Source organism: Micromonospora sp. KC721, from assembly GCF_004348355.1.
Lineage (GTDB): Bacteria > Actinomycetota > Actinomycetes > Mycobacteriales > Micromonosporaceae > Micromonospora.
On the sequence record NZ_SMJY01000023.1, the window covers coordinates 1 to 47,218 of the forward strand.

39 protein-coding genes and 1 pseudogene are annotated in these 47,218 nt (G+C 72.8%); 19 read left to right on the forward strand and 21 right to left on the reverse strand.

Annotated features, from left to right (window positions below):
* From E1182_RS06695 to E1182_RS06705, 3 genes are all read left to right on the forward strand, one after another.
* Nucleotides 1-1,445: transglutaminase-like domain-containing protein (locus tag E1182_RS06695; RefSeq protein ID WP_132262015.1), on the forward strand; the 1,445-nt coding region annotated here is incomplete at its 5' end.
* Nucleotides 1,446-1,745: 300 nt separating this feature from the next.
* Nucleotides 1,746-2,957 (forward strand): low temperature requirement protein A, encoded by a 1,212-nt coding sequence (locus E1182_RS06700; RefSeq protein ID WP_243706070.1) that lies wholly within the window; start codon nucleotides 1,746-1,748, stop codon nucleotides 2,955-2,957.
* 73 nt (nucleotides 2,958-3,030) lie between these two features.
* A complete protein-coding gene (locus E1182_RS06705) occupies nucleotides 3,031-3,891 on the forward strand; it encodes a DUF1028 domain-containing protein (RefSeq protein WP_132262020.1) in 861 nt (286 codons plus the stop codon).
* A gap of 66 nt (nucleotides 3,892-3,957) precedes the next feature.
* Here E1182_RS06705 and E1182_RS06710 read toward each other — a convergent pair whose 3' ends face one another.
* Nucleotides 3,958-4,629, reverse strand: a complete 672-nt coding sequence (locus E1182_RS06710) for a maleylpyruvate isomerase N-terminal domain-containing protein (protein WP_132262022.1) — start codon at nucleotides 4,627-4,629, stop codon at nucleotides 3,958-3,960.
* Nucleotides 4,630-4,718: 89 nt separating this feature from the next.
* Here E1182_RS06710 and E1182_RS06715 point away from each other — a divergent pair, with 89 nt between their 5' ends.
* On the forward strand, nucleotides 4,719-5,171 hold the full coding sequence (locus tag E1182_RS06715; RefSeq protein ID WP_132262024.1) for a YbhB/YbcL family Raf kinase inhibitor-like protein: 453 nt from the start codon (nucleotides 4,719-4,721) through the stop codon (nucleotides 5,169-5,171).
* 3 nt (nucleotides 5,172-5,174) lie between these two features.
* Here E1182_RS06715 and E1182_RS06720 read toward each other — a convergent pair whose 3' ends face one another.
* Nucleotides 5,175-6,062, reverse strand: a complete 888-nt coding sequence (locus E1182_RS06720) for a phosphatase PAP2 family protein (protein WP_132262026.1) — start codon at nucleotides 6,060-6,062, stop codon at nucleotides 5,175-5,177.
* An 84-nt stretch (nucleotides 6,063-6,146) separates the two neighbouring features.
* On the opposite strand from E1182_RS06720, the gene E1182_RS06725 reads away from it, so the two are divergent.
* Nucleotides 6,147-6,845, forward strand: a complete 699-nt coding sequence (locus E1182_RS06725; protein WP_243706071.1) for a DUF3159 domain-containing protein — start codon at nucleotides 6,147-6,149, stop codon at nucleotides 6,843-6,845.
* 358 nt (nucleotides 6,846-7,203) lie between these two features.
* On the opposite strand, the gene E1182_RS06730 is transcribed toward E1182_RS06725, so the two are convergent.
* A complete protein-coding gene (locus E1182_RS06730; protein WP_207921295.1) occupies nucleotides 7,204-10,101 on the reverse strand; it encodes a glycoside hydrolase family 48 protein in 2,898 nt (965 codons plus the stop codon).
* A gap of 872 nt (nucleotides 10,102-10,973) precedes the next feature.
* Here E1182_RS06730 and E1182_RS06735 point away from each other — a divergent pair.
* Nucleotides 10,974-12,461, forward strand: a complete 1,488-nt coding sequence (locus E1182_RS06735) for a GH1 family beta-glucosidase (protein ID WP_132262034.1) — start codon at nucleotides 10,974-10,976, stop codon at nucleotides 12,459-12,461.
* A gap of 69 nt (nucleotides 12,462-12,530) precedes the next feature.
* Here E1182_RS06735 and E1182_RS06740 read toward each other — a convergent pair whose 3' ends face one another.
* The 3 genes from E1182_RS06740 to E1182_RS06750 all read right to left on the reverse strand — a co-directional run bounded on the left by E1182_RS06740 (nucleotide 12,531) and on the right by E1182_RS06750 (nucleotide 16,965).
* Nucleotides 12,531-12,944, reverse strand: coding sequence for a roadblock/LC7 domain-containing protein (locus E1182_RS06740; protein ID WP_207914093.1), 414 nt, complete (start codon nucleotides 12,942-12,944; stop codon nucleotides 12,531-12,533).
* Nucleotides 12,945-12,949: 5 nt separating this feature from the next.
* Complete coding sequence (locus E1182_RS06745) at nucleotides 12,950-15,367, reverse strand: nitrate- and nitrite sensing domain-containing protein (protein WP_243706072.1); 2,418 nt, start codon at nucleotides 15,365-15,367, stop codon at nucleotides 12,950-12,952.
* Between the two features lie 182 nt (nucleotides 15,368-15,549).
* A complete protein-coding gene (locus tag E1182_RS06750; RefSeq protein WP_132262040.1) occupies nucleotides 15,550-16,965 on the reverse strand; it encodes an FGGY family carbohydrate kinase in 1,416 nt (471 codons plus the stop codon).
* 265 nt (nucleotides 16,966-17,230) lie between these two features.
* Between E1182_RS06750 and E1182_RS06755 the strand changes: the two genes are divergently transcribed.
* The gene (locus E1182_RS06755; RefSeq protein ID WP_132262042.1) at nucleotides 17,231-19,165 is read left to right on the forward strand and encodes a chorismate-binding protein; all 1,935 of its coding nucleotides are present in this window, start codon (nucleotides 17,231-17,233) and stop codon (nucleotides 19,163-19,165) included.
* A 45-nt stretch (nucleotides 19,166-19,210) separates the two neighbouring features.
* Here the strand turns inward: E1182_RS06755 and wrbA are convergent, their stop codons facing one another.
* Nucleotides 19,211-19,831: an NAD(P)H:quinone oxidoreductase gene (wrbA, locus tag E1182_RS06760; protein WP_132262043.1), complete on the reverse strand. Its 621-nt coding sequence runs from the start codon at nucleotides 19,829-19,831 to the stop codon at nucleotides 19,211-19,213.
* Between the two features lie 77 nt (nucleotides 19,832-19,908).
* Here wrbA and E1182_RS06765 point away from each other — a divergent pair, with 77 nt between their 5' ends.
* From E1182_RS06765 to E1182_RS06775, 3 genes are all read left to right on the forward strand, one after another.
* Entirely contained in the window at nucleotides 19,909-20,397 is a 489-nt protein-coding gene (locus E1182_RS06765; protein WP_132262044.1) for a GNAT family N-acetyltransferase, read from the forward strand.
* Nucleotides 20,398-20,897: 500 nt separating this feature from the next.
* Nucleotides 20,898-21,620: a PRC and DUF2382 domain-containing protein gene (locus E1182_RS30920; RefSeq protein ID WP_207921296.1), complete on the forward strand. Its 723-nt coding sequence runs from the start codon at nucleotides 20,898-20,900 to the stop codon at nucleotides 21,618-21,620.
* 188 nt (nucleotides 21,621-21,808) lie between these two features.
* The gene (locus E1182_RS06775; RefSeq protein WP_132262092.1) at nucleotides 21,809-22,876 is read left to right on the forward strand and encodes a winged helix DNA-binding domain-containing protein; all 1,068 of its coding nucleotides are present in this window, start codon (nucleotides 21,809-21,811) and stop codon (nucleotides 22,874-22,876) included.
* Nucleotides 22,877-22,898: 22 nt separating this feature from the next.
* Here E1182_RS06775 and E1182_RS06780 read toward each other — a convergent pair whose 3' ends face one another.
* The 4 genes from E1182_RS06780 to E1182_RS06795 are packed head-to-tail and all read right to left on the reverse strand — an operon-like array spanning nucleotide 22,899 to nucleotide 27,230.
* Entirely contained in the window at nucleotides 22,899-24,104 is a 1,206-nt protein-coding gene (locus E1182_RS06780) for an ABC transporter ATP-binding protein (protein ID WP_132262048.1), read from the reverse strand.
* Between the two features lie 9 nt (nucleotides 24,105-24,113).
* A complete protein-coding gene (locus E1182_RS06785) occupies nucleotides 24,114-24,950 on the reverse strand; it encodes a carbohydrate ABC transporter permease (protein WP_132262051.1) in 837 nt (278 codons plus the stop codon).
* 1 nt (nucleotide 24,951) lies between these two features.
* On the reverse strand, nucleotides 24,952-25,947 hold the full coding sequence (locus tag E1182_RS06790) for a carbohydrate ABC transporter permease (protein WP_132262053.1): 996 nt from the start codon (nucleotides 25,945-25,947) through the stop codon (nucleotides 24,952-24,954).
* Nucleotides 25,944-27,230: an ABC transporter substrate-binding protein gene (locus tag E1182_RS06795; RefSeq protein ID WP_132262055.1), complete on the reverse strand. Its 1,287-nt coding sequence runs from the start codon at nucleotides 27,228-27,230 to the stop codon at nucleotides 25,944-25,946. The genes E1182_RS06790 and E1182_RS06795 overlap by 4 nt, the downstream gene beginning before the upstream one ends.
* A gap of 202 nt (nucleotides 27,231-27,432) precedes the next feature.
* On the opposite strand from E1182_RS06795, the gene E1182_RS06800 reads away from it, so the two are divergent.
* The 4 genes from E1182_RS06800 (at nucleotide 27,433) to E1182_RS06810 (ending at nucleotide 29,075) form a co-directional block, all read left to right on the forward strand.
* Nucleotides 27,433-28,011 (forward strand): DsbA family protein, encoded by a 579-nt coding sequence (locus tag E1182_RS06800; RefSeq protein WP_132262057.1) that lies wholly within the window; start codon nucleotides 27,433-27,435, stop codon nucleotides 28,009-28,011.
* Between the two features lie 28 nt (nucleotides 28,012-28,039).
* The gene (locus tag E1182_RS30925) at nucleotides 28,040-28,156 is read left to right on the forward strand and encodes a VOC family protein (RefSeq protein WP_165942535.1); all 117 of its coding nucleotides are present in this window, start codon (nucleotides 28,040-28,042) and stop codon (nucleotides 28,154-28,156) included.
* A gap of 170 nt (nucleotides 28,157-28,326) precedes the next feature.
* Nucleotides 28,327-28,758, forward strand: a complete 432-nt coding sequence (locus tag E1182_RS06805) for a hypothetical protein (protein WP_132262060.1) — start codon at nucleotides 28,327-28,329, stop codon at nucleotides 28,756-28,758.
* Nucleotides 28,759-28,805: 47 nt separating this feature from the next.
* Entirely contained in the window at nucleotides 28,806-29,075 is a 270-nt protein-coding gene (locus E1182_RS06810; protein WP_132262062.1) for a hypothetical protein, read from the forward strand.
* A 13-nt stretch (nucleotides 29,076-29,088) separates the two neighbouring features.
* On the opposite strand, the gene E1182_RS06815 is transcribed toward E1182_RS06810, so the two are convergent.
* Nucleotides 29,089-29,787 (reverse strand): HAD family hydrolase, encoded by a 699-nt coding sequence (locus tag E1182_RS06815; RefSeq protein ID WP_132262064.1) that lies wholly within the window; start codon nucleotides 29,785-29,787, stop codon nucleotides 29,089-29,091.
* Between the two features lie 55 nt (nucleotides 29,788-29,842).
* Nucleotides 29,843-32,578 carry a glucosidase gene (locus tag E1182_RS06820; protein WP_132262066.1) on the reverse strand — a complete coding sequence of 912 codons (2,736 nt, stop codon included), beginning with the start codon at nucleotides 32,576-32,578 and terminating at the stop codon, nucleotides 29,843-29,845.
* Nucleotides 32,579-32,623: 45 nt separating this feature from the next.
* On the opposite strand from E1182_RS06820, the gene E1182_RS06825 reads away from it, so the two are divergent.
* Nucleotides 32,624-34,564: an amylo-alpha-1,6-glucosidase gene (locus E1182_RS06825; protein ID WP_132262069.1), complete on the forward strand. Its 1,941-nt coding sequence runs from the start codon at nucleotides 32,624-32,626 to the stop codon at nucleotides 34,562-34,564.
* A gap of 142 nt (nucleotides 34,565-34,706) precedes the next feature.
* Nucleotides 34,707-36,035, forward strand: coding sequence for a glycosyltransferase family 4 protein (locus tag E1182_RS06830; protein ID WP_132262071.1), 1,329 nt, complete (start codon nucleotides 34,707-34,709; stop codon nucleotides 36,033-36,035).
* 196 nt (nucleotides 36,036-36,231) lie between these two features.
* Here the strand turns inward: E1182_RS06830 and E1182_RS06835 are convergent, their stop codons facing one another.
* From E1182_RS06835 to E1182_RS06865, 8 genes are all read right to left on the reverse strand, one after another.
* Complete coding sequence (locus E1182_RS06835) at nucleotides 36,232-37,515, reverse strand: citrate synthase (RefSeq protein ID WP_132262073.1); 1,284 nt, start codon at nucleotides 37,513-37,515, stop codon at nucleotides 36,232-36,234.
* Between the two features lie 188 nt (nucleotides 37,516-37,703).
* Nucleotides 37,704-39,764 carry a sulfatase-like hydrolase/transferase gene (locus E1182_RS06840; protein WP_132262075.1) on the reverse strand — a complete coding sequence of 687 codons (2,061 nt, stop codon included), beginning with the start codon at nucleotides 39,762-39,764 and terminating at the stop codon, nucleotides 37,704-37,706.
* Entirely contained in the window at nucleotides 39,757-41,172 is a 1,416-nt protein-coding gene (locus E1182_RS06845) for a methyltransferase (protein WP_132262077.1), read from the reverse strand. Before E1182_RS06845 ends, E1182_RS06840 begins: the two co-directional genes overlap by 8 nt.
* 10 nt (nucleotides 41,173-41,182) lie before the next feature.
* Nucleotides 41,183-41,332, reverse strand: coding sequence for a hypothetical protein (locus E1182_RS30930; RefSeq protein ID WP_165942536.1), 150 nt, complete (start codon nucleotides 41,330-41,332; stop codon nucleotides 41,183-41,185).
* Nucleotides 41,333-41,597: 265 nt separating this feature from the next.
* The gene (locus tag E1182_RS06850) at nucleotides 41,598-42,287 is read right to left on the reverse strand and encodes a helix-turn-helix domain-containing protein (protein ID WP_132262079.1); all 690 of its coding nucleotides are present in this window, start codon (nucleotides 42,285-42,287) and stop codon (nucleotides 41,598-41,600) included.
* A gap of 57 nt (nucleotides 42,288-42,344) precedes the next feature.
* On the reverse strand, nucleotides 42,345-43,859 hold the full coding sequence (locus tag E1182_RS06855) for a cell wall metabolism sensor histidine kinase WalK (RefSeq protein ID WP_132262082.1): 1,515 nt from the start codon (nucleotides 43,857-43,859) through the stop codon (nucleotides 42,345-42,347).
* A complete protein-coding gene (locus tag E1182_RS06860) occupies nucleotides 43,837-44,583 on the reverse strand; it encodes a response regulator transcription factor (RefSeq protein WP_371687521.1) in 747 nt (248 codons plus the stop codon). The genes E1182_RS06855 and E1182_RS06860 overlap by 23 nt, the downstream gene beginning before the upstream one ends.
* Before the next feature lie 92 nt (nucleotides 44,584-44,675).
* The gene (locus E1182_RS06865) at nucleotides 44,676-44,909 is read right to left on the reverse strand and encodes a hypothetical protein (RefSeq protein ID WP_132262084.1); all 234 of its coding nucleotides are present in this window, start codon (nucleotides 44,907-44,909) and stop codon (nucleotides 44,676-44,678) included.
* 188 nt (nucleotides 44,910-45,097) lie between these two features.
* Here E1182_RS06865 and E1182_RS06870 point away from each other — a divergent pair, with 188 nt between their 5' ends.
* The 3 genes and pseudogenes from E1182_RS06870 to E1182_RS06880 form a co-directional block, all read left to right on the forward strand.
* A complete protein-coding gene (locus E1182_RS06870) occupies nucleotides 45,098-46,042 on the forward strand; it encodes a serine/threonine-protein kinase (RefSeq protein WP_132262087.1) in 945 nt (314 codons plus the stop codon).
* Nucleotides 46,043-46,114: 72 nt separating this feature from the next.
* Nucleotides 46,115-46,540, forward strand: coding sequence for an OsmC family protein (locus tag E1182_RS06875; protein WP_132262089.1), 426 nt, complete (start codon nucleotides 46,115-46,117; stop codon nucleotides 46,538-46,540).
* Nucleotides 46,541-46,868: 328 nt separating this feature from the next.
* Nucleotides 46,869-47,218 (forward strand): annotated as a pseudogene (locus E1182_RS06880) (hypothetical protein); the annotation flags it as partial.

The window sequence follows — 47,218 nt, forward strand, 5'->3', positions numbered from 1 at the left end:
AGCCGGGGCCGGGGGCGGTGGACACCGTCCGCCAGGAGATCACCGTGTCGGGCCTGACCGGCCGGCTGCTGCCGGCGGTGGCCACCCCGCGCGAGGTCACCGGCGCGCGGGTGGCGTACGACCCGGCGACCGGGACGCTGATCCGCCCGGAGGGGTTGACGCCGGGGCTGCGGTACACGGTGACGTCGGTGCGGGAGCAGCCGGACGTCAACCTGCTCGCCACCGCCGACGTGCCCGCCGGGGACGAGGTGGCCCGGGTGCTGCGGGTGCCGGACGGGACACCGGAGCCGCTGCGTCGGCTCGCCGCCCAGTTCGCGCAGGAGAACGCCGCACCGTACGCGCGGGCCACCGCGATCGAGCGGTTCCTCGCCGAGCACTACCGGGTGGTGGCGGACGCGCCGAGCGGGCACGCGTACCCGAATGTGAACTTCTTCCTGTTCGGTCCGCGTAACGGCGGCGGGCAGCGGGGCACGTCGGAGCAGTTCGCGGCGGCGTTCGCGGTGCTGGGCCGGCTGACCGGCCTGCCCACCCGGGTGGTGGTGGGGTTCGCCGCGCCCGGCGCCGGGCCGGTCCGGGCCGCGGACGCGTTCGCCTGGCCGGAGGTGCTCTTCTCCGGGGTGGGCTGGGTGCCGTTCGATCCGCTGCCCCGCCCGGACGTCGAACCCCGACCGGTGGAGGAGGATTTCCGGCCGCCGAAGGAGGAACCGCCGCCGTCGGAGGTGCCGGAGCCGTCGGTGGAGCCGAGCGCCAGCCCGCCGGCGGTCACGTCGGCGCAGGCGGACGGCGGCGACCGGGGGTTGTCGACTCCAGCGCTGGCCGCTCTGCTGGTGGGCGTGCTGGTCCTGCTGGTCGGGGCGGTCCTGGGCATCCTGGCCGGGATGCGCCGGGCGCAGACCCGGGCCCGGCTCGGTCGGGGTGACCCCGCCGACCGGATCGCCGGCGCCTGGCGGCACGTCACCGACGCGTTGCGGTTGGCGGGCCGGCCGGTCGGCGAGGACCTGGCCGCGACCGAGGTGGCGGCCCGCGCCCGGCAGGTCCTCGTCGAGGCGCGCGCCGCGGCAGCGAGAACGTCGCCGCGCAGGTCTGCTGCCCGCGCCACCCGAAGAACCGACAGCACCGGGCCGTCTTCCGCGGCCGGCACCGGCTCCCCTGCCCCGGTCGGCGGCGTCGGCGCCGTTCCCGCAGCCGGCGGCCCTGTCCCCGGCACCGGCGGTCTGCTGCTGGAGGCCCCACCGCTCGGGTCCGCGGCGACGACGGCCGGGGTGGAGGAGCTGGCCGGGCTGCTCAACCAGGCCGCCTTCGCTCCCGGCACGTTGACCGACGCGCAGGCGCAGCGGGCGGCGACGGAGGCGACCGCCTACGTGGCCACGCTCCGCGCCGCCCTGCCCTGGTGGCGTCGCCTTCTCTGGGCCGTTCACCCCGCGCCCCTGCGCTGGCGGTCCTGACCCGGCTTTCCGGGGACGCCCGATCCGGGCCGACCCGGCGAAGCCGGTCAGTCGGCCCGTCGAGGGACGAGTTCACGCAGGCCAGCCGCCCGGGTCCTCGGCACGCCGCACGGCGCCGGGCGACCCTGGTACGCGGAAGATGGGGAGAGGCTCCTCGGCCAGGTCGACGATCGTCGCCTCGGCGACGCACCGGCGATCCGGCGGCGCGCCGATGCCGCTGGCGGATCCGGCCGTTGTCCACCGCCGCGGCCCGCCGGGATGTTACGAACGCGGGGTGGACCAGTCGGCGGGGGTGCGGCGGTGAGAGCCGGGGACGGGAACCCGCTGGCGATGACCCGCACGTCCCAGCGGGCCACGTTCCTGGAGCTCTTCTTCGACCTGGTCTACATCTTCGCGTTGACCCGGATCTCGTTCCGGGCCTTCGAGGACCTCGCGCTGGATCCGCGTGGCACCGACGGCTGGTCGCCGATCACCGGGGGCGGCAAGACGCTGCTGCTACTGCTCGCGCTCTGGGCGGTGTGGCAGGGCACGGCCTGGACGACCAGTCGCTACGACCCGCGGCACAGCTGGTTGCAGACGCTCGTGTTCATCGCCTTGGCGGCCAGCATGGTGATGGGGGTGGCGATCCCCCGCGCGTTGACCACGGCCGGCATGGCGTTCGCGGTGGCGTACGTGACGGCGCAGGTGTCCCGCCCGGCGATCCTGCTGCTGGCGTTGCGCCGGCACCCCTACCGCGGACTCAAGCTGCGAATGTTGATCACCTTCAGCGTCACCGGGGTGTTGTGGATCGCCGGCGCGTTGCTGCCGGTCGGCACCCGGGCAGCGCTCTGGGCGTTGGCGCTGGCGTTGGAGTACGTCGCGGCCCGGCTCGACTGGCCGGTGCCGGGAATGGGCCGGTCGCCGGTCAGCCGCTGGGAGATCGCCGGGGAGCACCTGGCCGAGCGGTACCAGCAGTTCTTCCTCATCGCGCTCGGCGAGACGATCCTGGTCACCGGGCTCACGTACAGCACCAGATCGTACGACCCGGCCCCGACGGCCGCCTTCGCCGTGGCGGTGGTGACATCGGTGCTGTTCTGGCGGATCTACACGCAGCGGGCCGGGCTGATTCTGGCCGAGGCGGTGACCAGGTCGCGACGGCCGGCGGCCACCGGGCGCTCGGCGTCGGACACCCACCTGGTGATGGTGGTGGGGCTGGTGGCGACCGCGATCGGCTACGAGTTGACGATCACGTACCCGCTGCGCCATCCCGAGGCGGCCTGGATTGCGATGATCATCGGCGGTCCGGTGCTCTTCCTCGCCGGGCGGGCCCGCTTCGAGTACGAGGTCTTCGGTCGGATCTCCCCGTCCCGCTGGGTGGCGGTGGGCGTCATGCTGGTGCCGGTGCCGTGGCTGATGCACGCCCCACCGCTGCTGTCGGCGGCGTTGGCCGCGCTGGTGCTGGCCGGGGTTGCGGTGGCCGACGCCCGCCGCGCCCGCGGCAAGCCCCCGGAGCACGCCGCGCCGCCGATGTGAACCACCAGCGGATGTGTGAGGTTTCCGTCACCAAGCGTGTCGACGGCGGTTGGCCGCCGCTAGCCTCCCACCCGTGACCTTCTCCATTGTCGCCCGCTGCGCCGACGGACGCCGGCACGGCGTCGCGGTGGCCAGCCGGTTCCTCGCCGCCGGAGCGCTGGTACCGGCGGCCGAGGCGCGAGTCGGCGCGGTTGCCACCCAGGCGCACGCCAACCTGGCCTACCGGCAGCAGGGGCTGACCCTGCTGCGCACCGGCGTCGCCGCCGTGGACGTGGTGGCCGGGCTGGTCGCCGCCGACCCGGGCCGGGACAACCGCCAACTCGGCGTGGTGGGCACCGGCGGGGTCGGCGCGACCTGGACCGGCCCTGCGTGCCGTCCCTGGGCCGGCGGGCAGGCCGGCGACGGCTGGGCGGTGCAGGGCAACATCCTCGCCGGCCCGCACGTGTTGGACGCGGTCCGGGACGCCTGGCTGGGCGGGGCGGCGCTGCCGTTTGCGCAGCGGCTGCTCGCCGCGCTGCGGGCCGGCGACCAGGCCGGCGGCGACCGGCGCGGCCGGCAGAGCGCCGGCCTGCTGGTGGTCGAGCGCCACGGCGGGTACGCCGGCACCGGCGACGAGGTGGTGAACCTGCGGGTCGACGACCACCCTGACCCGGTCACCGAGCTGGGTCGGCTGCTCGACATCCACACCACGATGTTCGGCCGGCCCGATCCGGCCACTCTGCTCGACCTCGCCGGCTCGCTCGCCGACGAGGTCACCGCCCTGCTGACCGCCGCCGGCCATCCGGTCCACCCGGCCGGGCTCGACGACGCGCTGGCCGCCTGGGCCGGGTTGGCGAACCTGGAGGAGCGGCTGGTGCCGGGCCGGATCGACCCGATCGTGCTGACCCAGCTGCGGCGTGCCCCGCGGGTGCCGGCGCCACGCCAGCCGACCTGATTCCACCAACCCGGCCCGGCGGGTGGGAAGCCGCGCCTGCCTGACCGCGGCCCGGCCTCGGACGAATCAGGCCGCGAAGGAGAGGTGGCGGAGGCCGGCCGCCGCCACCTCGGCCCGTTCCCCGGCGGTCAGCGGAGCACGGCCGGTGGCCTTGACGATGAGGGTGAGCGGATCCCCGCCGAACGCCGCCGGCACCGGCCGGCCGCCGGTCAGCAGGTCGGCGACCACCCGGGCGGCCGTCGGGGTCAGCCACGGCGGCCGGCCCAGCCCTTCGGCCAGGTCCAGACCGTGCACGCCAACCTCCACCACCCGGGTGACCAGGAAGTCCGTCAGGGTCATCGCGTCACCGTGCCGGGTGCGGACCAGCCGCCCCGGTGGCGCCGCCGCCACCGCCGCGTCCGTGCCCCGCCAGGCGGCGCTGAAGGCCGCCGCCACTGCTGCCGCGTCGGCCGGTCGGCGGGCCTCCCGGCGGGCGCTGTCGATCCGGGCGGCGTCCACCTGCGGGGCGAACTTGGCGATGCCGAAGTAGCCGGCCGCGTCCACCTCGGCCCGGGGCGGAGCCGGCGCGGCGAGCATCTCGACCAGACGCCCGGCGCCGGTGCTGACATGTGCGATGAGGTCCCGTACCGACCAGGGCGGACAGCGGGTGGGGCGGTCCAGGTCCGTCTCGTCCACCGCGCCCAGGATGCCGTCCAGCCGGGCGCACTCGTCCCGGAAGGCCACCCGTACCGTCTCCACCGCATCCCCTCCGCGCCTCACCCTCTCACGCGGTTTCGTCACCCGGTCGGCGGGTACGCGCCGGGCCGACGAGAGGGGGCGGGCGACAGATGGCCGGCATCATGCTGCGCAGCACCGCGTTCACCGACCACGACCAGTTGCCGGGGCGGTTCGCCCGGGACGGCGGGAACGTCTCGCCGCCGTTGCAGTGGTCCGACGTGCCGGAAGGGGCGACCGAGCTGCTCCTGCTGGTGGAGGACCCGGACGCCGGACGCAGTCCGTTCCTGCACTGGCTCGTCACCGGCATCTCGCCGGATTCGGGCGGGGTCGCCGAGGGTGAGGTGCCCGAGGGCGGCCGGGAGTGGCCCAACGGCTTCGGCACGACCGGCTGGGGTGGCCCGCACCCGCCGCAGGGCACGGCGGCGCACCGGTACTTCTTCCGGCTGTACGCGCTGGAACGTCCGCTGGATCTGGCCGACGCGCCCCAGGCGGCGGACGTGCACGCCGCGCTCGCCGGCCGGGAGCTGGCCAGTGGGACCATGGTGGGCACCTACCGGCGCTGACCGTCAGCCTTTGTGGCGCGGCACCAACCGGTGCACCGAGAGCAGCACCAGCGCGGTCACCACGCCCATCGTCCCGGCGATGCCGGCGGCGCTGCCGGCGTACCCGATGAACAGGGTGCGACGGGTCAGCTCGTCCACGGCGATCTGCTGCTGGCCGAGCAGTGATGAGACGGCGAGCCCGGAGACGACGACAGCGGCCAGGCTGCCGAGCCCCAGCACCGCGGCGGCGAGGCCGTGCGCGTCCTCGCGGGCGACCTGGGCCTGCTCCCGTTGGAACACCAGCAGGAACAACCCGGCCAGCGCCGCCCAGACCCCGGCGACCAGGAAGGCGGCCACCGCGTCGCTGGGCCGGTGCCAGCCGGCGGAGAGGGTGGCCACGCCGGCGACGGCCGCGTACGCGCCACCGAGGTAGGCCCCGAGCGCACGTACCTTCGGCGGCAGGACCAGCACCAGCGCCAGCGCCACCGACGCGGCGACGGTGGCGTGCCCACTGGGCAGGCTGTTGCCGACCGCGTCCCGTTGCGGGTCGATGCCCAGGGCAGGGCGGTCGAGGCCGAACTTGAGCAGTTGGGTGGTGACGTTGGCACCGGCGATGAGGAGGGTGGCCCCGAGGGCGAGCGCCTTGCGTCCCCGGATCAGCGCGATGAAGCCGATCACCACGGTGACGGCCAGCAGGGAGACCACCGACATCGCGTTGAGGACCCGGTCGACCAGCCCCTCGATGCGTTGCTGGCCGATCCGGTTGCCGGTCAACGCGACGGTGTCCAGCCACTGGCCGGTCCCGGTGTGCACCGCCAGCCGCCAGAGCAGGGCGAACGCGGCCACCTGAGCCAGCGCCAGTACGACCAACCAGACCGCAGTCCCGCCCCGCGCCGTCGCATGCACCCGCACACCGTAGCGGTCCGCCCGGCAGGTCGCTCGGGGGACCGTCAGCGCGTTGCGGATACCGTGGGGCCGGACCACGGGAGGTGTGGGGTGGACACGTCGGAACGGGAGCGGTCGGAGCGGGAGCGACCCACCGCGGACCGGCCGGAGTCACTGGCGGATCTGCTCGGCGGGCGCCGGGGTGCGGTGGACGCGACCGTGCCGCCGGTGGCGTTCACCCTCGGCTGGCTACTGACCGGCCGGTCCGTCGTCGGGGGCGTGGTGGTGGCCGTGCTGGCCGGCTCGGCGGTGGCGCTGTGGCGGCTGCGTCGCGGCTCCCGGCCCCGGTCCGTGCTGGTCGGCTTGCTCGCGGTCTGCGTCGCCGCGCTGGTCGCCCTGTACACCGGGCGGGCGGTCGATTTCTTCCTGGTGCAGCTCTTCTCCAACACGGCCAGCGCGTTGGTGTGGGCGGTCAGCATCGCGGTGCGCTGGCCGCTGCTGGGGGTGCTGGTCGGGGTGGCGCTGCGGCAGCGGGGACGGTGGCGCCGGGACCGGGCGCTGGTGCGGGCGTACGCGCGGGGCAGTTGGGTGTGGGCGGCGACGTACGCGCTGCGGGTGGCGGTGTTCCTGCCGCTGTACCTGGGCGACCGGGTGGTCGAGCTGACCGTGGCCCGGGCGGCGCTGAGCTGGCCGCTGGTGGCCGCGGCGCTGACCGTGAGCTGGCTGGTGATCCGGCGGTCGCTGCCGGCCGGTCACCCGGGGTTGCGGCACCCGGCGCCGACGAGGGCTGCCGACCCGGACGGCACCTGAAGACGGCGGGCGGGACCGGAACGCGGAGCGACGGGAACGTAAAGGGAGAGGCCGCCACGGGGGGAGCGGCCTCTCCGAGAAACACGGTACTCCGTCGGGGCCCCGGGTGATACCGCGAGGCCGTCTTTTTTCGCTCGGTGCCGTTGCGCCCCCGGTCACCCGGGCGACGGAGGCGCAACGACGGCACTCTTCGCGGAAGGTGGGGTGGGCCTCGCGTTCCGCTGCGTTGGCCGGACGGTCGACCCACCCCCGGCCTGACCGTGGGAATCAGGCCGCCCGCCGACCGGGCGGTCCGCTCCCCCGGACCCGGTCGGCCTCCGGGTGGGTGGCGCCGCGCCACCCACCCGGAAGGGTCAGATCACCCGTTCGGGAACAGGTGGCCGTAGTCGGCGTACGCCATGGCGACGTCGGCCTGCGCCCAGAACCGGTGGTAGTTGAAGGTCGGCTCAGGCCCGCCGTTGAGGTAGGCCTCGACCTTCGGCCAGTCGGGGTCGTTCTTGTAGAACGACCGGATGTCGAGGAAGCTCTTGCCGGGGGCGATGGTGTCGCCGTTGGGCATCTTGCCGGTCCAGCCCGGCGGGATGTAGAGGCCCTGCCCGGTGGCGGCGTCGTAGACGTCGTCGAAGCGCCGGTAGTCACCGCGCTTCTCCGGCATCGAGACGCCCTTCGCGTCGCTGGCCGCGTGCAGCGCGTCCAGCAGGCCCTTGGCGGTGTTCTTCGCCGCCACGTTGCCGGACTTGGCCGCGTACGCGATCAAAGTCCGGGCCAAGGCCGAGGCGACGCCGACGTCCTGGCCCTTCACCGTCACCTCGACGTGCAGGTTGGTGTTGGGCTGCGGGTTGCTGGGGTTCCAGTTGTTGGGCTGGCCGGTCCACTTCATGTCCGACGGAATGGACCAGTTGCTGCCCAGCGTGGTGTTGGCGATGGCCCACGGCACCCACTTGTCCAGCAGCGCCTTGGCCTTGGTGTTGCCGGTCTCCAGGTACAGCTCGGCGATCCGCTGCATCGACCAGACCTGCATGCCGAACCACTGGTTCGACGGCGGGTCGTTGTAGACCGGGTCGACGTCGTAGAACATGCCGTAGAAGGTGGCGGTGCCGGCCGGCGGCTGGGCGTAGCTGCCCTCCCAGCTGTTGGTGGCGCCACCGGCGATGCCGCCCTCGGCGGACTGGAGCCAGGTGTAGAACTCCAGCTGCCGTTCGAAGCTCTTCTGCCAGTCGCTGGCCGCGGTCGGCGACTTCGGCTTGAGCTCGTTGACGTTGGTCAGCGCCCAGGCCGCGAACGGGTTCTGGTAGCCGAAGTGGCTGTGGCTGGAGCCGATCCGCCACGACCAGTTCTGGCCGGCCTCGTACGCGCCGCCCCAGGCGTAGTACCAGGACATCAGGTAGTGGGCGGAGTCCCGGCCGGTGCCGGCCGGGCAGGTGGTCGCGCCGACGCAGTTGCCGATCTTCTTGAAGTACTTGTCGAACATCGCGTAGCGCAGGTAGTCACCCATCTTGGCGGCCTTGGCGACGGTGGCCGCCACGTCGGCCTGCTTGCCCTGGGCCTTGGCCCAGGTCAGCGCCCAGTAGGCGGCCTGCACGGCGCGGGCGTCGGCGTCCGGGGCGTTGGTGTACTTCCACTGCTTGGCCGGGGCGTTCGGCTCGGTGATGAACAGGTCGAGGTAGCCGTTCTTGCCGCCGTGCTTGAAGGTCTCGCAGGACGGCTGCGGCACGGTCTCCCAGACCGACTCCTGGGTGCCCCGCTGGAAGGTGTTGATGTACGCCGGCCGGGTGGTGCCGTCGCCGCAGCGGCCGTAGCCGTAGACGTTGTCCACGTCCAGCAGCCAGTGCATGCCGTAGATGTCCCCGGTGCCGTAGGTGGACTGCAGCTCGCTGCGGAGCGGGTCCTGACCGACGGACACGTTCGGGTCGAGCCTGGACGGGTACTGGCTGGGCAGCGGGTGCTCGGCGGCGTACTGCGGGGTGCCCGCGGCGCCGGCGGAGGGCTGGTCGGCCGAGGACGGGATGATGTACTTCTCCATCACCGTCCAGGAGTTGTTGAACGGCGCCCAGTTCTGGGTGACCCGGCCGTAGTTGGCCTCCAGCCAGAGCCAGAAGCTGAACGCCTCCGAGGTGGTCTCGTGGCCGTGGTCGGGCGCCTCGACGATCAGCGTCTCGATGGAGTGGTAGGGCACGCCCTCCGGGCTGAAGTACCCGGAGTTCTTGATCTTGCCGTACTGGTCCAGGAAGCGCTTGATGTAGACGTTGTCGCCACCGGGAACGTCATTGTCGATCTCGGTGATGACGATGGGCAGCGGGGCGAAGCCGTTGGCCGAGGCGGTGATGGTGGCACTGCCACCGACCGTGTCGGAGTCCTCCGCCGCCGCGACCGTGACGGGGACCCCGGTGCTCCAGTTGCTCGGGGTCAGGGTGGCGGTGGTGGGCGACACGGTGATGTCGCTGTCCCCGCTGCGGGTCAGGGTCACCGGGACGTTGCCACTCGGGGCCGCGCTGAGCTTCAGGTTGAAGCTGGCCGTGCCGCCCTCGTTGACGCTGACCGCGGACGGGGTGGCCACCAGGGCCGGGCCGGTGGCGGGGCGGACCGTGAACGCCCGCTCGGCGATCGCGGTGGCCTCGAGGTTGTCGTACGCCTTGGCCTGCACGGTGTAGTCGCCGGCCGGCAGGTCTTCCAGCGTGTAGCCGTACGGTGCGGTGGTGTCGGTGTTGACCAACAGGCCGTTGCGGTAGAACTCGACCTTGCTGATCGTCCCGTCCCGGTCGCTGGCGGCGGCGTTCAGGGGGACGTCCGCCGGGGCCGTGAACGGGCCGGGGGGCATGCTCAGGCTGACTGTCGGCGGCAGGTTGCCGCTGGCCCCGTCACAGGTGACACCGTTGAGCGTGAACGCGGCGGGCTTCGGGTTGCTGCCGCTGTAGGTGCCCTGGAAGCCGATGGTGGTGGAGGCGCCGGTGCCGAGGTTGCCGTTCCACGCCTCGTTGGTGGCGGTCACCTCGCTACCGGTCTGGCTCCACCTGGCCGACCAGCCGTTGGTCACCCGCTGGCTGCTGTTCGGGAAGGTCCACTTGAGCGTCCAGCCGTTGATGGCGTCGCCCAGGTTCTTGATGGCGACGTTGGCGGTGAAGCCGCCGCCCCAGTCGTTGGGCGTGTATGTCACGTCGCAGGCCGGAGCGGCGTGTGCCGGGCCTGCGGGCAGGGTCACTCCAGCAACGGCGAGGGCGGCGGCGGCGAGTATCGCCGTCCGGCGCCGTCTTGCCATGAGTCTCATGTGCGCGGTGTCTCCTCGGACCGGGCCGGGGCCGGGGTGGGCCGCCGGCTGGGCACCTCCACGCGAGCAGGGGTCGCGGGGGGAAGGAGGCGCCCGGGATGGTGGTCGGTCGGAATCGGCCTGTGCTGCCGAGGCAGGGTGCCGTCTCCTCGGGTGCCGTCCGGGAGAACCGGATGCCCTCGGCGACCCACGCTCGCGCGAGCTGGCTCCGCGTCGCGATTGCGACAGTGTGCCATGGAAGCGCTCCCACGACAATACCGCAGCTCAAACGCACATCTATATTTCGATCTCGTTTAGGGTCTTTCACAAAGTCGTGACGGGCGTTACAGTCGCAGCATCGCCGATGGGAGCGCTTCCATCGACGTAGATGCAATCAGTTGGATTGGTCGCGGTCACCACACCGCGGCGCTACAGCCCGAGAGGCTGACGGCGGGCCAGCCCGGACACCGCCGTCAGCCGTCACCCACCGACGTGAGGAGGGAGGTGGAACAGAGCCACTCGCGTGGCCCGGCTCCCGCGCGACACGCACACCGAACAGCCAAGTCCACCCGTGCGTGTATGCACCATGGTGGGGACGGGGGTTGCCCTCCCCCGTCCCCACACTAAACCCCCGTGGTCCAGGGGGAAAGAGGCCGACGGGACAGGCGTCCGCGCCACCCGGCGGCCTCGTTCGCTGTCGGCACACGGTCGGGCCCACCGACCGACCCGCGGCTCCGCCCACCCCACACTCCATCCCGGCCACCGGCGCGGGTCCGGCCCCTTCTAGGCTGACGATCCGCCCGGCAAGACGGCCGGATCGTCGCGCGCCCACCGTGGGAGCGCTCCCGGCCGTCGGGTGGCCCGCACCGTGAGGAGAACTGCCCATGTCGATGCACCCCCGACGGCGACTGCCGCGCCGTGCCGCGCCCCCCGCCACCGCCTCGGCCGGCGCCGGGCTCGCTCCCGCCGCAGACCAGGTCACCGCGGCCCCGACCGGGGCCGCCGAGCCCGGCATCCCGCCGGGCGTCGAACCGGCAGCCTCCCCCGGCACCCCGGCCCTGCTGTTCCCGAACGACTTCGGCTGGGGCGCGGCCACCTCGGCGTACCAGATCGAGGGCGCCGCCAAAGAGGACGGCCGGGGCGAGTCGATCTGGGACACCTTCAGCCGCACGCCCGGGCGGACCCGCAACGGCGACACCGGTGACGTGGCCGCCGACCACTACCACCGCTGGTCCGAGGACCTGGATCTGATGCGTGACCTGGGTCTGCACAGCTACCGGTTCTCCATCTCGTGGCCCCGGGTACAGCCCGACGGCGCCGGTGAACCCAACCAGCGCGGTCTGGACTTCTACCGCCGGCTCATCGACGGCCTGTACGAACGCGGCATCACTCCGATGGTCACCCTCTTCCACTGGGACCTGCCCCAGTCGCTGCAGGACGCCGGCGGCTGGGAGAACCGCGACACCGCGTACCGCTTCGCCGACTACGCCGAGGCCGTCTTCCACGCCCTGGGCGACCAGGTTCCGGTCTGGCTGACCGTCAACGAACCGAAAACCGTGGTGCAGAACGGCTACCTCCAGGGGCACCACGCCCCCGGCCGGCAGGACCCGGACGCCGCGTACCTGGTGGCCCACCACCTCCAGCTCGCGCACGGGCTGGCGGTACGCGCCCTGCGCGCCTACGGCTCCGACGCCCGGATCGGCCCCGCACTCAACCTGCACCCCTGCTACCCGGCCGACGACACCGCCGCCGCCGCCTCCGCCGCCCGGTTGTACGACGGTTACGAGAACCGCCTCTATCTGGACTCGATCCTCAAGGGTGCCTATCCGCAGGACGTGCTCGCCGACCTCGGCGACGGGAGCCGGATGGTACGGGGCATCGCCGACGGCGACCTGGCCGTCATCTCCACCCCGGTGGACCTGCTCGCGGTGCAGTACTACACGCCGTACTACGTGACCGCCGACGGCGACACCACCCGGCGTTGGCCCACCTCACAGGCCGACTGGCAGCAGATCTACCCCGACGGGATGTACGACGTCCTGACCCGGATCACCCGCGACTACGGCCCGGTCCCGATCACCGTCACCGAGAACGGGCTGCCCTGCCCGGACGTGCTCGACCCCGACGGCGTGGTCGACGACGCCGGCCGGATCGCGTTCCTGCGGGACCACTTCACCGCCGCGCACCGCGCCATCGCCGCCGGCGTGCCGCTGGAGAGCTACCACGTCTGGTCGCTGCTGGACAACTTCGAGTGGGCCGAAGGGTACGACCAGCGCTGGGGGCTGGTCTACGTGGACTACGCCACCCAGCGCCGGGTACTCAAGCGCAGCGCCCACTGGTACCGGTCGGTCATCCGCCACAACGGGCTCTGAGCCGTACGCCGACCGGTGGTGCCGGACCGCCCGCGCGGTGGCCGGTCCGGTGCCACCGGCACCCGCGCCTCAGCGCGGCAGGGCCTGCTGCAACTCGGCACGCAGCGCCGGAGTGAGCATGTCTCCGGCCTGCTTGGCCAGCCGGGCCATCTCGTAACCCACCACTCCGATGTCGGCCTCCGCGTTGGCCAGGGTGGCCAGGATCGAGCCGTCCCGGATCTGCATCACCAGGAAATAGCCGCGCCCCATCTCGACCACCGTCTGCTTCACCACGTCACCGTCGAACATCTGCGCCGCCCCGGCGGTGATGCTCATCAGCCCCGAGGTCACCGCGGCGAGCTTGTCGGCATGGTCGCGGGGCAGGTGCGCCGAGATCGCGACCAGGAGCCCGTCGGAGGAGACCACCACCGCGTGGGCGACCCCCGGCACCCGCTCGGCGAACGCGTTGACCAGCCAGCTCAGGTCCCGTGCCTCCTGGCTCAACGTCGTCACTGTCGTCCCCCTTCGCTGTGCACCCCACCCGGCGGCAGGGCAATGTCTGTCTTCTCCTCGGCCTCCGCCCGGCGGACGCCGCTGTACAACCTGGACAGCATCCCGCCGACCGCCTCCGGGTCCGGGTCCTCGCGTGTGGCGGGGACCGTGGGCCGGGCCGGCTCGGTGACCGCGGACAACTGTGCCATCGGCACCCGGACGGGAAGTCCCCGCGCACTGGTGCCTCCGATCACCGGCGTCCCGGGCGGCTCTGGCGTCACATGCCCGGTGGACGCGACCGACGAGGCACTCGGCCCCTGCCGGGACCACCAGCCGCCGGCCTCGGCCGGCGGCGCGGCCGGCGCGAGCACGTCCTCGGCGCGCAGCGGCATCGGCCGACCGGAGCTGGGCGTCGGGTCGGGACGTCGGCCCGCCACCGGCAGCTCCCCGGGCGACGAGCGCCCCGGGCGGGGCAGGGTACGCCGGCGCCGGGGGGTGCCCACGCCTCCCGTGGTGATCATCCGAGCGGCCGGGGGATCCAGCTCCGGCATGGGAGCCGGACCCAGCAGCGCCGGTGGCACCAGTACCCGGGCCACCAGACCCTGGTCCGCCGGCGCCAGGTGCACCCGTACGCCGTGCCGGGCGGCGAGATGACTGACCACGAAGAGGCCCATCCGCTCCGAGGCGGCGACGTCCGCGGCCGGCGGCGCGGCGAGCACGGCGTTGGCCTGTTCCAGGGCGGCCCGGCTCATCCCGATGCCCTGATCGACGATGTCCACCAGCGCCCCACCGCCCTCACGGCGGGCGGTCACCCGGACCAGGGTGTCCGGCCGGGAGAAGGCGGTGGCGTTCTCCAGCAGCTCGGCCAGCAGGTGCACCAGCTCACCCACCGCGTGCCCGACGACGTGCAGGTCGGCCACCGACTCGTGGCGGACCCGCTGGTACTGCTCGATCTCGGCGCTGGCCGCGAGGAGCACCGCGCCGAGGCCGACCGGGCGGTTCCACCGCCGGGTGGACTCGGTGCCGGCCAGCACCAACAGGCTCTCGTCGTTGCGGCGCATCCGGGCCGCCAGGTGGTCGAGTTTGAACAGGTTCTCCAGCTGGTCCGGGTCCGCCTCCTCCCGTTCCAGGTCGTCCAGCAGCTCCAGCTGCCGTTCCACCAGCACCTGGCTACGCCGGGCCAGGTTGACGAACATCGCGTTCACGCTGCGGCGCGTCTGGGCCTGTTCGACGGCGACGCTGACCGCGCTGCGGTGCACCGCCACGAACGCCTCCGCCAGTTCGCCCAGTTCGTCGGAGGAGGTCACCACCGGCGGCGCCACCTCGATCGTGGGCAGCGTGCCCTGCGTCGAACGCAGCCGGTCCAGCGTGTGCGGCAGCTCCACCTGCGCGATCTGCAGGGCCTGCCCGCGCAGCAACCCGATGGAGTGCGCGATGGAACGGCCGATCAGCAGGGCGAGCAGCACGGCCAGCCCCAGCACCACCAGGATGGCGCTCACCACCGCCAGGGTGGCCCGCAGCTGGTCGCCGCTGGCGTCCTCGGCCCGGGTCGCCGCCTCGTCGAGCACCCGCGTCTCGAGCTGGCGCAGCAGCTCCTGCCGCTGGGCGCTGGCGTCCCACCACTGCTCGGCGGGGAGCACCGCCGGTCGGGCCCCGCCGCTGGCGAGACTCTTCTCCTCCAGCTTGGTCGCGGCCACGAACCCGGGGTGCACGGAGGCGCGGTCGTACAGCTGGATCTGCCTGGTGGTCGCGGCGACGCGGAACGCGCCGAGCGCAGCCAACTGCTGGGCCCGCAGGTCGGTCAGGGCGATCTGGTCGTCGAGTTGGTACCGGCCCGCCCGGGCGGCGGCGTAGAGCTGAGCGCGGACCCGCGACGACAGCTCCTTGACCCGGGCCAGCTGCACGTAGCGCAGCACCGCGTCGGTCAGCTCCGGCTGTTCCTCACCGGGCGAGGGCTCGGCCAACAGGCTGAGCAGGGTGTCGACCGCCCGGTGGTAGTTGCCCAGAATGGTCTCGGAACTCAGTACCGCCGGCAGGATCGCCGCCCGGATGGCGCGGACCTGGTCGTACGCCTCCAACGCCTTGCCGTAGGAGACCCGCCAGGAGGCGTCCGCGTCGGCCAGTGGCGCGGCGGCGCGGCGCAGCTCCCCGGCTGCGGCGTCGGTGTCGTCCTGCAACGGGCGCAAGGTCAGCGCCGTCGCCGCCCGGTCGGAGGAGAGGCCGTCACGGCGCAACTCGGCCAACTCGCCCGCCGTCCGGTCGCGTTCCTGCTGGAGCCGGTCCACCAGGACGGTGATCTGCCGGCCGATGCCGACCTGCCGCGCGAAGTCGCTCAGCGCGGTGGTCCGTCCCACCAGCGTGGTGGTCTGCACACCGGCCAGCACCAGGAAGGCCACCGACGGGATGACCAGCACGGTGGCGAGCTTCGTCCGCATACGCCAGTCCCGCAGCCGCAACGGCGACCGCCGCCGGTGTGGGACGACTGCGGCACCCGATCGGCCGCCACCGATCTGTCCGCCCCCGGTCGGATCGGGACCTGCGCCCACACCTGCCTCCTCGGCCCCCCGCTCCCCGTCGTCGGGGAGCGGGGTCCATCCAACCAGGCCAGCGAGCTGTGTCAACGGCCCTGGGGGCCTCCGTCGGTGGCCGGAGCGGCCGGATGTACGGACGAAGCGTGCTCCGTCGGACCGGAAGCGGCGAGCCGTCGCGCCGCGGCGAAGCGCCCGAGGGCCACCAACGCCGCGCCGGTGGCCCCGATCTCCGGTTCGGAGCGGTGCCAGACCTGCCGGGGGGCGAGGGTGGCGGCGAACGCCGATCGCCACCAGGCGGACGCGGTCACCGCTCCCCCACCCAGCACGACGTCGACCGGACCGTCCACCACGGACTCCAGGACGACCAGGTCGTCGGCGACCATCCGGCACAGCCCGGCCATCAACCCGGCCAGGATCTCCACCGCGGTGGTGGAGAAGTTGAGGCCGCGCAACTCGCCCGCCCCGGCCGGGGTGGTGCCCGGCGGCCGGTCACCCCCGAAGCGGGGATTCGTCGCCACCCGACCGTGCGGCGGCACGCGGGCCAGCGCGGCGTCCAGATCCGGCCCCTGCGGCAGCCGCAGCTCCCGGTTGGCCCAGGCGAACAGGTTGCCTCCACAGGAGTAGGCGGAGCCGGTCACCACGTGTTCGTGGTCCACCCGGTACCGCCAGAGCTGCTCGGGCAGTGCAGGCAGGTCGGCGTCGACGGACACCGGCTGCACCAGGCGCACCGCGGCGGAGGTGCCGACGGTGACCGCCACCCGATGTGGGTCGACGCAGCCGGAACCCACATTGGAGGCCGCTCCGTCGCCGATCGCGGCGGCCCACTCGGCGCGGGCCAACGGCGGCCAACGCCGGGCGAGTTCCGGGCGCAGCCGTCCGCGCCAGCCCGCCGGCGCAAGCTCGGGCAGTTCGCCGGGGCGTACGCCGGCCAGCGCGCAGGCCTCGGCGTCCCAGTCCATCGAACGCAGATCGAGCAGCCCCGTGCCGGAGGCCATCGACACCGAGGTGGGCGCGGCGTCGAGCAGCTCGCCCAGGGCGTACTCCGCGAGCCCGACGAAGCGGCCGACCGGGCCGCAGCGCGCACGCAACCACGGCAGCCGCACCGACCAGTAGGACCGGTGCCACCAGGTGCCGGTACGTTGGTGGAACGCGGCCGGATCGGCCGGGCCGACCGCGCCGGGCAGCGGCTCCGGGCGGGTGTCCAGCCAGGTGAGCACCGGCCCGAGCGGCGTGCCGGTGGGGTCGAGCGGAACCACCGAGTGCCACTGGGCGGAGAGCGCGACCAGCGTCACGTCGCGCAGGTGCCCGCCGTCGGCGAGTTCGTCCAGGCACTCGACCAGACAGGCGAGATAGCCGGCCGCGTCGAGGGTGCCGGTGCCGTCGTCGGCCACCGCCACCCGCAGCCGGCGCCGGGCCAGGGCGCCGGGCAGCGGCTTCGCGTCGGCGTCGAGCACGAGCCCGCGTACCGAGGAGGTGCCGAGGTCGAGAGCGAGAATGTTCATCCCGGGTCACGGTACCGAACCACCGGGCCGGCGACGTCGCGATCCGTCGCCGGAACCTTCCGCCACGAAGTGGGAACGGCTACCGGGCCCGGGTCGTCCCGACATAGGGTGACGACATGCTCGCGCCCCTGTCCCACTGGTGGCCCGCCGACCTGGCGGCCCCCTTCCGCGCGTAGCTTTCCGCGGCCGCCCGACGAGGCGGCCGCCGGTCTCTCCCGGCTCCCGAGCCGCCCCGGCGGACGGCGAAGGCCATCGAGGAGATTCCATGACCAACCCGCACCGCCTACTCGCCGCCCTCGCCCGAGGCACCGACCCCGGCCCGTTCGCGCTGATCCGCCGCGAGTGCGCCGATCACCTGGACCTCTTCACCGGCCAGGTGCGCGTCGCCGACCGGCTCACCGATTTGCCGCTGCCGGACGGTCCAGCCGGGCCCCGCACGCTGGCGCTGGTGCCGTACCGACAGGTCGTTGAGCGCGGCTTCGAGTACGTCGACGACGGCACGCCGCTGGAGTACCTGGAGATAGCCGGACACGTCCCGGTCGCCCTGGCCGACGCGCTCGCCGCGCTGCCGGACGCGCCGGTGGTGACCAACGACGCCGGTTTCGACGTCACCGACGCGGAGTACGCCGAGATCGTCGGGCGGGTGCTGGCCGAGGAGATCGGGCGCGGCGAGGGAGCCAACTTCGTCATCCACCGCACGCTGCGCGCGAACGTGCAGGGCGCGCCGCTGGCCGCGGCGGCCGCCGCGCTGCGCCGGCTGCTGCTCGCCGAGCGGGGGGCCTACTGGACCTTCCTGGTGTTCACCGGGACCCGCATCCTGGTGGGGGCGAGCCCCGAGCGGCACGTCAGCGTCGACGACGGCCTGGTGATGATGAATCCGATCAGCGGAACCTTCCGGCACACCGGGGCCGCTGCGGACCGGGGCGCGCTGCTGCGCTTCCTGAGCGATCCGAAGGAGATCGAGGAGCTGTACATGGTCCTCGACGAGGAGCTGAAGATGATGGCCACGGTCGCCGACCAGGGCGGGCAGGTGGTCGGGCCGTACTTGAAGGAGATGTCCCACCTCGCGCACACGGAGTACCTGCTCGCGGGTCGGGGGACCCGGGACGTCCGGGAGGTGCTGCGGGAGACGATGTTCGCCCCCACGGTGACCGGGAGCCCGATGGAGAACGCCTGCCGGGTGATCGCCCGGCACGAGCGGACCGGCCGGCGCTACTACTCCGGGGTGCTGGCCCTGCTGGGACGGGACGCCGGCGGCCGGCAGACACTGGACGCCCCGATCCTGATCCGGACGGCGGAGATCTCCCCCGCGGGCGAGCTGCGGGTGCCGGTGGGGGCGACCCTGGTACGGCACTCGACGGCGGCCGGCGAGGTGGCCGAGACGCACGCGAAGGCGGCCGGGGTGCTCGCCGCCTTCGGGCTCGGCCCGCAGGCGCCCGTCCCCACCCCGCCTCCGGTTCGGCACGGGCCGGGCGCGGCGCTCGCCGACGACCCGCAGGTACAGGCGGCGCTCGCCGAGCGGAACATCCCGCTGGCCCGGTTCTGGCTCGACCAGCGACTGCCCGGGGCGGCCACTCTGCCCGGGTTGGTCGGCCGGCGGGCGCTGATCGTCGACGGCGAGGACACCTTCACCGGGATGCTGGCCCACCAGCTCGGTGCGCTCGGCCTCTCCGTCGAGGTACGCCTGTGGCGGCGGCCCGGCAGGCTCGACCCGTACGACCTGGTTGTCATCGGTCCGGGGCCGGGTGACCCGCGGGCGGTGGACGAGCCGAAGATGGCGGCGTTGCGTGGGCTGCTGACCGCGCGGCTGGCCGCCGGTCTGCCCACGCTGGCGGTCTGTCTCGGTCATCAACTGCTCGCCGGCCTGCTCGGGTTGCGGTTGCACCGGCGGGAGGCGCCGTACCAGGGGCTGCAACGTGAGGTGAGTGTCTTCGGCACGCCGAGACGGGTCGGCTTCTACTCCACGTTCACCGCCCTGGCCGACGCCGACCGGGTCACCACCCCGTACGGCGGGGCGGAGCTGTCCCGCGACCCGGTCGACGCGGCGGTGCACGCGCTGCGCGGACCCGGCTTCGCCGGGGTGCAGTTCCATCCGGAGTCGGTGCTCAGCCGGGACGGGATGGCCGTCCTGGCGGACCTGCTCGGCCACCTGTTGGCGCATCCGGCACTGACCACGCAGGGTTCCGCGGATCGCGGGTAGGGCGGACGATGACGGGGCCCGGGCCGCACCGGGCCCCGTCAGTGGTCAGCCGGCCGCCAGGCCGCGCTTGAGGGCCGCGCCGATCTGCACCGCCCGCTTGGCGGTCAGCGCGGTCGCGGCCAGCGCCACGTGGTCCGGGGGAACCTCGCCGTTGTTGCTGGTGTGCGAGGCGCCGTAGGGGTTGCCGGCGACGAACTGACTGGGATCGGTGTAGGCGGGGGTCACCACGATGCCGCCCCAGTGGTGGAAGACCGTGAACAGCGACAGCAGGGTGGACTCCTGCCCACCGTGCTCCGTGGCGGCGGAGGTGAACGCGCTGTAGACCTTGTTCGCCAGCGCGCCGTTGGCCCAGAGCGGGCCGGTGGTGTCGATGAACTGCTTGAGCTGCGCGGCGATCATGCCGTATCGGGTGGGCGAGCCGAGGATGACCACATCGGCCCACGCCAGGTCGTCGATCTCGACCTCCATGACGTCCTGGGTCTCCAGGCGGTGCGCCTGCCAGCCGGCGTTGGAGCGGATCGCCTCGTCGGGTGCCAGTTCGCGCACCTTGCGCAGGCGGACCTCGGCGCCAGCCTCCCCGGCTGCCTCGCAGGCTGCCTGCGCCATCTGGTAGGTGATACCGGTGGCGCTGTAGTAGATCACCGCGACCTTGACCTGGCCGTCCATCGATTCCTCCTCGTTTCGGGTCAGCTTCGGCGACTACCCGTTGTTTGCGCCGTCAAACTTCGTGCGATGCTCCGGGCATGCAGATCAGGACAGCAACCGACGCGGACTGGCCGGCCATCTGGCCCTTCCTTCGGGAGATCGTCGGTGCCGGCGAGACCTACACCTGGCCGCGGGATGTGTCGGAGGAGGCGGCCCGGGGCATGTGGCTGGTCCGGCCACCGGGGCGGACGGTGGTGGCCGTGGACTCCGACGGCACCGTGCTGGGCTCGGCGAAACTGGTGCCGAACCAGGCCGGCCCGGGCGACCACGTCGCCAACGCCAGCTTCATGGTGGCGCCGGCCGCGGCGGGTCGGGGGGTGGGCCGGTCTCTCGGCGCACACGTGCTGGAGTTGGCGCGCGCCGACGGTTATCGGGCGATGCAGTTCAACGCGGTGGTGGCGACCAACACCCGGGCCGTCGCGCTCTGGCGATCGCTGGGCTTCGAGGTGGTCGGTCGGATCCCGGCGGGATTCCGGCACCCGACCGAGGGTGACGTCGACCTGCTGGTCATGCATCGGCATCTCTGAAGTCCCACCCGACTCAGCTCAAGATTTGCGCAAGTTCTGCGTGGGAGCGATGCCATGGCCGTGGTCGAACCGGGATCCTGTTCGCACGGATGTCGACGGCGCGCAAACGTCGCCGACACGCCGGGGAACCTGAACGGGGGATCGCGCTCCGCTCGCGCGACGGCGGGCGTAGCGCGATCAGGGGGCCCGTTCCAGCTGGGGGGATCCGCCAGCGGGTCGACGGCCTGGCTACCGCTCTCTACCGGAGCTCGTCGCCCAGGTCGTCGACCCGCTGTGCCGGGCGAGGCTCGGCCAACTCCCCCACACCTCTCAGGTCGGCCTCCCGCCTCACCTCGCGGGTCGACGCCGGGCAGCGGCACGCCGCACTCCCGTCGCCAGGCGCACCGGCGGTGGTCCCGCCGCGGGAACCACCGGCCGCGCCGGTTTCCACGCCGGCTTGGACGAATGCTGCCCTGACCCGTCGGGTAGCCAGCGGTGACCCACGAGAGGAAGGACGAACCATGCGACTGACCGAACAGCAGGTCCGTTCGCTGTACGGACAGGACGTCCAGGACCGCTCGGGCGCGAAAATCGGCAGCGTGGCACAGGTCTGGGCCGACGCCGCCGGCGAGCCGACCTGGGTCAGTGTGAAGACCGGCATGATGGGCCAGCACGAGCACATGGCCCCGCTGACCGGGGCCGGCGTATCCGAGGGCAAGGTGACCGTGCCGTACGACAAGGCGACCGTCAAGAGCGCACCGACGGTGGAGGCCGGCACCGAGCAGCCGCTCGGCAGCGACCGGCTCGCCCAGCTCTACCGGCACTACCAGCTCCAGCAGCAGGAGCGTCCGCCGCAGCGGATGCCCGGTTCGCCGGAGCTGACCCGGTCGGAGGAACGGCTGCGGGTCGGCACCGAGAGCGAGCCGGCGGGCACCGCCCGGCTGAGCAAGCAGGTGGTGACCGAGAACGTGCACACCACCGTGCCGATCGAGCACGACGAGGTGCGCGTCATCCGCGAGCCGATCACCGACGCGAACCGGGGTGAGATCCGGCCGGACATCCGCGACGAGCAGCGAGAGATGGAGCTGCGCGCCGAGCGTCCGGTGGTCGGCAAGGAACAGGTCCCGGTCGAGCGGGTCCGGCTGGCCAAGGACGAGATCGTCGAGGAACAGCCGATCGACGAGCAGGTTCGCCGGGAGCGGATCGACGTCGACGTGCCGGAGTCGGCACGACGGCGCGGCTGACCACGACGGTCCCGGCGGGTGTCGGGGCGGCCGGGCGGACGGGCACCAGCCCGTCCGCCCGGTGTCGTCTCCGTGCCGCCGGCCGCGACCGGCAGACGTGTCGGTGGCTGCGCCTAGGCTGACGGTCGATCTGTTCAGGAAGGGCGGCCGACGTGCGGTTGACCGGTGACGAGGCGCTGGCGTTGCGGATGACCAGCCTGCTGCTGCGGACGCACCCGCGAGGCCGGCCGCAGGACGTCGCCGGTGTCGTGCGGTGGTTCGGCGCCATGCAGGCCCAGGACGCCGCGAGCGGCATGTGGTCGCTGGGGGCCCGGCTGCCCGGGTGCACGGTGGCCGACGTGCAGGCGGCGCTGGAGCGACGGGAGGCGCTGCGCACCTGGCCGATGCGGGGGACGGTGCACCTCGTACCGTCGCGCGACGCCCGGTGGATGCTGGCGGTCACCGGCGTACGGGCGTTGATGGGGGCGCAGCGGCGCCGTGAGGTGCTCGGCCTGACCGAGGCGGAGGCCGACCGGGCCGCCGACGTGCTCGGCACGGCGCTGGCCGGCGGCGTCCGGCTGACCCGCGCCGAGTGCCTGGCCACGCTCGCCGCGGCCGGTATCGACTGCGCCGGCCAGCGCGGCTACCACCTGCTCTGGTACGCCAGCCAACGCGGCGTCACCTGCATCGCCCCGCACGTCGGCACCGAGCAGACGTTCGCCCTGCTCGACGAGTGGGCCCCCGACCCGCACCGGCCCGAACGGGACGAGGCTCTCGGCATTCTCGCGACCCGGTACTTCCGCAGCCATGGGCCGACCACCCGGCAGGACTTCGCCGGCTGGACGGGCCTGACCGCCACCGACGCCCGGCGGGCCGTCGCGGTCGCCGGCGACGCGCTCGCCGCCGTCCAGGTCGACGGGGTCGAGGCGCTGCTCGACCCGGCACTGCTCGACGCCCCCCGGGAGCCGGCCGACGACGTGCTGGCGCTGCCCGGCTTCGACGAGTACCTGCTCGGCTACAAGGACCGCACGCTGATGCTCGACCCGGCGCACCAGCAGGCCATCGTTCCGGGCGGCAACGGTGTCTTCCGGCCAACCGTGGTACGCGCCGGCCGGGTGGTCGGCACCTGGAAGCGCACCGTGACCAGGACCCGCGTCCGGGTCGCCCTGCATCCGCTGGTCGGGCTCGACCCGGCGACGCGCGAGCGGGTGGTGGCGGCCGTCGACCCGTACGCGCGCTTCCTCGGGCTGCCGACCCTCGTGGAGTGGGCCGACTGATCACCGGATCCGGCGCCCGCGCTCAGTCGGCGAGCGCCCCACCCGACCGACCCTCGTGCAGGGTCAGGTTGTGTCCACTGCCCGGGTCGAACAGGTGGATCTTCTCCAGGTTGAACCAGACCCGCCGGTCCTCGCCCTCCCGTACCGCCGACTCGGCCGACAGCCGGGTGACCAGGCTGGCGCCGCCGCCGCTGAAGTCGGCCCCGGCATCGGCCGCCAGCTCCTCCAGCTCGGCGGCGGTGGCCCGCTGTCCCTCGACGGTGAAGTAGACGTACTTGTCCGAGCCCATCGACTCGACGATGTCGACCGGCGCGGTGAACTCCAAGCCCCGGCGGCGGGTGTCGTCGTCGACCAGCTCGGCGTCCTCGAAGTGCTCGGGACGGATGCCGAGAATCAGTTCGCGGGGCGCGTCGGCGCCCTCGAGCTGCCGGCGGATCCGCTCGCCGATCGGCACGTCGCCCAGGGTCGTACGCAGCTTTCCGTCCTCGACGGCGGCGGGCAGGAAGTTCATCGACGGTGAGCCGATGAATCCGGCGACGAAGAGGTTGTACGGGTGGTCGTACAGCTCCTGCGGCGGGCCGACCTGCTGGATCGCGCCGCCTCGCATGATGACCACCCGGTCGCCGAGGGTCATCGCCTCGGTCTGGTCGTGGGTGACGTAGACGGTGGTGGTGCCGAGCTGCTTCTGCAGCCGGGACACCACGGTGCGCATCTGCACCCGCAGCTTGGCGTCGAGGTTGGACAGCGGCTCGTCCATCAGGAACGCCTTGGGCTGCCGAACGATCGCCCGGCCCATGGCGACCCGCTGGCGCTGGCCGCCGGAGAGGTTGGCCGGCTTGCGGTCCAGCAGCGGGGTCAACTCCAGGACCTTCGCCGCCTCCTCGACCTTCGAGTCGATGGTCTGCTTGTCCTGCTTCGCCAGTCGCAGCGGGAAGGCCATGTTCTCCCGCACGGTCATGTTGGGGTAGAGCGCGTACGACTGGAACACCATGGCGATGTCCCGGTCCCGGGGGGCCTTGTCGTTGACCCGCTGCCCACCGATGCGCAGTTCGCCGGAGCTGATGTCCTCCAACCCGGCGATCATGTTGAGGGTGGTGGACTTCCCGCAGCCCGACGGGCCGACCAGGATGACAAACTCGCCGTCGGCGATCTCCAGGTCGACGTCGCGTACCGCGGTGGTGCCGTCGGGGAAGCGCTTGCTCACCTTGTCCAGCACGATGTCAGCCATTGTTGTCACCTATCCCTTGACGGCGCCGGAGGTCAGGCCCGAGACGATGCGGCGTTGGAAGAAGAGCACGAACAGGATGATCGGAATGGTGATCACCACGGCGGCGGCGCAGATCGCCCCGGTGGGGTCCTCGAACTGCGACTCGCCGGTGAAGAACGACAGCGCCACCGGCACCGTCCGGGCCCGCTCGGTGGAGGTGAGCGTGACGGCGAACAGGAAGTCGTTCCAGCAGAAGATGAAGACCAGGATCGCCGTGGTGAACAGCCCCGGCGCGGCCAGCGGGGCGATCACCCGGCGGAACGCCTGACCCTGGGTGGCGCCGTCCATCTTCGCCGCCTTCTCCAGGTCCCACGGGATCTGCTTGAAGAACGCCGACAGGGTGTAGATCGCCAGCGGCAGCGCGAAGGTGATGTACGGCAGGATCAGTCCCGGCCAGGTGTCGAAGAGGCCGAGCTGCCGCTCGATCTCGAACAGCGGCGACACCAGCGACACCTGCGGGAACATCGCGATCAGCAGGGAGACGCCGACGAGCAGCCGCTTGCCGGGGAAGTCCAGCCGGGAGATCGCGTACGCGGCCATCGCACCGAGCACCACCGCGATCGCGGTGGCGATCAGGGCGATGCCGATCGAGTTGACCAGGGCGCGCAGGAACTGGTCGGTGGTGAAGATGCTCCGGTAGTTGTCCAGCGTCCACTCCCGGGGCCAGAACCGGCCGTCGGTGAGGGTGGCCGGGGTCTTGAACGACAGGGAGGCGATCCAGAGCACCGGGATCAGCGCGAAGACGACGACGATGACGTCCAGCAGACCCCAGCGCAGCTTCGCCCGGGTGGTGGTGTCGACGGCCATCTCAGCGCCTCTCTCCGTCGTCGCTGCCGGGGGCAGCGGTACCGAACAGCTTCACGAAGACGAAGGCGATGATCGCCACGGTGAGGAAGATCAGCACCGACATCGTCGAGCCGATGCCGAGGTTGAGGCCCCGGATCAGGTTGTTGTAGGCGAGCATCGACACCGAGGAGGTCTCGTTGCCGCCCGCGGTCAACACGAAGATGTTGTCGAACACCCGGAACGCGTCCAGGGTGCGGAACAGCAGCGCGACCAGGATCGCCGGCTTCATCACCGGCAGCATCACCTTGGTGAACCGCTGCCAGGCGGTCGCCCCGTCGGTCGAGGCCGCCTTGAGCAGGTCCTCGGGGACCAGCGCCAGGCCGGCCATCAGCAGCAGCGCCATGAACGGCGTGGTCTTCCAGATCTCCGCCAGCATGATGATCGCCAGCGAGCTGGCCCGCTCGGTCAGCGGCGCACCGTCGGAGAACAGGTTGGCCAGGTAGCCGGTGCCGGGCGTCCAGGCGTACCGCCAGGAGAAGGCGGCGACGACCGTGACGATGCCGTACGGGATCAGCGCGGCGGTGCGGACGATGCCCCGGCCGACCAGCGTGCGGTGCATGATCAACGCCAGTCCCATGCCGAGCACCAGTTCGACCGCGACGGTGACCACCGTGATCAGCATGGTCACACCGAACGCGGTCCACCAGAACTCGTTGGTGAGCACGGTGACGTAGTTCTCCAGCCCGATGAACTCACGCTGGTCCGGGAAGCGCAGGTCGAAGCGCTGCAACGACAACCAGACCGAGTAGACGATCGGGTACGCGGTGACCAGCACCATGACCAGCGCGGCCGGGGCGCAGAGCAGCCAGCCCAGCCGACGCTCGGCCTTCTTGTTCTCACTGAGCGGGGTCTTGGCCCGGCGGCGGGCCCGCTGCGTCGGGACGGCCGCGTGCCGGCCGGTGCCGTGCTCCGCGTCGGCGCTCACGTCCGCGCCGGCGGGAGTGACGTTGATGCTCACGGCAGGACCCCCTTCGACTCCAGCGCGGCGGCGATCGCCTGCCGCAGTTCGTCGGCGGTCCGCTGCGGATCGATCGCCGAGGGCGGAGACAGGATCGCCGACATCACCGTGGAGATGCTCTGGTACGCCGGGCTCAGCGGACGTACCGCCGGCTCCTTCAACTCCGCCAGGATGGTCTCCTTCATTGGGTACGCCTCGGCCATCTCCGGGTCGTCGTAGACCTTCTCGATGGTGGGCGGGACGCCGTCGTTGACCGCGGAGAACTTCTGGTGTTCGGCGTTGCGCAGGCACTTCGCCGCCTCGAACGACTCGGCGGGGTGCCGGGAGTAGGCGCTGACCGCCAGGTTGATCCCGCCGATGGTGACCCGGCTGGGGGTGCCGGCGTCGACACCGGGGACGCGGGCCCAGCGCACCTTCTGTGCCAGCGCCGGGTCGGCCTCCTGCAGCGCGGGGTAGACGAAGGGCCAGTTGACCTGGAAGGCGCCGTTGCCGGACTGGAACTCCAGCCGGACCGGATCCTCGGTGGCGTTGCTGAACGACGGTGAGGTCACGCCCGACGTGGCGAACCGCTTGAGCAGGTCGAGCGCCCGCACGGCACCCTCGTCCATGACGGCCTGCCGGCCGTCGTCGCTGACGATCTTGCCGCCGGCGCTCGCGGCGAGGGTGTTGTAGAGGACGACCAGGCCCTCGTACTGGGCGCCCATGGTGAGCACCTGGTACGGCTTGCCCTGCCGCTTCAGCTCCTGGGCGGCGGAGATCATCTCGTCCCAGGTGGCCGGCGGCTGGGCAACCAGGTCGGTGCGGTACCACAGCAGCTGGACGTTGGTGTTCTTCGGCGCGCCGTAGAGCCGGTTCTCGTACCGGGCGGTGTCCAGCGGACCGGCGAGGGTGCCCTGCTCCACCTCGGCCCGGTCCTGGCCGGTCCACTCGCGGATCCAGTTGGCGCTGGCGAACTCCTGGGTCCAGGTGACGTCGAGGCCGAGCACGTCCATGCCGCTGTCCTCGGCGGCGAGCCGGCGCACCAGCTGCACCCGCTGGTCGTCGGCCTGCCGGGGCAGCACTCGGTAGGCGATCGTGTAGCGGCCCCCGGCCTGGGCGTTGCAGTCGTCGACCACCTGTTGCAGGTTCTGCTCCGGCGGGTAGTACAGGTTGATGGTGGGCGTACCGCCGTCGTCGCCGGAGCCGCACGCGGCCAGCGGCGCGACCAGCGCCAGCGCGGCGGCTGCCGCGCCGACCCGTACGCCCGGTCGGCGTCGGTGTCCAGGCGCCTCGGGGTCCGTCATCGCCCTCCCCCTTCCTTCGGCGAGAAACCGGGGAGGCACCCGTGCCCCGGTGCACGGCGATACGGCCCGGGACGGGCGGGTCGTGAAGTATGCCGCCCCCGGACGTTTCGTGCGCCTACACTGCCCGAGCGGTGACGTCGTGAAACATCACCGGCGGCGACCCTGGCGGGCGCTTCGGGTGGTGCCCTCGTAGGCTCGGCCGATGGATGCCACCTTTTTCTTCGACCCCGTCTGCCCGTGGACCTGGCGCGCCTCGCGCTGGCTGGTCACCGTCGCGCAGGCGCGCGGGCTGAGCGTCGAGTGGCGGTCGTTCAGTCTGGCCATCCTCAACGACGGCAAGGTGTCGCCGGAGTTCGCCCCGGTGCTGGCCGCGTCGAGTCGGGCGCTGCGGCTGGTGGAGGCGTTGCACGCGCAGGGCCGCGCCGACGATGCCGGGCGCTTCTACACGGAACTGGGCGCGCGCACCCACGAGGCCGGCGACCCGCTGTCGGTCGAACTGGTGGACGCGGCCGTCGCGGCGGCCGGGCTGGGCGCGGACGCGCCGGCCCTCGACGACGACGGTTGGGACGAGGCGGTACGTGCCTCGCACGCCCTGGCGTACGCCTCGGCGGGTCCGGACATCGGCTCGCCGGTGCTGATGGTGCCGGACGCCGATCGGGGCGTGCACGGGCCGATCTTCACCGAGGTGCCCGGGCTCGACGACGCCCTGACGGTCTGGGACTCGGTGCTGCCGTTGCTGCGGATGCCGGTCTTCCACGAGATCAAGCGCGGTCGCCGCTGACGGTCCGGCGCAGCCGGGCGGGGCGCCGTTGCCGCGGGCGGGCGCGCGACTGGTCCGCGAGCCGGACGCGGAGATCAGTTGGTGGGTGCTGGCCGACCCGAAAGGCAATCAGTTCTGCGCCTTCCCGCCTCGTCTGACCGAGTGAACGGACGATTACTCCGAGCGCCCGGGTGGACTAGCATCGACCTGCGCGTCCGCCACCGTCGTCGACACGCCTCGGCCGACCACGGCCCGCCCGATCGGTTGGTTCTCGCGCGAACCGCCCTCTGCCGATCCACCGGTTGGGCAGGATCGCTTTCACGAGGAGGTGCCGTCGTGCAGGACACCCGCGCTCTCGCCCTGACGTTCGAGGTGAGCGGCCTGCCACCGGTCAAGACCGAGGCGCTGTCCATCTTCGCCGCCGGGCACCGGCAGGCGACGAGGGTCCGCGCCCTGCTCCAGGCGGCCTGCGCCGCGGCCCAGCGCACCGGCTGGACGCCGCTGGACGGGCCGGTCGAGGTCGACCTGACCCTGCGGTGCCCACCGGGGCACCGCACCTCGGACGCCAGCACCCTGCTCGGCGGGGTGTGCGCGGTGCTCCAGGACAAGAAGCGGGTCACCAGCATCGGGCTGGCCCACCTCGGCGTCCTGGTCGACGTCGCGCTCTACGACGACGACCGGCAGATTCGCCGGTTGTCGTACCGGGAGGAGCCCGCGGAGGACTTCTCCTACCAGGTGCGGGTGGCCGCGGTGCCCACCGTGGTTTGACCGACGCCCGCGGTGGGGTACCGCGGACGCCGACGAAGGGAGCGCCGATGTCAGAGCCACATGTCACGTTGGACCCCCGCGATCCCGTGCAGGAGAAGCTGCGCGGTCCGCTGGAGGAGCAGCTGACCTCGGCGTTGCAGGCCGCCGCGGACCGGGTCCGCGCCAGCTACGCCGGAGAGCCGGTCGAGCAGGTCTGTCAGTCGCTGCTGGACGAGACCCGATCCGGCCTGCACCCGGACATCGCGGCCGGCTTCCAGCCCGACATGGACGAGTTCTGCCGGGTGGCCGTGGCGATCGTGCGCGGCGAGGTCGCCTGAACCTGCCCGGCGCTCAGAAGTGCCGAAGCAGCTCGGGGAACTCCTTGAGGCGCAGCACACCGGGGTCGTCGGGGTCGAGTTCGTCGTGTTCGAGCACCCAGGTGTTGTCGTTCGGGATGAAGACGGCGGACATGCCGGCCGCCCTGGCCGGGAGGATGTCCGACTTCGGGGAGTTCCCCACCATCCAGGCGCGTGCCGGGTCGAAGCCGTGTTCACGGGCCAGCCACCGGTAGGTCGCCGCGTTCTTCTCCGGCACGATGTGCGCGGCGTCGAAGTGGTGCAGCAGCCCGCACGCGTCGAGTTTGCGCTGCTGCTCCTCCCGGTCGCCCTTGGTGAGCAGGAGCAGGTCGTACCGGCCGGCGAGGGCGTCGAGGGTGTCCGCGACCCCCGGCATCAGCTCGACCTGGTGGGCGACGAGCGCGGCGGCCAGCTCGTCGATCTCCCGGCGTTCCCGGTCGGTGGCCGGGCGCTCGCGCAACCGTTCCAGGCACTCGGCGAGGCTGCGCAGGAAAACCTTGCTGCCGTAGCCGTGGGCGACGGCGTTGGCGGCCTCGATGTCGTCCAGCACGGCGCGGATCTCGCGGCGGTCCAGGGTGGGGTGGTCCAGCCAGTCCAGGAAGTCGTCGATGACCCGCTCGAAGAGGAGGTTGTTCTCCCAGAGCGTGTCGTCGGCGTCGAAGACGAGCACCGCCGCGTTGTGGCGCTGTGACATCCTGCCCCTCCCGGTCTCCGTGTCCGGCAGACGCTACTGCGGGCCGTCGACCGGGTCAGCCGGTTTTCGCCGCAGGCGGCGGTTCCCGGCGCAGGGTGAGGATGAGATCGGCGACCAGGGCCGTCCAGCCGGTCTGGTGCCAGGCGCCCAGGCCGGCGCCGTTGTCACCGTGGAAGTACTCGGGGAAACAGATCAGGTCCCGCCAGTCCGGGTGGGTCTGGAACAACTGGGCGGCGCCGTAGATCGGCCGCCGGCCCCAGCCGTCCCGGGTGAACAGCGAGATCAGCCGGGCCGAGAGGTCGTCGGCGATCTGTTCCAGGGTGCACTTGCGCCCGGAGCGGGTCGGGTACTCGACCTGAAGGTCGTCGCCGAAGAACGCGGCGTAGTCGCGCAGCGCGCTGATCAGCAGGAAGTTCGTCGGCATCCAGATCGGCCCGCGCCAGTTGGAGTTGCCGCCGAACAGGCCGCTGGTCGACTCCGCCGGCTCGTAGCCGACGCTGAACTCGTGCCCGCCCAGGGTGACCGAGAAGGGCTGGTCCAGGTGGGCCCGGCTGAGCGTGCGCAGGCCATACTCGGAGAGGAACTCGTCCGGGTCCAGCATCCGGGCGAGCAGGCGGACCACCTGCTCCGGAGCGACCATGGACAGCAGCCGCTGCTGCCGGCCGTCCGGACCGATCCGGCGGGTGCCGATCACGGCGGCGTACTCGGGACGCTGGCTGAGGAACCACCGCAGCCGGGCACCCAGCTCGGGCAGGCGGTGCAGGGTACGGGCGGTGAGCCGGGTGGTGGCCGCCAACGGCAGCAGCCCGACCACCGAGCGGACCTTCAGCGGCACCTTGCTGCCGTCGGCCAGCCGCAGCACGTCGTAGAAGAAGGCGTCCTCGTCGTCCCAGAGCCCCTGCTCGTACGCCGCCGCCGCGATGTACGCGAAATGCTCGAAGAACTTGGTGGCGGTGTCCACGTACGCCCGGTCGTGTTCGGCGAGCACGATCGCCATGTCCAGCAGGTTGAGCGCGTACATGGCCATCCAGCCGGTGCCGTCGGACTGTTCCAGCACCCCGGCGACCGGCAGCGCGGCCGACCGGTCGAACGGACCGACGTTGTCCAGCCCGAGGAAACCGCCCTCGAAGACGTTGTTGCCGCCGGTGTCCTTGCGGTTGACCCACCAGGTGAAGTTCAGCAGCAGCTTGTGCATCACCCGGGCGAGGAACTCGTGGTCCCGGCTCCCGTCGATCTCGAACACCTTGAGCGCCGCCCAGGCGTGCACCGGCGGGTTGACGTCGCCGAAGGCCCACTCGTACGCCGGGATCTGCCCGTTGGGATGCAGATACCACTCGCGCAGCAGGAGCAGCAGTTGCTCCTTGGCGAAGCCCGGGTCGACCCGGGCGATGCTCACGCAGTGGAACGCCAGGTCCCAGGCGGCGTACCAGGGATACTCCCAGGGGTCGGGCATGGAGATGACGTCGAAGCTGGTCATGTGCCACCAGGCGCTGTTGCGCCCGTGCCGGCGACCGGCCGGCGGGGGTGTCGAGCCGGGGTCGCCTTCCAGCCACCGCTTGACGTCGAAGTGGTAGAACTGCTTGCCCCACATCAGCCCGGCGATGGCCTGGCGGGCGACCAGGGCCTCGTCCGCACTGGCCGCGGCGGGGATGACGCCGGCGAAGAAGTGGTTCGCCTCGGCCCGCCTCGCCCAGACCACGGCGTCGAAGCCGGCGCCGAGGTCGGATCGCGGTGGGGTCGCGCCGCCGGGTGGCGGTGCGGTCCGGGTCAGCCGCAGCCGGATCTGCCGCTGGCCGCCGGCGGGCACGTCGAGGACGTAGTGCAGCGCGCCCTTGGTTCCCTCGCCCGCCGGGTTGACGGTGGCCGCGCCGGCCACGACGTGGTCGTTGATGCCGTCCTTCGGGTACGGCGACCGGCCCGGCAGCCCCCACAGCCGCTCGGCGTTGGTGTCGTTGTCGCAGAGCAGCGGGGTCGGATCACCGTCGCCGGAGAGCAGGACCTGCCCGAGCACCCAGTGCTCGCCGACCAGCCGGGACCCCTCCCCGACCAGCTTCGGCACCCGGTCGGCGCCGGGCAGACCCCAGGCCCAGGTGTTGCGGAACCACAGGTGCGGCAGCACGTGCAGGGTGGCCGCCTCGTCGCCCCGGTTGGCCACGGTCACCAGGATGCACATGTCGGTCGGGGACGCCTTGGCGTAGTCGACGGTGACCGCCCAGTACCGGTCGTCGTCGAAGACGCCGGTGTCGACCAGCTCGTACTCGGTCTCGTCCCGGCCGCGCAGCGCGTTGACCGCGACCAGCTCGTCATAGGGGAACGCGGCCTGCGGGTAGTGGTACCGCCAGCGCATCCAGGAGTGGGTGGGGGTGGAGTCCTCGTACCACCAGTAGTCCTTGGCGTCCTCGCCGTGATTGCCGCCGTCGCCGCCGAGGCCGAACATCCGCTCCTTGAGGATCGGGTCGTGGCCGTTCCACAGGGCGAGGGCGAAGCAGAAGGTCTGCCGGTCGTCGCAGACGCCCGCCATGCCGTCCTCGTTCCACCGGTAGGCTCTGGACCGCGCGTGGTCGTGCGGGAAGTAGTCCCACGCCGTACCGTGCTCGCTGTAGTCCTCTCGGACCGTTCCCCACGCCCGCTCGGACAGATAGGGGCCCCATGCGCGCCAGTCCTGCTCCCCGGCGTCGGCCTGGGCCAGCCGGAGGCGTTCGGCGTCGGGGAAGGGTGCGTCGGAGGGTGAGCTGTCGGTGAACACCAGCACATCTTGGACGTCGTCGGGGTACTTGACCACAGCGGCCATTGTCGTCGTGTCGTGTTACACCTCGCCGCAGTGGGAGGAAACTAGGTGATCGACATCGGGTTCGGGCCGCAGGTCTGCGCTGATCTGGCCACCGGGACGACCCGGGAGTGGCTGGTGCCGGACGGTCTCGGCGGGTACGCCATGGGTACGGTGAGCGGGTTGCGGACCCGCCGCTACCACGGCCTGCTGGTGACCTCCGGAGAGACCCCGGCCGCCCGGAAGGTGGGGCTGGTCAGCCTGGACCCGGCGGTGCTGCTGCCCTCCGGCGCGCGGGTGCGCCTCGGGGTGCACGAGTGGTCCTCCCGGGTGGTCGACCCGCGCGGCTTCGAGCTGCTGGAACGCTTCGACCTGGTCGACGGGCTGCCCCGCTGGCGGTGGCGGATCGGCGACGTGGTGATCGAGCGGGAGATCGCCATGCTGCCCGGCCGGTCCTGCGTGGCGGTGGTGCACCGGCTGGTCGCGGGCGGGCCGGTCCGGCTGGAACTGAGCGCGGCGTGCACCTGGCGGGACGCGCACGGCGAACGGCGGGCCGACGGCCCGCCGTTGCGGATGGAGCCGGTCGACGACGGCGCGGTGGTCGAGGGCGCGTACCGGCTCTCCGGGCCGGACTGGCGGCCGGAGGGACAGTGGTGGCTGGGGGTGCGCCACCGCGAGGAGGCGGCCCGGGGCCTGCACCCGGAGGAGGACCTGTGGTACGCGGGCCGCTTCGCCGGGTCGCTGGAGCGGCCCGGCGACACGGTGTCGGTACGGGCCTGGGCGCAGGATCTCGGCTCGGAGCCGCCACCGGCGACCGAGGTGGTCGAGGCCGCCCGGCGGCGTAACCGGCAGGTGGTGGCCGCGGCCCGGCCGGCCGACGACGTCGGTGCCACCCTCGCGCTGGCCGCCGACGCGTTCGTGGTGCGCACCGCCACGGGGCCGGACGTGGTGGCCGGGTACCCGTGGTTCGGCGCCTGGTCGCGGGACACGATGACCTCGTACGAGGGGCTGTTTCTCGGCACGGGTCGGGCCGACGAGGGGCGGGAGCTGCTGCGGTCGTACGCGGCGACGCTGTCGGAGGGAATGCTGGCGAACACCGCCGACACCGGGCGGGTGGAGTACAACACCGTCGACGCCACCCTGTGGTTCCTGCACGCGGTGAGCCGGCACGTCACCGTCACCGGCGACACGGATCTCGGTGACGAGCTGCTGCCGGCGCTGCACGAGGTGGTCCGGGCGCACGTGGCCGGCACCCGGTACGGCATCGGGGTCGACCCGGCCGACGGGTTGATCACCCAGGGCGGCACCCCGGGTGCCGCGCTGACCTGGATGGATGCCCGGGTGTACGGGGTGCCGGTGACCCCGCGTACCGGCAAACCGGTGGAGGTCAACGCGCTCTGGGTGAGCGGGCTGGCCGGCCTGGCGGAGCTGACCGAGCTGGCCGGCGGGGACGCCGCCGAGCTGTGGCGGCTGCACGCCCGGGCCGAGGAGGCGTTCGGCAAGCGGTTCCCGGCACCGACCGGCTGGTTGCACGACGTGGTGGACGCGCCGGCCCCGGCGTACCCGCTGGGCGGGGCAGCGCACCACGACGACGACCTGCTCCGGCCGAACCAGCTGCTGGCCTGGTCGCTGCCGTACGCCCCGCTGGCGCCGGAGCCGGCGGTGCTGCGCCGACTGGCGGCCGGGCTGGCCACGCCGTTGGGGCCGCGCAGCCTCTCCCCCGACTGCCCGGAGTTCGCGCCCCGGCACCGGGGCGGGCCGGCGGAACGGGACACCGCCTACCACCAGGGGACCGTCTGGCCGTGGCTGATCGGCCCGTTCGTCGACGCGTACCGGAAGGCCGGACTAGCCACCGATGACCTTTTGGTCGGACTTGTAGGCCATTTGGGGGAGTATGGCCTAGGATCGGTGAGTGAGACGGCTGACGGCACCGCGCCGCACGCCGCCACCGGTTGCCCGTTCCAGGCGTGGTCGGTGGCCGAGCTGCTGCGCGTCCGGAAAGCCGGATAGGCACGCGTTACACACCGGCAATCCCCACGTCTCCGCTGGTTAGCCACCAGTCGGCAGGATTGGCCCGAACCCGGGCCAGGGCGACGGCACCCCCTTCGGTGTCCATCCACGCGTGTCCCGGACACAACTCAAAGGGGGCCGCATGTCACCTGACGCCGACGTGATCGACATCAACCCCGCCCGGCACCAGCGGGTGCTGATGCTCTCCTGGGAGTACCCGCCGGTGCTCGTCGGCGGACTCGGCCGCCACGTCCACGCCCTCTCCGTCGCCCTCGCCGCCGCCGGCCACGAGGTCACCGTCATCACCCGACACGCCGACGGCGCACCCCTGGAGGAATACGCCGACGGCGTACGCATCCTGCGCGCCCCCGAAGACCCCGTCACCTTCCCCCTCGCCACCAACACCCTCCTGGCCTGGACCATGGCCTTCAACCACACCCTCACCCGCACCGCCCTACGCGCCACCGAAACCGGCACCTACGACGTCATCCACGCCCACGACTGGCTCGTCGCCCACACCGCCATCACCCTGCGCGAACACCTCGACATACCACTGGTCACCACCATCCACGCCACCGAAGCCGGCCGACACCAAGGCTGGCTACCCGACGAGATGAACCGCACCATCCACGGCGTCGAACACTGGCTGACCAGCGAATCCGGCCGAATCATCGCCTGCTCCGGCTACATGGGCCAGGAGGTCGGCGCGCTGTTCGGGGTGGACGCCGACCGCATCGACGTGGTGCCCAACGGCGTCGAGCCGCAGCGCTGGCGGGTGCCCTCCTCGGCGGTCGCCTCGGCCCGGGCCCGCTTCGCCGGCGACGGCCCACTGGTCACCTTCGCCGGTCGGCTGGTGTACGAGAAGGGCGTGCAGCACCTGCTCGCCGGCCTGCCCCGGCTGCGGGAGCGGCACCCGGGGCTGCGCGCGGTGATCGTCGGTGACGGCCCGTACCGGTCGGCACTGGAGGCCGAGGTGCACCGGCTCGGCCTCGGGGGCATGGTCAGCATGCCCGGCTTCCTCGGCGGCACCGACCTGCCCGCGGTGATGGCCGCCTCGGACTGCTTCGCGGTGCCGAGCATCTACGAGCCGTTCGGCATGGTCGCGCTGGAGGGCGCCGCCGCCGGAGCACCCCTGGCGGTGGCCCGCACCGGCGGGCTGGCCGAGATCGTCGAGCCCGGCGTCACCGGAGTGACCTTCGCCCCGCAGGACCCCGACGGGCTCAGCGAGGCCGTCGACGCGCTGCTGTCGGACCGGGACCGTGCCCGGCTGCTCGCCCGCCGGGCCCGGGACATGGTCCGCGAGCAGTACGGCTGGTCGGCCATCGCCCATCGGACCGCGGCCAGTTACGCGGCGGCGATCGCCGGGGACTCGGCCTTCACCGCAGCCCGGGCCGAGCTGCGGATGACCGTCGGCCGGACCGTCTCGCCGACCCCGCAGGGCAACCTGCTCGCCGCCGCCGGCCTGCGCTGACCGCGGCGCCCGCGGAGTCGATCGGTCCCGCCGGCCGGGCGGGGTGGCCGGGCGGGGTGGACTCCGATTGCGGCAGGTGGGTGGATCAGCGCCCGGGGGAGGGCGCACTTCGGCGCAACCGGAGTCGATCACACCGAACGACACAGCCGCCGGCCCCAGCGGGCCGGCGGCGGTGTCGGGTGCGGACCGGGTGGGGTCAGCGCTCGGAGATCGGGGCGTAGTCCCGCTCGGCGGCGCCGGTGTAGAGCTGCCGCGGCCGGCCGATCTTGGTCTCCGGGTCGTTGATCATCTCGCGCCACTGGGCGATCCAGCCGGGCAGCCGGCCCAGGGCGAACAGCACCGTGAACATCTTGGTCGGGAAGCCCATGGCCTTGTAGATCAGGCCGGTGTAGAAGTCCACGTTCGGGTAGAGCCTGCGAGAGACGAAGAAGTCGTCGGCGAGCGCGATCTCCTCCAACTGCACCGCGATGTCCAGCAGCGGATCCGGCTTGGCCATCCGGCCCAGCACGTCCTGGGCGGCCTTCTTCACGATGGCGGCGCGCGGGTCGTAGTTCTTGTAGACCCGGTGGCCGAAGCCCATCAGCTTGACGCCGTCCTGCTTGTCCTTCACCTTCCGGACGAATGCCTGCACGTCGCCGCCGTCGGCGGCGATCTTCTCCAGCATCTCCAGCACGGCCTGGTTCGCGCCGCCGTGCAGGGGCCCGAACAGGGCGTTCACGCCCGCCGAGACCGAGGCGAAGAGGTTGGCGTTGCTGGAGCCGACCAGCCGTACCGTGGAGGTCGAACAGTTCTGCTCGTGGTCGGCGTGCAGCACGAACAACATGTCCAGCACCCGGGCCATCACCGGGTCGACCTCGTACGGCTCCGCCGGCACACCGAAGGTCAACCGCAGGAAGTTCTCCACGTAGCCCAGCGCGTTGTCCGGGTACAGCAGCGGCTGCCCGATCGCCTTCTTGTAGGCGTACGAGGCGATGGTGGGGACCTTCGCCATCAGCCGTACCGTGGACATCTCCACGTGCCCGGAGTCGAACGGGTCCAGACTGTCCTGGTAGAAGGTGGAGATGGCGCTGACGGCCGAGGAGAGCACGGCCATCGGGTGCGCCTCGCGCGGGAAGCCGTCGAAGAACCGGCGCATCTCCTCGTGCAGCAGCGAGTGCCGGCGGATCCGCTCGCTGAAGTCGGTCAGCTGCTGCTGGCTCGGCAGCTCGCCGTAGATGAGCAGATAGGAGACCTCCAGAAAGGAACTCTTCTCGGCCAGTTGCTCGATCGGGTAGCCGCGGTACCGCAGGATGCCCGCGTCGCCGTCGATGTAGGTGATCGCGGACGAACAGGACGCGGTGTTGACGAAGCCGGGATCGTAGGTGGTCATCCCGGTTTCCTTCAGCAGCTTGCTCACCCCGATGCCCGAGGGGCCCTCGACCGCGTCGTTCACCGGCATCGAGAGCTGCCCACCGGGGTGATCGAGCTTGACTTCCGACATGTGGTTCCTCGCTTCGCCGGCGAATCTTCCTTGAATTGCCTTCGCTTCTACCGTATTCGCGGCTTCCGGGACACCGCCCGTCGTGGGTCGGTGGTGAGGTATGCGTCACCTCATTCCCGACCCGAAGGATCGGAAACCCTGGTCGGTACGGGCGAATCCGACGATGACGGACGTCGGGGAGGAAGGGATCAGTCGACTGCCAACCGGCGCAGGCCGCCGCCGTCGGGATCGATCCGGTACAGGTCCAGCCGGTTGGCGCCGGCCCGGAACAGGTGGTCGTCGGGGAGGAAGGCGGCGAAGCGGCGACCCCCCTCGTCCTGCGGCACCGCGGGCACCACCGCGCCGATCGTGCCGTTGACCGCGACCGCGAGCAGCGTGCCGTCGGGCACCTCGGGCGACACGCTGCCCCACACCAGGGCTGGCAGTTCGCCCGCGGCCGGATCGACGGCGTCGAAGGCCGCCCGGTTGTGCACCCGGGCCCGTCCGCCGATGGGACGCTGGGCGACCGTCGTGCCGAGCAGCGGATGCGGTTTCGGGTCCGGCGGTCGGGTCGGCAGCCCACCACGCAGCGTCAACGGCTGGCCCGGCCGGTCGTAGAAGACCTTCTCGGTACGCTCGCGCGGCGCCTGCCGCGCCGACCTGCCGTCCATCTGCCAGGGGATCCGCACGTGCACCTCGTCGGCGATCGTGGGCAGCAGGTCGACATGCTCCCAGTTGCGGTCGTCGACCCGGCCCGCCCGCTGGCCGGGCGTCTTCACGAACGTCGGCACCCAGGCCACCTCGCCGGCGGCGTGGTTGATCGCCCCCAACCCGCGCCCCTGCCAGTCACGCTGGAAGCTGACCCCGTGGTCGGCGGTGAGCACGAGCAGTGCCCGGTCGTACAGGCCGGTGGCGCGCAGGGTCCGGAGCGTCTCGCCGACCAGCCGGTCGGTGTAGGCCAGTTGGGCCAGGTGCCGGGCCCGGGCCAGTTCGGCCCAGCCGGCGCCCTGGTTGGACAGGTCCTCCGGGGCGTCGTAGCGGGCCCCCGACGGCAGGTACACCCACGGCGCGTGCGGCATCAACAGGTGCAGGAAGTGCAGGGTGGGGCGGCTGGACGGACGCAGCCCGGCCAGGAAGCTGGTGAACCGGGCGGGCTGGTTGTCGTCCAGGCTGTCCCAACGGAACTTCGGGTCGTCCGGGACCGGCTCGGCGGCGTCCAGACCGGCCTCGGCCGCGGTCCGTTCCCGGTAGGACTCCTGCGGATCGACCCGGCTGTCCACCGGAGCGGCCAGGCGACGCAGCAGCTTACCGCTCTCCCGTACCAGTACACCCAGGCCGTGCTCCGGGGTGACCGGCTGGTCGCAACGACTCGGTGGGCAGAGTCGGGTGATGCTCTCCTCGGCGCGGATGTCGTACAGGCCGCCGAGGACGGTGAAGAGGTTGTCCGGGTACTGCGCGTAGTGCGGGGCGTACGACTGGGCCGGATAGCGGCCGGTGAGCATGGCCGGCAGCGCGTACGGCGTCCAACCGCTGACCCCGGTGGCGTTGCGGTACCAGGTCGAGCCGGCCGCCAGCTCGGCGAAGTGCGGGTAGCGGGTGGCGTCGATCCGGCCGTCCGGGCCGAGCAGGGAGACCAGCGGCAGTTCGTCGAGGACGATCAGCACCACCGGCGGGTGCTCCCCCGGCCCGACCACCCCGGCCGCCCCGCTGTGCGCCCGGGGTAGCACCACCGCCGAGGCGGGCGAGGCGAACAGGAACAGCGCCACGAAGACCGGCGGGCCGATCGCGGCGACCCGCAGCACCCGCCCGGCCGCCCGCCACCGTCGGTACGCCGCCGCCCCGGCGACGCCGGCCACCCCGGCGGCCACCAGCAGTGGCGCCCCACGCAGCGGCGTGACCTGCCGGCCGACCTGCACGGAGAGCGCGGCGAGCAGGAGCCCCACGACGGCGGTGTGCGCCGCCGTCCGGACCCGTACGCCGGCCAGCCGGGTGGCCAGGCCGAACGCCGCGACCAGCACGGTGGGCAGGACGGCGATCAACCCCACCAGCACCAGCACGTCGCCGGGCGCTGCCCGGTGGAACAGGAAGAAGTCCGGGCTGCGGCCGAGCACGTCGAGCAGCGGCTGGGTGACCACCAGCCCCACCAGGGCGCTCACCTCCAGCAGCCGGCGCAGCTCGGCCCGCCAGCCGCCCGGCGACGGTGGCGGCTGCCCCGGCCGTACGTCGGCCGGGCATGGCGGCGCGGCGGCGGTGAGGGTACGGTCAGCCACCCGCGACCACCTGGTAGAGCGTGCGGGTGCCCGAGGGCAGCTCCCGCTGGCGCTCGACCCGGCAGTGCGCGGCGAGCAGCCGCTCGAAGACGTCGCGGCGGTACTCGGGGAAGAGGCCGTCCGGCTTGTTGGCCAGCAGCCGGCATGCCATGGGGTCGTCGGGGTGAACGAACTCCACCACCAGCCGGCCGCCGGGGCGCAGGAAGCCGAGGAGCTGGTCGACGACCTGGCCCAGCGGGACGTTGCGGCCGATGGCCAGGTGGTGCACCACGGCGAGGGCGAGCACCACGTCGGCGTGGGCCCGGGTGGCGAAACCGGCCCGTTCGACGCCACCCCACCCGCCGCCCGGGGACGGGTCGGCCAGGTCCATCACCAGCGGCAGGATCCGTCGGTCGCCCTCGGCGCGCAGCGCCCCGTACAGGGCGTCGGCCACCGCCGGGTCCTGTTCGACGGCGACCACCGCGGCGGCGTGGCGGGCGGCGATCCGGGCGTACCGGCCGTCGTTGGCGCCGAGGTCGAGCACCAGGCGAGGGGTGCCGGCGGCCTGCACCGCCGTCTCGACGAAGTGTTCCTTCTCCGCCCGGTCCTGGGCGCTGTAGCTGCAGGTGCGTTGGTAGTCCACCCAGTGGCTGGGCGCCTCGCGCCGGTCCAGGCGGCGGACCAGCTTCTCCAGGCCCCGGACGGTGGCCAGTGCCAGCTCGCGGGAGTAGCCGGCGGAGCGGAGCTGGGCGCGCACGTCGACGCTGCTCGCCCGGGCGTGGCGCTGCTGCATCGCGCCGTGCAGGTGGACGTGGGTCGGCACGCCGGGCAGCAGGCGCCGGGCGCCGCGGAAGAGGCGGCGCATCTGGTCGGGCTCGATGCCGTCGACCCGGGACCGCAGCCAGGGCTGGAAGTCCAGGCCGAGATGGGCCTCAAGCAGCAGCGGGTAGAGCAGGGTCTGGCAGAACTGTCGGTAGCCGGCCCACGGTTCGCCGTCGACCAGCGGCGTGAAGGAGCCGACGTCGATGAAGACCGGACTGGCCCCCCGCCACTGCAGGTTGTACGCCGAACCGTCCTTGGTGGTGAAGCCGGCCGGCAACGCCCGGCGCAGGATCTCCAGGTGTAGCAGCGCCGCGTCGCGGAGCATGCCGAACGACCACTCGTACGGGTGGGAGACGAACGGGATGCGCTCGTGGCGCAGCACAGCGGCCCAGCCGGGCAGCACCGCCGGTTCGACCTGCTCGGTGCCGCACACCTTGCCCTCGGCGAGCAGCCCGGTGAAGAACGTGCTGTCGGCCAGTGCGGCCCAGTGGCGGGCGGCCTGCGGGTCGAGCCCACGCAACACCTGCCCGGCGGCGTGGAACACCCGGTTCGCCGGGTCGCGGAAGGAGCCGGGATCGGCCCGGATCCCGAGGTCGGAGCTGGTCATCGGTGAGGCTTCAGCCGCGGTCGGTGGGCTGCCGCCGGAAGCGGTCAACCAGCCGGCGCCAGTAGAGCTTGCCGGCGACGGCCGCCCCGGCGACCCCGCCGACGACCGCCTGCACGATCAGGCTGCCGGACCCCGCGTCCAGGTAGGCCAGGTGCATCACCAACCGCTCCCTTCCTTCGCCGTTGTCATCCCGGCGTCAGGCACGCCTGTATGCGGCATTTAGACCGTTGACGCCGGAGTTGTTCCTTTGCCACCGTACGTGGTCGGCGGCTCTCGCGGGGCCACACCGGCCACCGTCCGACCGATTCGTTCACCGACGCCCGTCCACGCACCGGCCTGCGGGCAGCGGTAGGCGGTGCGGCACCAACCGGACGGCTACGGCGACGGGACGCCGGCGCCCCCCGCAGCCGCCGCCAGGGCGCCGGTCAACCAGGCAGCAACCGGGTGGGTGGGACGCCGGCCAACTCGCGAACGTCGCGGGTGAGGTGGGCCTGGTCGGCGTACCCGCTGCGGGCCGCCACGTCGGCCCACGGGACGCCGGCGCGGGCCAGCGCCAACGCCCGGCGCATCCGCAGGATGCGGGCGAGGGTCTTCGGGCCGTACCCGAAGAGGGCCTGACTGCGCCGGTGCAGGGCACGCGGGCCGAGGCCGACATCGGCGGCGGTCGCGGCGACGCTCGCCCCGGCGGCGAGCGAGGCGGCGATCCGGCAGCCCATCGGGTCCGGCCCACCCGCGGCGACCAGCCGGTCGACGGCCACGGACTCCAACGCGGCGGCGCTCGGCCGGTCGCCCAGCCGCTCGGCGGCCTCGCCCGCCGCCCGGCCCCAGAGCGCGTCGAGCGGCACCCGGCGGTCCCGTAGCACGTCGGCGGGGACGCCGAAAACCGCCGGGCCGGTGCCGGGCGGCAGGCGCAGGCCCAGCCACCGCTCCCCCGGCACACAGCGGGGGATGTGGGCCGTCCGGTCCGGCCCCGCCACCAGCAGCCCGGACCGAGGTGACCAGAGCAGATCCAGACAGCCGTCCGGCAGCACCCTGATCGGCGCCGCACCCGGACGGCTCCGGCTGGCCCACATCACCGCCCCGGCGATCCGGCCGGCTCGACACTCCCGGTACACGCCGCCCACCCTGCCACGGCCCTACGACGGCCGACCGCGCCGGCACGGGGACGAGGGTCAGGGCAGGGGATGTCCGGCTCCGGGCAGGCGGACCGTGAAGACGGTGTGCCCGGGCCGGCTCCGGACCTGGACGCTTCCGCGGTGCGCCTCCACCACCGCCGCCACGATCGCCAGACCGAGCCCGGTGCTGCCGTGCTCACGGGACCGGGAACTGTCCGCTCGGGCGAAGCGCTCGAACACCTCGTCCTGCAACTGCGGTGGGATGCCCGGTCCGTCGTCGGCGACGCTGATCTCCACGCCGTCGGTCACGGCTGCCAGCCGGGTGGTGACCGTGGTGCCGGGCGGGGTGTGCACCCGCGCGTTGGCCAGCAGGTTCGCCACCACCTGGTGCAGCCTGGTGGCGTCGCCGGGCACCTGCAGCGCCTCGTCGGGAAGGTCAAGCTGCCAGCGGTGCTGCGGCCCGGCGGCGTGCGCGTCGCTGACCGCGTCGAGGATCAACGCGGTCAGCTCGACCGGTTCGACCGCGAGGGGCCGACCGGAGTCCAGGCGGGCGAGCAGCAGCAGGTCGTCGACGAGCCCGGTCATCCGGGTGCTGGCCGACTCGACCCGGCGAAGCGCGTGGGCGACGTCCGGCGGCACCTGGTCCCGGCCGCGCCGGGCGAGCTCGGCGTAGCCGCGGATCGCGGCCAGCGGGGTACGCAGCTCGTGGCTGGCGTCGGCGACGAACTGGCGTACCCGGGTCTCGCTGGCCTGCCGGGCGGCCAACGCGTCGGCGACGTGCCCCAGCATCCGGTTGAGCGCCGCCCCCACCTGCCCGACCTCGGTGCGCGGGTCGGTGTCGGCCTCGGGCACCCGCACCGACAGGGCGACCTCGCCCCGGTCCAGCGGCAACTCGGCGACCCGGGCCGCGGTGGCGGCGACCCGGTTCAGTGGGCGCAGCGTGGCGCGCACGATGAGCAGCCCCAGGCCGCCGGCGACGAGCAGCCCGGCGGTGGCGATGGCAGCCTGGGCCGCGACCATCTGCCGGACCAGCTCCTGCACCCCGGCCAGTGGGATCGCGAAGACCAGCACGTCGCCGCCGGTCAGCGGCCGGGCGACCGCCCGGTAGTCGCCCCGGTCGCCGAGGTCGACGGTGTGCGGCCGTCCATCGGTGGGCAGGGTGGCCAGCGCGGCGACCTGGTCGGCGGCGACGGCCTCGGCGGGGCCGCTCGGGGTACGGATGCGCGCGGACGCGACGGCACCACCGGCAACCCGCGCGCTGATCGACTCGGCGGGAAACCCGGGTGGCGGGTCGGGTCGAAGCTGCCATGGCGATGAATCCGGCTTCGGCGCCTCGCCCCGTGGGCGGTTCCACGGAAACGGCCCGCCGCGCGGCCGGTCACCCTGGGCGAGCTGGTTGTCGACCTGTTCAACCAGAAACTGGCGCAACGCCACCGTGGTCAGCCCGCCGATGCCGACGCTGACCAGGGCGAGCAGCGCCACCACGGCCAGCACCAGGCGACGGCGCAACGACCAGCCGGTCGGCACCCGGCGCCACCGGCCGATCAGGTCACTCCGCGGGCTTGAGGACATACCCGGCGCCGCGCAACGTGTGGATCATCGGGGGCCGGCCGACGTCGATCTTCTTTCGCAGGTACGAGATGTACAGCTCCACGACGTTGGCCTGTCCGCCGAAGTCGTAGTTCCAGACCCGGTCGAGAATCTGCGCCTTGCTCAGCACCCGGCGCGGGTTGCGCATCAGGTACCGCAGCAGCTCGAACTCGGTGGCGGTGAGGGTGATCAGGTCACCGCCGCGGCGTACCTCGTGGCTGTCCTCGTCGAGGCTGAGATCACCGACGGTGAGCACCGCCTCCTCCCGGCTGGCGATCGCGAAGCCGGACCGGCGCAGCAGGGCGCGCAGCCGGGCGATCACCTCCTCCAGGCTGAACGGCTTGGTGACGTAGTCGTCGCCGCCCACGGTCAGCCCCGCGACGCGGTCCTCCACCGCGTCCCGGGCGGTCAGGAAGAGCACCGGCACGGTCGGGGCCTGCTCGCGCAGCCGCCGCAGCACCTGGAAGCCGTCCAGGTCGGGCAGCATCACGTCGAGCACCACCGCGTCGGGCTGGAACTGCCGGGCCGCGCTCACCGCGGCCATCCCGCCGCCGGCGCTGCGCACCTCCCAGCCCTCGTAGCGCAGCGCCATCGCCAGCAGGTCGGTCAGCGTCGGCTCGTCGTCGACCACCAGCACCCGGACCGGCCCGCCGTCGGGGCGACGCAGTTCGATCCGGTGCCGTGCTGCCTGCCCTTCCATCACCATGTCCCCATCGTGCGTGGCGCGGCTTGCACCGGCCTGTGGCTATCCTGTGCGCCCGCTGTGCGATCAGGATGGCCCGGTCGCGCCGGACGGCGCTACTCGCCGACGCCAAGAGGGTAGGTGCGCACGAAACGCATGGTCCAGGGGCCGGTGCCGGCGCGGGCCTGCCGGGCGTAGAGGTGGTCCGGGCCGGCACCGCCGGCCGGCTGGTCGCCGTCCGGGTGCCGCAGGATCCACTGGGCGGGCGGCTCGCCGTTAGCGTCCGCGGGTAGCTCGCGGAGCAGCCCGTCGGCCGGCCCACCGACGAAGCGTACGGCCACCTCATCCATCCGTGCCCCCTGTCCGCGCCCGCCTCGGCCAGGTAGGCCGGGTGCCCCGGCTGGCAAGGTACCGCACGGCGTGTTCCGGGCGGGGGTTGCTGAGGAAGAAGGTTTGTCCAGCTCGCGCCCAGGGTACCGGCTGCGGAACGCCGACCGCGGAAGACGTGACGAGGCACGAGACGGACGGGAGCGGGTCGATGAGGACGCTGGCCGGGCGGTACGAGCTCGAACAGCGCATCGGCGTGGGCGGCATGTCCGAGGTGTGGCGCGCGCACGACCTGGTGCTGGACCGGCCGGTGGCGGTGAAGCTGATATCGCCCGAGCGGCACGGCGAGGAGAGTTCGGTGGCGCGGATCCGGGCCGAGGCGCGCTCGGCGGCCCGCCTGGTGCACCCCAACGTGGCCAGCGTGCACGACTTCGGCACCGCCTCCACGCCGGACGGGCAGGAGGCACCGTATCTGGTGATGGAGTTGGCCGAGGGAGAGACGCTCGCCGTGCACCTGCGCCACGGGCCGCTGGACTGGCGCATCGCGGTGCGGGTCTGCGCCGAGGTCGCGGCGGCGCTGGCGGCCGCGCACGCGCACGGCATCGTGCACCGCGACGTCAAACCCGCCAACGTCATGCTGACCCCGTGCGGGGTCAAGGTTCTCGACTTCGGCATCGCCACGCCGGCCGGCGCGGCCGACGAGGCCCCGGACGGGATGGTGGTGGGCACGCCGGCGTACCTGGCTCCGGAGCAGTTCGACCGGCAGCCGGCCACCCCCGCCGCCGACATGTACGCACTCGGCGTCCTGCTCTACTACGGGCTCACCGGGCGGCTGCCGTACGCGGCCGGTACGACCGCGACCCAACTGGTGGGGGCCCGCCGTCGGGTGGTGCCCGAGCCGCTGCCGCCGGTCGAGGGGCTGCCTGCGGAGGTCGCCGACCTGTGCCGATGCTGCCTGGCCGAGAATCCGACCCGCCGGCCGACCAGCCTGATGGCCGCGTTGCTGCTGGCCGAGGCGGTGGACGCCCGGGTGTACGTGCCGATGCTGGCCTCGGTGCCCCGGCCCCGTTCCGCGCCGATTTCGCCGTGGAGCCAGCGGGCCGCCACCGAGGTCACCGAGGCGGTCGCCCTCGACGAGCGGTCCCGTCCGACCTGAGCCGCGCGTCGGCGGTGCGTTTCACCGGATCGAGGTCGGGAACGCCGGCCGGTGAGTGACGGGAGGAACGCCATGCCGGATCCGAGTTCCTGGCTGCACGAGGCCACCGCGACCGCGGGCGGCGGTCATGTCCGCACCGAGGACGGCGGCTTGTCCACGGCGCTGGCGTCACCGCTGGCGCCGCACTGCACGGGCCTGACTCCGGAGCAGTTGTTGGCCGCCGCGTTCGCCTCCTGCCTGCACCACGCGGCGGTGGAGGTGGCCGGGGAGATCACCGACGAGGCGCACACCGTCCAGGTCACCGCGGAGGCGAAGCTCGGCCGTGACGACGACGGCCGCTACCACGCCGATGTGCGTGCGTCGATCTCGTCGGCGGGGCTGAGCCGCGAGCAGTTGGCCGATCTGGTCGCGCACGCCGACCGGATCTGGCCCTTCTCCAGCGGGGACGCCAGCCGGCACCGGTTGACGGTGACGCCCGCCGACAACGGCCGGCGCTGAGGCAGCGCTCACCGCGCCGACGGCCGGGGCTGCCGGCCGTCGGCCCGCGGGCGGGTGGGACATCGGCGCCCCGGCCGGCGGACACCCATTCGGCGGTACGGACCGACCAGTTCACCCGAACGGAGGAGGGTGCAGAGTCGGCGTCCGGCAGCGGAGAACCTCGGCGATCGGTCTACATAAAGAGGTAAATATCCGACAGATGGCAACTGCGTCATAGGTTGCCTTCGTGGTGAGGCACGGTAATTGCCCACCCTGATCATGGCAAACTGTGGCGCATGCCACCAATAGCCCCGGTGGCAGCCGGCGTTGAGGTCTCTAGCCTCGGCGAGTGCCTGCCGACCACTCCCCTGAGCAGCAGCAGACCCATACCCGCAGGGTTACCCGTCCGGCCGACGCCCCATCCGACGAACGGAGGATCGGCCGACACCGGGCCCCGGAACCGCCCCGACGCGGTGCCCGCGCCCTGCTGACGGCCGTTCCCGTCCGGCTCGCCCTCGCCGGCGGCGTGACCTGCTGCCTGGGCCTGGTGGTGTACGCCGGCGGCGACGACGGCGACCAGCGCGCGGAGCCGGTCCACGAGATGCTCGCCGACCGCGCCCTGGCCGACGAGCGGGCGTCCCGCTCCCAGGAGCGGGACGCCTCCCCGCTCAACCTCCCGGCCACCGGCCCGCCACCGGC

Bases quoted from the DNA above. Each gene is read 5' to 3' on its own strand.
- E1182_RS06715 (WP_132262024.1), top strand. From the start codon at position 4,719: ATGGCCGGCATCATGCTGCGCAGCACCGCGTTCACCGACCACGACCAG.
- E1182_RS06730 (WP_207921295.1), bottom strand. From the start codon at position 10,101: ATGGCAAGACGGCGCCGGACGGCGATACTCGCCGCCGCCGCCCTCGCC.
- E1182_RS06735 (WP_132262034.1), top strand. From the start codon at position 10,974: ATGTCGATGCACCCCCGACGGCGACTGCCGCGCCGTGCCGCGCCCCCC.
- E1182_RS06745 (WP_243706072.1), bottom strand. From the start codon at position 15,367: ATGCGGACGAAGCTCGCCACCGTGCTGGTCATCCCGTCGGTGGCCTTC.
- E1182_RS06750 (WP_132262040.1), bottom strand. From the start codon at position 16,965: ATGAACATTCTCGCTCTCGACCTCGGCACCTCCTCGGTACGCGGGCTC.
- E1182_RS06755 (WP_132262042.1), top strand. From the start codon at position 17,231: ATGACCAACCCGCACCGCCTACTCGCCGCCCTCGCCCGAGGCACCGAC.
- wrbA (WP_132262043.1), bottom strand. From the start codon at position 19,831: ATGGACGGCCAGGTCAAGGTCGCGGTGATCTACTACAGCGCCACCGGT.
- E1182_RS06765 (WP_132262044.1), top strand. From the start codon at position 19,909: ATGCAGATCAGGACAGCAACCGACGCGGACTGGCCGGCCATCTGGCCC.
- E1182_RS30920 (WP_207921296.1), top strand. From the start codon at position 20,898: ATGCGACTGACCGAACAGCAGGTCCGTTCGCTGTACGGACAGGACGTC.
- E1182_RS06775 (WP_132262092.1), top strand. From the start codon at position 21,809: ATGACCAGCCTGCTGCTGCGGACGCACCCGCGAGGCCGGCCGCAGGAC.
- E1182_RS06780 (WP_132262048.1), bottom strand. From the start codon at position 24,104: ATGGCTGACATCGTGCTGGACAAGGTGAGCAAGCGCTTCCCCGACGGC.
- E1182_RS06785 (WP_132262051.1), bottom strand. From the start codon at position 24,950: ATGGCCGTCGACACCACCACCCGGGCGAAGCTGCGCTGGGGTCTGCTG.
- E1182_RS06795 (WP_132262055.1), bottom strand. From the start codon at position 27,230: ATGACGGACCCCGAGGCGCCTGGACACCGACGCCGACCGGGCGTACGG.
- E1182_RS06800 (WP_132262057.1), top strand. From the start codon at position 27,433: ATGGATGCCACCTTTTTCTTCGACCCCGTCTGCCCGTGGACCTGGCGC.
- E1182_RS06810 (WP_132262062.1), top strand. From the start codon at position 28,806: ATGTCAGAGCCACATGTCACGTTGGACCCCCGCGATCCCGTGCAGGAG.
- E1182_RS06815 (WP_132262064.1), bottom strand. From the start codon at position 29,787: ATGTCACAGCGCCACAACGCGGCGGTGCTCGTCTTCGACGCCGACGAC.
- E1182_RS06820 (WP_132262066.1), bottom strand. From the start codon at position 32,578: ATGGCCGCTGTGGTCAAGTACCCCGACGACGTCCAAGATGTGCTGGTG.
- E1182_RS06830 (WP_132262071.1), top strand. From the start codon at position 34,707: ATGTCACCTGACGCCGACGTGATCGACATCAACCCCGCCCGGCACCAG.
- E1182_RS06835 (WP_132262073.1), bottom strand. From the start codon at position 37,515: ATGTCGGAAGTCAAGCTCGATCACCCCGGTGGGCAGCTCTCGATGCCG.
- E1182_RS06845 (WP_132262077.1), bottom strand. From the start codon at position 41,172: ATGACCAGCTCCGACCTCGGGATCCGGGCCGATCCCGGCTCCTTCCGC.
- E1182_RS06855 (WP_132262082.1), bottom strand. From the start codon at position 43,859: ATGTCCTCAAGCCCGCGGAGTGACCTGATCGGCCGGTGGCGCCGGGTG.
- E1182_RS06860 (WP_371687521.1), bottom strand. From the start codon at position 44,583: ATGGTGATGGAAGGGCAGGCAGCACGGCACCGGATCGAACTGCGTCGC.
- E1182_RS06865 (WP_132262084.1), bottom strand. From the start codon at position 44,909: ATGGATGAGGTGGCCGTACGCTTCGTCGGTGGGCCGGCCGACGGGCTG.
- E1182_RS06870 (WP_132262087.1), top strand. From the start codon at position 45,098: ATGAGGACGCTGGCCGGGCGGTACGAGCTCGAACAGCGCATCGGCGTG.
- E1182_RS06875 (WP_132262089.1), top strand. From the start codon at position 46,115: ATGCCGGATCCGAGTTCCTGGCTGCACGAGGCCACCGCGACCGCGGGC.